The organism is Holdemanella biformis DSM 3989, from assembly GCF_000156655.1.
GTDB lineage: Bacteria > Bacillota_I > Bacilli_A > Erysipelotrichales > Erysipelotrichaceae > Holdemanella > Holdemanella biformis.
On record NZ_DS996844.1, the window covers coordinates 48360 to 93312 of the forward strand.

Below are 44953 nucleotides of genomic sequence, written 5' to 3' on the forward strand. Positions count from 1 at the left end.
TTTTCGATCCTTTTCTTATGGCTTGTAATGAATAAGAGAAAAGAGCAATTTTACAAGCCACGACATATATTATTCTTCATATTTTAATGCATCTTTACCACGAGCAGATGTTGAAATACGAATAACATCAACAACATCGTAGACAAAGATTTTTCCATCCCCAATATTTCCAGTATACAAAGCCTTTTTAGCTGCTTTTACAACATCAGCTACAGGTACTTCGCTCACAACGACTTCAACTTTTAATTTAGGAAGCAATTCCATATTTACTTTTGCACCACGATAGTAACTTGTCTGACCCTTTTGCACACCACAACCAGATACTTTCGTAACCGTCATACCACCAATGCCAATTTCATTTAATGCAGTCTTGATCTTATCGAATTTCTCAGCTTTAGTAATGATGACAACCTTAGAAATAGAACCATCACTATGAATGACTTTTGTAGGTACAGCATCCTCCACATCCACACTTGGAGTGTAACTAGAATCTTGTACAGTTTCTAAATAATCACCAGGAACATCGGCTTCTAAGGCAAAACCAGCATATGCACTTTCCAATCCATGCTCCATTTTATCAAGACCAACAATTTCTTCATGTGCCCTTACACGTAATCCAACTGTTTTTTTGATAATAAAGAAAGTAATACACATCGTTACTGCAGTCCATGCACCAATTGCCAACAATCCTAATAATTGAACACCTAATAAATGGAATCCTCCACCATAGAATAAGCCTTGTGCTTCAGGCATTGTATCTGTACCACACGCAAATAATCCAACACAAATTGTTCCTAATACACCATTGCCAAAGTGTACAGCCACAGCACCTACTGGATCATCTACTTTCAATTTATAATCCAACAACCATACAATGAAACAAACCATACATCCAGATAAGATACCAATCACAAATGATCCAAATACGTTTACGGCATCACATCCAGCAGTAATCGCAACTAAACCAGCTAAGGATCCATTTAAACACATCGCAACATCTGGTTTTCCATATTTAATCCAAGTAATCAACATAACTGTACATGTCGCAACAGCAGGAGCAACAGTAGTTGTCGCAAAAATTGTAGCTAACTGAATACCATTTGTAGCAGCTGCACCATTAAATCCATACCAGCCAAACCATAAGATAAAGACTCCTAATGCACCAATTGTTAAGCTGTGACCTGGAATTCCTCGTGGAGATCCATCTTTATCAAACTTACCAATTCTTGGACCTAACATCCATGCACCAATTAAAGCCGTTAAACCACCAACATAGTGAATGGCAGCACTACCGGCAAAATCATGGAAGCCAAGACTACCTAGCCATCCACCGCCCCATACCCAGTGTGCTTCAATTGGATATACGATCAAGCTAATCACAAAACTATAAATACAATACGAAATAAATTTAGTTCTTTCAGCCATAGCTCCAGAAACAATCGTTGCAGCTGTTGCACAGAATACTAAGTTAAATGTGAAACTTGACCAGTTTGTTCCGGCAAAGTTTGTCAATGGACTTTCTCCCCAGCCAATTAATCCTGCAAAATCATGTCCCATCAATAGACTATAACCAATAATCAAGAATGCGACAGTTCCTAAACAGAAATCCATCAAGTTTTTCATAATAATGTTACCGGCATTCTTGGCTCTTGTAAATCCGGCTTCTACCATCGCAAATCCTGCCTGCATAAAGAATACAAAGGCAGCTCCAATCAGATACCATATTCCAAATACCTCTGTTAAAATCTTCTCCATAATATTTCCTCCCTTACACAAAGAAAAAAGGCATTTACAGTCCATGCATTTTATGAACTATAAGCGCCTTTGCCTTATGTATGTACGTATTTTATTCTCCATGAAACAGTTTGTCAACTGTTTTCTGAAACATTTTGAAAATTTCTTTCCATATGATAATAATTCGGAATCAAAATGACAACAGCACCAACCCATGCCAATACTTCTACCGGATATAATCCAGATTTACCAAAAAAGATAGGTAAAACTAAAGCGCCTGAAATTCGCATCAATAATTCAAATAATCCCGACACCATCGGAATAAAAGCATTCGATAAACCTTGAATTGTAGAGCGATATGCGTGCAACATATATAAAATTGGAAGGAAAATGGTTAAACACCTTAAGAAAGTTAATCCGTATGTCATCGCCTCTTTAGCACCTTGGCTTGTATTTGAAATAAAACAAGAAAGGAACAGTGGCCCAAAGAACCATAGTATTATCGAAATCAAAATGGAAGTGGCTAAAGATAGTAACACAACTTTTTTTACACCGCTCTTAATACGATCATATCTTTTTGCGCCATAGTTTTGTCCCGTATATGTAACCATGGCATATCCATAAGAAACAGCCGAAATTTCAAGCACTCCATATAATTTATTCATAGCCGTAAAGCCTGCAAGGAAATATGTTCCATATCGATTTACAGCACTTGTTAAAACCATGCCACCAATCGCAATTAAAACATTCTGTAAAGCCATAGGAATACCCAATCTAAACTGGTTCATATAATACGACAAATCTCTACAAATTGAATTTGGCATATATTCCTTTAACTTTAATACATGATATAAACAGAAACATCCAGCTAGAATTTGTGCAATCACTGTTGCAACACCTGCTCCAATAATGCCCCACTCAAGTCCCATGACAAACAATACATCTAAACCAACATTACAAATACTGGCAATGATCATGGCATGCAATGGTGTTTTTGAATTTCCAAAAGCACGTAAAATACTTGCCAACGCATTATAGAACATAGTCGCAAATAAACCTATATAAATTACGTGCGTATAGGCCAGTGCACGATCCATAATATCGGCTGGTGTTTTTAATAAAACAAGAATTCTTGGTAATAATGGATAAATAATAGCTAATAAAACTACAGTCGATATGATCGCATTGACAACTAAAGCTGAAATACACTTTTGAACATTACTCTTATCATGTGTACCAAATGCATGGGAAACAGGAATTGAAAAGCCTTGGGCAAGCCCAGTTACTACAGCTATTCCCATCCAAGTAAGCCAATCACAACATCCAATAGCCGCTAACGCCTTGACGCCTAAATGTCTAGAAACAATGATTGTATCGCACACTGTATAGAGTTGTTGAAATATATTTCCTAACATTAAAGGTAGAGAAAACAAAATAATTAGTTTTAATTCATTTCCCTTCGTCATATCTGTTACTTTCATAAAACACTCTCCTGTCAAACAGAAACAGTATATCATAAGATAATTTTTTTCCAACAAAGTTATTTACAACTAACTAATTATGGTATATACTATAGCCAGTTAGATAAGACTAACTATTAAGGAGGTAACCCATATGAAATATGCATACGCAAGCCGTACTGGCAATGTCGAAGAAATTGTGAATTCGTTAGGTATCGATGCTCTTCGCATTGATGATGGATCTGAAAACATGGATGAACCATACATCTTATTTACATATACAGATGGATATGGCGATGTTCCTGCAGAAGTAGAAAGCTTCTTAATGGCCAATGGTACCTTGATTCAAGGCGTAGTTTGTTCTGGTGATACAGGTTATGGTGATGCTTATTGTCAAGCCGCAGATAAAATCAGTGATGACTATGGTTGTGAAATTCTATATAAAGTAGAAAATTCGGGTACACCAGAAGATATTGAAAACATCAAAAAAGTGATTGGAGCTTAATTATGCCAAAGCAACGTTTTGAATCTTTATTGGCAAATTATTGTGCTCCAACCTTGAAGCAATATAAATATGCCAATATGTTTCACCTTCCAAAAGACGATGATAGTATTCGATTATTGATCAAACACTATAATCAACAATTCAATTCTAAAGGAATCTATTTTATTCTTATAGAACAAGAATCTCAATACACCATTTATGTATACAATTCCAAACTTAAAGACTATATTTCCTCAAATGCAGTTCAAAACTTTTTAAAATCCTATCAATATCCAAATACTTTTGAACTGTGTATACAAGAACTCAAAAAAAGACTTAACACAAAAAACTTTCCTCATGAAATAGGTGTATTTCTAGGATATCCATTAGATGACGTAATTGGATTTATTGAACATAAACCATACTACTTAGTTGGCGATTGGAAGGTGTATCAAAACGTAAATGAAGCAAAGAAACAATTTGATGTATTCAAACAAGCGAAAGAACAAATGTTAAATGAAATTCATAATGGATATGAATTATCCCAAATTATTTAATATTTTGTTTCTATCGACCAATTTCGTGATATTGGTCTAATAATTTAATTATAGATGGTATATTATATGTATGGTTATAAATATCATTTCACATTAAATAATAACCAAAAGAAAGGATATCGAAAAAAATCGATATCCTTCTTTTATTATTCACTTAAAACATAAGCCTTGGTTAGTTTTACACAATCCTCAATGGCTTGTATACTCGTTCTTTCATAGCCATGTGAATTCATACAACCAACGCCAAATACCGCAGGCGTAACGTTGTTTTCTGCACGAATAGCCGCTGTGGCATCTGAACCGAAACGATAATACGTGTCCACGCAATAATGGACATTATTTTCCTTTGCCAGATTAATTAACTTTGTAGTCAATTCCCAATCATAAGGAGAATAATTATCACTCGCTCCAATCGATACTTTCTTTTCCGAACCATGATTATCCGGACCAATCAAACCAATATCCAACGCAACATATTCACTTACTTCACTAGGAACATAGGAACCACCATGCCCAATCTCCTCAAAGATAGGAAATGCAAATAATGTATTATAAAAAGGTGTCAAATTTTCTTCTTTTAATTGACGCAATACTTCAATCACAGCTGCAACCATAGCTTTATCATCAATATGACGTGATTTAACAAAGCCAGATTCAGTACGTTTAAAACGTGGTTCGACACTAATCAAATCCCCATGCTCGATACCTAAATCATACACATCCTTAGCACAACTTACGTCTTCATCTAGCAAGATGGCTTCATTAAACATATCACGTTCACGACTTCTCGCATCATCAAACACATGAGTAGAATGTGACTTACAAATCACCATACCCTCATATGTTTTACCACTACGTGTATGAATATATACATTTTCACCTTCAATATTATGAAAATTGACTCCACCCAAGTTTTTCACTTCGATCCATCCATTTTCCATCACATGCCGAACTTGCAAACCAATCGTATCCAAATGTGCACCTACACATACTGTCTTACTTGAATCTTTACCTGGTATGCGAACATAAGCAGTTCGCTTATTATCAAATTCAAGCTCATATCCTAGATTTCCAACCATTTCACTTAATTTTTTATGAATTTCAGGATAGAAACCAACAACACTTGGCGTATTGATCAAATCCTCTAGATTTTTTAACATTTCTTCTGTTTTTAACATCATCTTCACTTCCTTTTCTTAAAAGTTATTATACAATAGTTGTATGAAAATAATTATATCTCCCGCCAAAAAGATGAAAATAATCGATGATGTTGTTATACAATGTACAACCCCTTTATTTCTATTAAAAACAACAAAACTTTTACATCACCTTCAATGTTTGGATTATGAAGAATTAAAATCATATTTAAAATGTTCCGATACGATTGCCAAAACTACATTTGAACAATTTCAAAATATGAGTCTAGACAAAAATTGTACACCTGCCATACTTTCTTATTCCGGCATTCAATATCAATATATGGCTCCTCATGTATTTACAGATGATCAAATGAAATATATTCAAGAACATCTTTATATTCTTTCCGGTTTCTATGGATTGTTAAGACCGTTAGATGCGATAACGCCCTATCGTTTAGAAATGCAGACAAAATGCCCATTCTCTTTATATGACTTTTGGAAAGAGGATCTTGCCAAACAAGTCGATGAACCAATATTAAATCTTGCGAGTGAAGAATATGCCAAAATCATTCGAAAATATAAACCATTAGTGGATGTTCGTTTTATCGAAGAAAATGGTAAAGAAAAAGGAGTGTATGCCAAGATGGCTAGAGGGGCCATGGTTCGCTATCTTGCTGAAAACAAGATTGAACACATTAAAGATATTACTAGCTTTAATGAGCTTGATTATGTTTTTGATGCGAGTCAAAGTACAGAAAAATTGTACATATTTCAAAAAAAGCTATCGTCATGATAGCTTTTCTAATAATTCGACAACCATTTGCGTTTGTTCCTTATATGTTGTATATGCCTTATCATCTTTATTCAAGATGATATCCATAAAATCTTTACACTCATACAACATGTGATTCGGCTGTTCAATACTGATTTTTTCTTTTGTGTCCACTGCCTTTTTACCGATTTGATCCTTCTTTGGAGCATCAAAGAAAACATCTTTACACACACCACTACTTGCACCAGAAACAATCAATGTTCCCTGATCCCCTTGTAGATATACAGTATAAGGACTTGAACAATCTTTTGCCCCTGTACAAGTTGCGATAAAATCTGGATATTCCATAATAACAATTCCACTTGTATCAATGCCATTATATCCAACATTCTTAAAATAATGAACATCTTTCGGTTTACCAAATAATCCCGTCACAAAATGAAGATTATATACATTGATATCCATCAGTGCTCCACCATTAAAGTTTGGATCAAAAGCATTCGTTTGAATATGATCTTTATATCTTTGATATTTTGATGAATATTGCGAGAAGTTGCATTGTACCATCTTAATATCTCCACAATTTGATAGATTTTCCTTAATAATTTGATAATTTGGAAGATGCACATTTGTGATGGCTTCAAAAATATAAACACCATTCTTTTTAGCAATTTCAAATAGTTCATTACACTCCTTTAAAGTCGGTGTAAAAGGCTTCTCATTAATAACATACTTCTTGTGTTCCAAAGCCATTTTTGATTGTTTATAATGCAATGAATTAGGACTTGCCACATAGACAATATCCACATTTTCATCGTTCAACATTTCTTCCATATCCGTGTAATACTTTTGAATGCCATGTTTATCAGCAAATTCTTTCGCTCTTTCTTGCGTTCTAGAATAAACGCAATACAAATTGTATCGTCCATCTAAACGCATAGCTTCGATCATACGATCTACAATAACACCAGATCCAATTGTCGCAACGTTCATCATGCTTTTTCTCCTTTATTTTTTACCCAAGCTTTTTCTTTTTTCTTTCTTTGTTTTTTCACCTTTCGATAAATGATAAAACGAACACCATCTTCACTATTTTCGCCCTTAACAATATAGTGATTGGCCTTACAAACTTTAGAAACTATTGATAATCCAAGTCCAAATCGACCACCTTCCCCTTTTTCATAAGGCCTAAATAAAGATTGAATTCTATCCTCTGGCATTTTCGGACCATCATTACTAATACATAGCCAGTCTTCTCTTACTTCAATCTTAATATACGATTTCGCATACCGGAAGGCATTTTCCATAATGTTCTCAATGGCTACGCGCCATGCTTCAATCAAACCATCAAAGAAAACTTCCTCAACATCTGTGATCACTTGAATTTCCGGACGAATCACAGCCGCATTCAATACAACCTGCTCCACAACATCCTTCATATTTGTGACTACACCCTCGGCATCACTAGCCACTAAATATTCAACACGATTCATATATAACAAGGAATGTACTTTGTTCTCAAGGCGTTGTGCATTGTCCAAAATGACATCAACACTACTTTCAAGTGTTCCATAAGGATAGATTCCATCTTTAATAGATTCTGCATAGGATTTAATTGTCGCAATCGGCGTTTTTAAATCATGCGAAATATTATGAATCATATCTTCTTTGGCTTTATCCTGTTTCTTTAATTCATCATTCATCTTCACAATCGCAGTTGCCATTTCACCTATTTCATCATTTCGATTTAAATGAAGCTCAACTTCTTTACCATCCTTGATTTGTTCAATATAATTTCGAATTAAATTCAAAGGATGAATAATAGAGAATACCCACATTAGAATAATCAAGAATACGATCATAAACGCAATCACAATAACATACACTGTTGAATCAATTAATGAATCTCTAAATTGTGTCGCATATGTATCATCCATAAAACTTGCCAAAATAATATCATCATGACAACAGATCATACGATAATAATATTTTGAATTTGCGACTGTAAATGTTCCTTGTAAAACATTATTTGTCTTAGAATCCATATCTTTCGATTGTTCTAATAAATATTCATACACCTTATGATTGACCGGTTTTCGATTTGAATTCTGGTTTGAGATCACATTCATTTCATCATTTTGAATTAGACAATTTGTCTGAACACTATCACTTGCTAAGAAAGCATAAATATCATCTAAACTATTGTTTTGTTTTGAATCCACTAAACCAACAATCGGGGTTTGGCGATTTAGAATCAACTCATACATTTGTTTCGTAATGGTTCGATCAATATTATCACTGACGAACACAAAGAAAAACATGATAAAAAACATCAAAACCGTCAAAATAATCGAAAGAATTTGTCGTGTTAATGACATTTTTTGAAAATAAAAAGAAGGTCCCTTCATAAAAATATCACCTCATCACTATCATTTTACCATAAGAAAAAGAAAAGGGGATACATTTGTATCACCCTAAACGATATCCATATCCATAGATTGTATGAATATTTAGATTTGGAAGTTTTTTACGTAAACGACGCAAAGTATCATCTACAACTCGATCACTACCGAAATAGTTTTCATCCCAAACATTTTCTAAAATCTTATCACGAGAGAATGCGATTCCTTTATTTTTAATAAACATCATCAACAAATCAAATTCTTTTGTCGTTAATTCAATTTCCACATTATCCGCATAGATCTTTCTTTGTTCTTCATCCAATTCATAACCATCAATACTAATACGATTATTGTCATCACGATATGCACGCTTGATAATATTGTTAACTCTTAATACAAGTTCCTTTGGTGAAAATGGTTTTGTGATATAGTCATCACAACCTTTTTCTAAACCAATAATACGATCAAATTCTTTATCACGCGCAGACATAAAGATAACAGGCGTTTCTGGTCCTTGTAGACGAATTTCTTCAATCAAATCAAATCCAGATTTATCATCCAACATAATATCCAAGATCCACAAATGCACATCATCATCTACGACATGAGCACTCGCTTCTTCATATGTATAATATGAATGAACTTCATATCCTTCTTTACGTAAATATTGGGCAACTAAATTATTGATGTCTTTTTCATCTTCAACAATGTTTATGACTCTTTTCATAGGGTCACCCTCTTTCTAAAAATTATTTGCTTCTAAAAAATCTGTAACACGCTTTACATATTCAGCACACAATTCATCTGTTTTAGCTTCTACCATGACACGAATCAATGGTTCGGTACCACTTGGACGAACTAAGATACGTCCTTCATCACCTAAATCTTGTGCTACTGAATCCACTACTTCTTGTAACTCTTTACTTTCTAAACATGCATTTTTATCTTTAACTGTTACATTTTTCAACAATTGAGGATAAATAAATAATCCTTCACTCAATTCTTGTAATGATTTACCAGTAGCCTTCATGATTTCTAAAATCTTTAAAGCCGTCATTAAACCATCCCCAGTTACTTCATGTTCTAAGAAAATAATATGTCCACTTTGTTCTCCACCAATATAGTAATCATTTTTCTGCATTTCTTCAAACACATACTTATCACCAACTGCTGTTTGAATATAGTCAATCTTATTCGCATCTAAAGCCTTATATAAACCTAAATTAGCCATAACTGTAGTAACAACCATATTCTTATTTAAACGATTAACAGATTTCATGTAACGAGAACAGATGTATAGGATGTAATCTCCATCACACAATTCGCCATCCGAGTTAACCATGATCAAACGATCGGCATCCCCATCAAATGCCAAACCAATATCATAATCTCCTTCACGCATCATTCTTTGTAAAGCTTCAGGATGTGTGGATCCACACTTATTGTTGATATTGATACCATTTGGTGAATTGCTGATGGCCTCTACAGTAGCTCCTAATGAATCTAATGTTTCAACAACTGTACTTGTGGCAGAACCATTTGCCAAGTCACAAAGAATCTTCATTCCTGATAAATCAACAGGAACACATTCTTTTAACCAACTCATATAGATTTCTAGTCCATCTTCCCATTCGAAATATTCTCCAATATGATCTCCTGTAACTAAATCTAAGTCTGTTAAACCATCCATATATTTTTCAACTTCAAGAAGTAATTCTTCTTCCATCTTTTCACCATTATGGTTAAAACATTTAATTCCATTATCATAATATGGATTGTGACTTGCACTCACCATAATTCCACAATCGAAACGTTCTTTACGAACTAAATATGAAATTGCTGGAGTTGGACAAACACCAAGTAAATAAACTTGTGCACCCATACTTGTAGCACCTGCTGCAAGACCTAATTCAAACATGTCTCCACTCAGTCTTGTATCTTTACCAATCAAGATTTTCGCATGTTTTTCTTTTCCATAATACCACCCTAAATATTGTCCAATCTTAATAGACATATCTAAAGTTAAACCTTCATTTGCTCTTCCACGAACCCCATCTGTTCCAAAATACTTACCCATTACTCTGAATCCTCCTTATCTGATGTGTTTTTCGCTAGTTTTACACTCGCATGTACCGTATCCGGTGACAACGAAACATTTACTCGATTTCCTTTGGCATCATAAGCTGCTAAAGTCGCATTTGCCTCAAAATCTTGAATCTGACCCGTACAGTCAATCAACGCTTTGACAATACGAATTGAATTCAATTGATTTTGACTTGCCGTAATCTTAACTGTCATTGTATCTAGAATAGGCGTTTCAAAATCACTTACCTTTTGATTTGTACCTACCAACAATTCCGGTTGAATTGTAAATGTCTTCGTTATTTTTTTCGAAAGTGTAACATCAATCGTTGCAGGATCAACCACCGCTTCAATTTTCTCAGGTAAATTTTTTACCTTTAAATTAATAATATTCTCACCCTCAGAATATTTTTTCAAATCCGCAACAACTTGTACACTACCCTTTGAACGGAATACCTGAATACTTGTCGCATCTCCTGTTAAAGAAACATCCACAGTACTCGGTACACCTGCTACATCATATTGATCTGTATCTGCCAATACTTCTACAGTTACATTTCTTAGATCCACAGTAGTTCTTGTATCATTAAACAATTTTAAACTAATATCTTCATAATTGATCACAACACAAATCATAATGGATAAAACCAAAGAAATAATCACAGATCCTTTTTTATCAAACAATACACGATCTACTAACTTACTCACCTTTTGAAAGATCAGAGTCAATAAACCACGCAACTCATTAAACCATACAGAAGGGCCTTTTTTATTTGGAGATTCCATGTTGACTGCCCTCCTTTTTTTGTTCGATTAAATTCACAATTTCAATTGCTTTAACACGCTCATCCTTATTTATATCTTCTTCCTGCTTTTTTGCTCGCTTTGACATCGATTTAGCTTGATTCAACATAGGAACAAGAATCGAAGAAGGATTTTGATTTGAACTTTGTACTAACATATTTGTTAGGTAGCGCTGTAATCCTTCTGGTGGATATTGCGTTAATTGTCCATTAACCGCTACTGAAATATTACCTGTTTCTTCACTAACTATAATTGTTATTGAATCTGTAATTTCACTGATTCCTACAGCCGCTCTATGTCTAGCTCCATACTTACTTGGTAAATCCTTTGTGGTTGGAGGAAAATAAGCAGCTGCACATGCTATTTTATTCCCCTGAATAATGACAGCACCATCATGCATTGGCGTTCCATACTGAAATATAGTTCCTAATAATTCAGTTGAAACCTCAGAATCCATCACAATCCCTGTACGAATAAAATCGGACAAACTCTGTGTTCTTTCAATAGAAATCAAAGCTCCCGTTTTTGATTTTGACATTTGTGAACAGGCTTCCACCAATTCATTGATCATTTGTTGAATTTGCGAAACGGAAACATCCACTGTTAAAATGGCCGTTGTTTTACCCACTTTTTCTAACATGCCACGAATTTCTGGTTGGAAAACAACTAAAATAACAACAACACCCCAGTTCAAAAACATTTCAATCAAATAGTTCAATGCGTTTAAGCCTAGCCATACAGCTAAAGCCTTGACTAAAACTATAATCAATACACCCTTCACAAGTTGAATTGTACGTGAATTATTACGAACAATTCTAAGTCCAGAATATATCAATCCCCATACTACTAAAATATCCAATAATAATCGAATTAGGAATGTAATATCAGATAAGGTATAACCCATCTAAAATACCCCCCTTATTTTTTACATATTTTTTGAAATTAAATCACTTACAGAATCATACTCTACTTGCGCATGTGCTTTTACATCTTCATCTGCACAAGACATTACAGATCCATGAACACCAAACTCAATCAATGGAATATCATTATGTCCATCACCAATTGTATATACATCATCTTCATTAATATTGGCATACGCAATTAAGAAATCTAAACCCGTTGCTTTTGAAATACCTTTTGGTACAATATCAACGACAAAATTATTTGGGTATGCAACAACTTGTTCATAATACAAATCATTGATCTTGCCAGCAACTTCTAAAGCTGAATCTGTATCTTCCATAGACAAGACAATTTGTGCAAAATGACTCATATCTAACAATTCTGCCTCTGTAACATCTGGTTTTAAATTTGGATAGCGATGATCCACAGCATCAGACTGTAAAACAATACGATGGCGATGAATACCATCATTTACAACATAACTAATTACGCTATCTAATTTTTTTATGTTGTGTAAAATATCTACACAAACATCAAAATTTAAATAATTTGATAGTAAAACATTTCCATTCTCATCAAAAACCATACCACCATTATTTGTAATCAAGTAATCACATGGTAAATTAAATAATTTAATTTGCGCATCAATTGATTCTTTAGAACGACCCGTAACGATTACGAATTTATTCCCCTTATTTTTCCATTCTTCAATCGATTTTAAATCTTCTGGCATTACATCCTGTGCATAACGCAATGTACCATCATAATCTGTAGCTAAAAGCTTCATATTTAGTTCCTCAACTTTTCTATTTACTATGATTTTATCACATAATTTTAATAACAAGCAATATTACTATCCGTCCTTGACTCACAACCTGCAATATAGACTCCATTTTCAAGTCGAACTATGATTTGTCCACGGCCAAACATAGCTAATTCTTCTTCAATTTCGATTTCATGGCCCCGTTTTTTTAGTTCAGAAATTATATTCTCATCAAATCCAGGCTCTAAAATAAACTTCTTATTTTCTATCCACTGAAATCGTTTGGCATCCAAGGCCATCTGTGGATTTAAATGAAAATCAATCATGTTTGTGACAACTTGCATATGACCCTGAGGTTGCATATAACCTCCCATTACTCCAAATGGGCCTATCGGCTTATTATCTTTTGTCAAAAAACCAGGAATAATTGTATGATATGTCTTTTTATGTGGCATCAAATAATTCACATGAGTTGGATCTAAACTAAAGTCATACCCACGATTTTGTAAGGAAACTCCATCTACGACAATACCACTACCAAATCCCATATAATTCGACTGTATATAAGAAACCATATTGCCACCTTTATCTGCCGTGCATAAATAGACAGTCCCTGAACCATGTGGTTTATCTTTACGAGGTGGTAGAGCCGTATGCTTAATTTGATTGGCTCTTTGTTTACCATATTCAACACTTATCAAATCACGAACAGGCATTTCCATACATTTTGGATCTGTCACATATTCTTTGGCATCCGCAAAAGCCATTTTTAAAGCTTCCATCTGTGTATGAATACAATCTACATCTCTAGTTTTAAATTGGAAATTATTTAAAATATTCAAAGCCATTAAAGCCACGATTCCCTGTCCATTTGGAGGTAATTCCCAAACTTGATAGCCATGGTAATTCACATGAATTGGATCGACCCATTCCACCTTGTGATCTTCTAAATCTTTCTTACGCAAAAATCCACCAAATTTTCTTGATTCCTCATCAATGCGACTTGCCAATTCTCCATAGTATAAAGCATCTGTATTTGTGTCGGCAATCTTTTCAAGTGCATCTGCAAGTTTTGGCATACAAATCATCTGTCCTGGTTCTGGTGTTTTTCCATCAAAAGTAAAAGTTTCATACCAGCCCTTAAACTCTTCACTATTTGGAATCGCATTTAATGCTTTTTTCCACATACGAGCAATCTCTGCACTTACCGGATATCCATTTCTTGCATAATCAATAGCGGGCTCTAATAATTTTTTAAATGGTAAAGAACCAAATCTTTCACTCAATGCTTTCCATCCTTTTACAGCTCCAGGAACCGTTACCGGTATCCATCCTCGTTTTGGGATTTCATCTATTTGATCAGCTGAAATCGCATAAGGAGAATGGCCTGAACTATTCATTCCATACATCTTATCTTTCATCCACACAATCGCAAAGCCATCCGATCCTAAACCATTTGAACAAGGTTCTACAACGGTTAAACAAGCAGCTGTTGCGATAGCTGCATCTACGGCATTTCCACCTTGTAAAAGCATTCTCAAACCAGCTTGCGCAGCCAAATTATTTCCCGTGCAAACAACTCCATTTCGTGCAATCACATTCATTCTTTTGGATGCGAATGGATTTTTATAATAATCAATTTCCATATCTTTCTCACCGAGACCATTATACAAAAATTAGAGCAGACATTCCATCTGCTCTGATTTATTTATTCACTTTTTTAACCGGATAACTTTTCTACCTTATCCAATTTTTTTATCATCCACATTATGATTTTATTCTATTCATTTTCCTTAAGCATTTTCTCAAGTATGACCATATATGAGTATCTTTAAGTTCCATGACTTAGATTGGATGATATTCTTAACATTTCAAGTACTCTATCCTTTTTGTGATTATTCACTCGATAAAAACCCTTTATCTAAATCCTATTTCCTTTTCCTGTTAAGTTCCATTGAATGTTTTTTCTAGAATTCTTCTAGCTTAACTTTTGGAGCCTTCTCTCCATAGCTTCAACTTTTTATAGTTAAAACATTCCGTTTCAACTCTATGTTATTGTCATCTTCTCACCGCTCTCTTTTTGTCTTAAGAGAAGTTTTCTCTGCTCTTACTTCTCTTTACACTTTCATTATATACAAGAAAAACAAAAAGAAAAGGCAAGTGGTAAAACTTGCCTTTTAGCTGGTAAAACCGGTTATTTCATCGATATTTTTCGTTTTTTTCCTCTCGAAACCGGAATTAAAACTTTGTTTATTAATTCAACTTCATCTTTGTACCAAGCCACAATATATTTGGAATTCACAATATACGATACGTGTACACGTAAAAAGCCAAACTCTTTAAAAATTTCTTCAAGTGCATTCATACTATCACGCTTATGAAAAACGCCTTTTTTCGTATAGAAATACACCATCTTTTCATTCTTTTCCAAATAATAAATATCTTCATACGCAATATTCATACGTACTCCATCATAATTAAATTCATAGACATGACTTTGAATACACTGTGAACGAATCATTTGATCATAAGCCGAAATATCAACTGCGATATTATCCTTTGATATATAAAACACACGACTTCTTTCATCATCACCACGCGTTTTAATGGGATTTTCACACACATAAATCACAATCGCATTGGGATTATCATGTACAAATACACTTTCAATTCGACTCGTCTTAAACATTTCATCAAACACAAACAATTGATAGTCTTCTTCCTTCATTCGTTTCGCAAGATCACTCGCCTTTAAGTAATGACGAAAACACCAATCCTCATGCATAAACAATTTAGATAATTGAAAAACGATGTCCTTAGTTTCTTTTTCATATTCTAATATGGCTACTTTTATCATACTTATAATTATAAAGAGTGAACGCATTTTTATCAAATGTAAACCGTTTCAAAATATTATTCTTTAAAATCACGAATCAAAATCAAATCCTTAACAATTTCTTTTGCGCTAATTGTTAAAATGATTTCTCCCTTTTCTTTAGTTGCACCACTAGGATTTCCACCAATCCCAATGGGTTTTCCTTCTTCCGTTACCCAATCGGATGCAAGCCAAGACAAGTGGGCTTTCATAGCTGTATTTTTAAGAATACCCTTTTCACTTGTTTCCAATTTAACTAAACTTTCATCAATCGCCATGACCATAGAAGTTTCCATTTCTCCACCATGAAAATCAAATGTATTCCCTTTAGAAATCGTTGCCTTTACATCAGGATGATCAAAGGCTCCTGAGTTTAAGACAAATGGATACACTTTAAAATCACTTCTTACTTCTCTAGAAATTAAATTGGCAATCGGTGTATTTCCTCCATGACATACAAGAAAAGCCAGCTTTTTAAATCCATGATGCGCTAGACTTTCACATATGTCATACAACATATGATAGTAAGTCATAGGTTTAAAAGTAATGGATCCACAAAAGTCTTTATGTTCTGTACTCAATCCTACAGGAATAACTGGAAACAATACTAAATTTATGTCCTCGTCCTTTAACTCTTTTTCAATATAGTCACACATTGCACCGGCAATGAGTGTATCCGTACCAAGTGGTGCTTGATTTCCATGTTGTTCTAATGCGCCTAATGGAATCAAAACAATTGTGTTTTCTCGATCAACTTGTTCCATTTCTAAACGCGTTAATTCTTGATACTTACAAATCATACTTATTTTGCCTCGTAGATAAATTTAAAACTTGGACGAATGGCAGCCAATCTTTCCATCAAAAAATATCCAATGATGTAGTTAGCTGAGATTTTGATCAAGTTAAATGGAATTGTCGCAAGTGCAATAAATGAAGTTAAATCTTTAATACTTGGATTTACAGAACCCACCATTTGCACAACAGAATCAAGTGGCATACCCATGGCCTTTGCATATAATGGCAAAGTAATACATGCATTACAGAAACATGCGAATACGGTACGAATTAGAATTCCAACTACTAAAGAAACAATAACAGCTTTTCTTGTTTTATTCATCTTCTTGTACACAAACCATGTTGGTAAAATAAACAGGGCAATGCCTAAAAGATTTGCGAGTTCACCTACATAAGCTGTATTTGTTCCTACTGTCACAACTTTTACAACCAATTTAATGACTTCAACCAAAGCAGCTGATACAGGCCCTAAACTAAATAGGGCAATAATACTTGGTACATCACTAAAATCAATCTTGTAGAACGGTGGCATCATTGGTAAAGAAAATTCCAGTGACATCAAAGCTCCTGCAAGACCTGCAAGCATCGCCGTTAATACAATTGTTTGAACATTCCATTTTTTCATCTTTTTACCTCCTTTTGATTCGGATAAGCTCTTCCAAAAGGAAAACCCCAAGAAAAATCTTCTCGGGGTCTAAAAAAATACAAAAAATACTTTTGTGTCTTCTACCATCCAGACTATACTGTCGGTCTTGGAATCACACCAAGTCAGCCACTTGCGTGGGTCGCGGACTTTTACCGCCGGTAGGGAATTGCACCCTGCCCCGAAGAACTCATTGAATCTATGTTCATGAATAAAATAGCACATAATCTTTCATCATGCAACTAATTTGTTCATTTTTTCACAATATCAAATTTATCTTGCGAAAAACAAGGACATACATTTTCACACGAAGCTATGACAGAACTAGCTAAATGACTACCTATCTTCATAGCCTCAAGCATACTCTTACCATAAGTTAGTCCAGCACTTGCCCCAGCACAAAATGCATCTCCTGCTCCTGTTGTATCCTTTACCTCGATTTGACGAGCCTGACAAAAGCCACTTTCACCATTGTTTTTCACATATAAAGATCCCGCTTCACCAAGTGTTACAATCAAAGAGTTAAATTCAGATTGCTGCAGTTCATCAATCAATGTATGACTTAATTCTTCTGCTGATATCTCTTTAAAATCTCTTGAAAAAAGAATACTCGATTCTAATTGATTACAGATCAAACAGTCAAATTGCTTCAAAAGATCTTTTCTTTCAATCGCAATATTCATATTGCTGACAACACCAAATAATTTTTTATTATGTTTTTGACATAAATAAACAACTTTTTCAACAATTTCCTCGTCCATATCTATTTCAGCCACCACAGAATCGCTATTTTCAATAATTGCGTCTCCATTTTCTTCTAAAATCGAATAGATCGGCATTAAATTCGGGCGATGAGATATTGAACCCGCTAATTCTCCATTATGATCAAAAACAGCTAGCCATGTACCCATACCGTTTTCGATAGATTTCATATAATCTGTATTCACATTTCGATTTTGCAATCTCTGTTTAACATCTTCTCCTAATGCCGTATTATCAACAATACTAACAAAGGTTGAGTTTAAACCTAAATTCGCAATATCTTCTACAACATTTCGTGCTACACCACCATGAATATACTCAATATATCCTGCATTTCTCCCGTCAGGAACATATATATCTTGTGGAAAGCCTTTAATATCCACAAAAATCGCACCTACTACGACAATTCCATTCTTTTTTTGAATCACGTTATTTTTCACCTTTCATCTCAAATAAGATATCTCTTAATTGTGCTGCTCTTTCGAAATCTAAAGTACGAGCTGCCTCTTTCATTTCCTGCTCCAATTCTTTGATCATCTTTTCCTTTTGTTTTGCCGGCAACTTTTTCTTCTTCAAATACTTAGCCGCCATTTCCTTTGTTTCTTTAGAACGAACGACATCATGGATTGGTTTAATAATTGTCTTTGGAACAATTCCATGTTTTTCATTATATTCCATTTGAATCGATCTACGTCTTGCAGTTTCATCCATGGCTTCCTGCATACTTTCTGTTATCTTATCTGCATACATAATAACTTTACCTTTGGCATTACGTGCTGCACGACCAATGATCTGAATTAAAGACCTTCGTGATCTTAAAAAGCCTTCTTTATCTGCATCTAATATTGCGATCAAGCTGACTTCCGGAATATCCAAACCTTCTCTTAATAAGTTGATACCTACAAGTACATCATATTTACCTTGGCGTAAATCATGAATGATCTCAGTACGTTCAATCGTTGTAACTTCATGGTGTAGCCATGCTACCTTTAAATCCATATTCTTTAAATAGGAAGTTAAATCCTCTGCCATACGAACCGTCAATGTCGTGATCAATGTTCTTTCATGTCTTTCAATACGCTCCTTGATTTCATCTACCAAATCATCAATCTGCCCTTCAATAGGACGCACTTCGACTTCAGGATCTAATAATCCTGTTGGACGAATGATTTGTTCAACAATTTCTCCATGCGTTTGATCCAATTCGTAATCACCCGGTGTTGCAGATACAAAGATGGCATTTTTAATCAATCCTTCAAATTCATTAAAACGCAAAGGACGATTATCCAAAGCACTTGGAAGTCTAAATCCATAATCCACTAATACTTGTTTTCTTGCACGATCTCCATTATACATACCTCGAATTTGTGGTAACGAAACATGGCTTTCATCTACTACAAGTAAAAAATCGTCTGGGAAATAATCAAATAGTGTATAAGGTCTTTCACCTGGTTTTCTGCCATCAATATGCCTTGAATAGTTTTCAATACCTGGACATACACCAAACTCCCTTAAGGCCTCTATATCATAGCGACATCGTTGTTCTAAACGTTCTTTTTCTAATGGTTTACCCTGCTCATCAAAGTAGGCTAATCTTTCATCCAATTCTTCTTGAATGGTATCTGCTGCATGATTGATGATATCCATACTTGTCGCATAGCCGTTAGCTGGATAAATAATATATAACTGATAAGACTGGTTGACATGTCCTGTCACTGGATCGACTTCACATATTCTTTCCACTTCATCATCAAACATTTCAATTCGAATCAAGTAACGATCTGTATGTCCAGGTGTGATTTCAATGACATCGCCACGCACTCTAAAAGTTCCTCTTAATGGATCCGTATCATTACGCTTATATTGTTGATGGACTAATGCCAACATCAATTCATTTCTTTCTATGATTTGTCCAGTTCGCAAAGTAAAAATCATATGACGATATTGTTCTGGATTGCTTGCACCATAAATAGAGGCAACACTTGCTACAATAATCGTATCTCTTCTTTCTAAGACACTATTTACAGCTGCCATTCTAAGCATATCCAATTCTTCATTGGTCTTTGTATTTTTATCAATATACGTATCCGTTTTTGGCAAATAAGCTTCCGGCTGATAATAATCAAAATAAGATACAAAATATTCCACGCGATTGTGTGGAAAGAATTCTTTAAATTCCGAATATAATTGTCCTGCCAAAGTTTTATTATGTGCAAACACCAAGGTTGGTCGATTGACTTGAGCAATCACATTTGAGATGGTAAATGTTTTTCCAGTTCCTGTAGCTCCTAACAATACTTGAAACTTTTTATCTTCTTTTAAACCAGAAACTAATTCTTTAATCGCTTCTGGCTGATCTCCACTCGGTTTATATTCAGACACTAATTCAAACTGATCTTTCATAGCTTCACATCCTTCTTCTTCATTATATACAAAAAGTAGGCTTATACCTACTTTTGAGCCTCTTCGATTGCTTTTTGTCTTTGTACATCATCGCTAGGTGTTTCATTTATCTTCAACAATACTTTTTCCACCAAAAGATCCCACGTTGTTTTGTCACAATCCCCTGTTACTTCTAAGCCATGATCCTGTTGAAAATTTGCCAAACCTTGAGAACTCGTATTCGAAAAATATGTATCTGTTCGATCAACATTATATCCTAAATACTGTAGATATACTTGAAGAGCTTTGGCATTATCATCCACACTATCTTTTTTAATAACATCCTTTTTCTTGAATTTGTAATAGGATGTTGTCTTAGCTTCACCAAGCTCGACTTCAGTATCTGGTTTAAATCCTTTTTTATTAATACTTGTTCCATTTGGCGTATACCAATGTGCTATTGTATATTTAAAACTTGTTCCATCCGAGAATGGTACCGTCACTTGTTCTGTACCTTTACCATAGGATGTTGTACCAACTGTAGTTACTTTATCCCCAAGATTATCTTTTAAAGCACCAATCAACACTTCCGATGCACTTGCCGTATTTTCATTTTGTAAAACAACAATTTTTTCCATCTTTACCTGATTGAATTCATCTTTTGTCTTTTGTTTGGTCACTTTTCCATTCTTATCTTTTTCTGTAAATACAACTGATTTTTTTGGAATCAAAGAACTTGAAATTTCTAATGCAGCATTTAAATAGCCACCACCATTATTACGTAGATTCAATACTAATTTCTTGATACCTGCATCTTGCAGACGAGTCAATGCTTTTGAGAAATCTTTTCCACTATTTTCTGAGAAACTCGATAAAATAATTTCTCCATATCCTTCATATATATTGCATACAACTGTTGAATCAAAAGTACCAGGAATTAAATTTGTAGTATATTCTTTTCCATCACGAAGATATTTTGTCTTCACGCTCTTACCTTCATGCGCCTTAATATATTTAATGATTGTATCCGAATCATTTTCACTACATTTTAAATCATCTAATGAAATAATTTCATCATTGGGTTTTAAGCCCTTTTTATCTGCCGTTGAATTAATATATACATTGGATACTACAAAATTTTTATTCTCATTTAAATAAAAGGAAATTCCCAATCCAACATTGCTTCCTTCAAGACTGCTTGAGAAGGCTTTGGCCTGTTCCAAATTAAAATAGTTTGTATGAATATCCTTATCCAATGTAGTCATTCCTGTAATGGCTTGTTCCATTAATTTGGAATCTAAATTTTTCACTTTATTTGAATAATACCAATCCGAATTCAAAATAGAATAGATCGTATCAAATTTTTCGCGTTCTTTACTATCGGCTGATGTTGTTTTATTTAAAACAACAGGTACACTAACACCAGCACCAAAACATACGACACATAATAATATGATTAATAATTTCTGACTCTTTTTACTCATAAACTCATCCTACTCTAAAACAAAATGGGACGAATCATTCGCCCCAATAATTCTATACAAAAAGTATACGAAACAATTTTTTATTCTGCAATGGTTTTTATCGTTTCATTTTTAAATATTTTCTTGCCGCAAGCAAAGAGGCAAAGCCACCAATCAAAACACCCGCAAGAATGATAGAGAATCCTACTTGAAAACGGATTGTGTTTGGTTTAAACATGGCAAACATCGGTGTAAATAATTGTCCACCTAGACTTGTATATAGCTTTTCATATCCAAAATGAACAATTAAATACGGAATTACAGCTCCAAGTAATCCAATTAAGATTCCTTCTACAATAAACGGATTACTAATAAAGCCATTTGTAGCACCTACAGTTCGCATGATCATGATTTCATCTTGCCTTGAATCAATTGTTGTGCGAATCGTATTATAGATCAAATATAAGGATAATATGACCAACAATGCAACAAGGCCCAAACCAATTTTTTGAATCATATTCAACATTTCAACTAAAGAAGTGACACTATCTCCACCAAAAGCTGTACTCGCTACGCCATCGATTTTCTTGATTTGTGCACTTGTTTTACGAATGTTAGAAGCATCCTTTAGATAAACAAAGAACGCATTTGACAAAGGATTCGAATCTCCTCTATATGCTTTAAAAGCCGAACCTTTTTCTTTGATCATCAATTCCAATTCATTGTCTTTGGATGAAAATTCAACTTTATCCACATTTTTTAATTTGGAGATTTTATCATTTATATCTTGCATAGAAGCTTCATCCTTTATATCCTCATTTAATATGACATGAATGCTTAAATCTTTTTGTACATCATTCGAAAAATAATTCACATGAAGTCCTATAATTAGAACAGCTCCAATTAATAATAACGTAATACCAATTGCACTAATGGCGGAAAAACATAACATGATATGTCTTTTCATTTGTAAAAAGGCATATTTAAGTTCATATAAAAAAGTTCTTAACCCTTTCATAGACTCTTATACCCACCTCTATTCGAATCGTGAATCACATATCCTTTATCGAGCATAATCGTACGCTTTTTAAAACGGTCTACCAAAACTTTATCATGTGTAACCATCATAATCGTCGTATCAAGTTTTTTATTGATTTTTTCAAGCAAAGTAATGATTTCTAAACTTTTTTCTGGATCTAGATTTCCTGTAGGCTCATCCGCGATCAAAACCATTGGCTTATTTGCGATGGCACGCCCAATTGTGACACGCTGTTGTTGTCCACCAGATAATTCATCTGGATAGCTTCTGGCTTTTTCTTTCAAATCTACAAGATCTAAGACTTCCATGACACGTTTTCGAATTTGTTTACGTGGCATACCCACAACTTCTAGAGCAAACGCAATATTTTCATAAACAGTTAGCTTAGGTAATAAACGATAATCTTGAAAAACACATCCAACATTACGTCTGTAGTATGGAACTTTTCTATGTTTCAATGCACCTACATTGACTCCACCTACAATAACAGTTCCTTCATCTGGAACAATTTCGCCATTTAACACTTTGATCAATGTTGACTTTCCTGAACCAGTAGCTCCAATCACATACACAAATTCACCTTTATCAATATGTAAATTTACATGATTTAAAGCATGTACCCCATTGGGATATGCTTTTGAAACATCTTTTAAATCAATCATAATGTTCCTCCTAACTAAAGAACTTTTCTGGTCTTTCTCGACATGGTGCTGCACTTCCTGCTTCACAAGTACTTCCTCCAGACCATCCTGTTCCCCACGCAAAATCAGCTCCGGCACTAAAACGAGCTACCGCATCACTAACAGACATCGATCCTAGATTATAAACTTCAATATGTGTATGTGCTCCACTTGAATTTCCTGAATTTCCAGATAATGCGATTGTTTGTCCTTGTGAAACACTCTGTCCTGCACTTACATAAATGCTTTGCGATAAATGGAAGAAACTTACGGCATATAATGTGCCATTCACATTACATAACATTTGAATTGTATTTCCTCCACCGGCAGGATAACCAGTCCAGTTACCTAAATAACCACTATTACTTCCTACTGGAGCTGCGGCATATAAAATAACACCACTTGCTGGAGCTACAACAGCCGTTCCTACAGGAGCTGCCCAATCTAGACCTAAATGAAGCCCACCACTAGCATAAGCCCATGTACCAGCACTTTTACTTCCTCCTTGTACGGGTTGTATAAAGCCTGAAACCGATTCAATGGTACCAGAGAAGCTTGTTGAAATCACAAAATCACGAATCGAACTCATATCTACTTGTGCAGATCTTTTTTCCGCTTCTAACTGAGCGATTTGTTTCTGATATTCTTCAACTAGCTTGTTATAAGATTCCTCTAATTCACTTGCTTGTTTCTTTTGGTTTTCTAATTCTGCCTTTTGACTTTTTGCGTCTGCATCTAAACGCTTTTGTTCATCTTGCTGCAAAACAAGTTCTTTCTTTAATTTATTTAACTTTTTAATTTGCGACTGATCATCTTCAGTAATTCTTTCAACACCTGAAATACGACGAAGCATATCACTCAAACTATCCGATCCCATAATCAAATCAATAATCATATTTGTACCAATCGTTGTTTGTTCATTTTTCATTCGCGTTTCAATTTGTTCATTCCAAGCTTCGATTTCCGCTTCCTTAGCCTTGATTTTCGTTTCAAGCTCTTCAATATTCTTTTCAATCATCTCAATCGATTTTTCTTTTTCACTAATTTGTGTTTGTAAATTTGTAACCAATTCTTTTTGTTCCTTAGCTAGCTTCTCCATTTTTGAAGTATCACTCTGCAAAGAAGCTATGCTTGAATTATAAGAATTAATACTATCTTGAAGATTTTGTTTACGATTCTTTTGATATTCCTGAAATCCTTGACAAGCTTTTACTCCCGATTGAGAAGTTTGCGCTTGGCTACACTTGGCATACCAAGTTTCTGTATCCGAATAGTCTTCGGCTGAAACAGGCATAATCAATGAGCAGGCCATAGCTAAGCTTAAAAAACCTGCACCAGCTCTATATTTTATCATCGTGTCCACCTCAAATATTTTCTAACTGCCAAATAACTTCCTAGCATTCCTACAACCATTCCAATCAAAAGAATGCCACCAGAAGTCCAAAGTACGAATGGATATGGTTTTAACATTGTCATCATATTGCTAAAAAACATACCATTCAATACATGGTATAAACCTGTATATCCAAATATACAAATCAAAACAGGGCCTAAAGCACCCCAAAATCCAATAAAAATTCCTTCTAATACAAATGGAAAAGAGATGTACCAATTATAGGCCCCAACTGTTCGCATGATCGCAATCTCATCTTTACGTACTAAAATCGTCATTTTAATCGTATTTCGAATCAAGAATACGGCAATCAACACCATAAGTCCTACAAAGACACTTCCCCATACACGGATATTCTTAAACAATTGAATCATCGTATTGATTGCACTACCTCCATAGGTAGCCTTAACGACACCATCCATCTTAGAAATTTTTTTTGTCACCTTTGAAATTTTCGTATTATCTTTTAATTCCACATTTAAAACATCATATAAAGGATTTTTATCCTTCCCTTTATATTGTTTAAACATAGGTCCGTTTTCTTTGATCAACGCATCCAGTTCATCATCTTTACTTGAATATGTGACTTTCTTTACAGAAGACGTAGAAGCAATCGAATCAGCTAATTCACTAATTTCTTCATCTTCTAGTGTTGGATTTAAAGAAACTTGAATCATAAATTCATTTTCAATTTGATTGGTAAATCCTCCGACATTCACGTAAATCACAAATATAAACAAGGCCATCAATAAAGCAATGCCAATCGATACAATGGAAGAAAAAGTCATTGAGAAATGACGATGCATATCTTTATTGGCATTACGCACTAGTCTTGGTAAACTCTTAAAAAACAGTAACATTTTATCACCTACATCACTAATTATAACACAGCTATCAAATTGACCTACAAATCACAAAATTTCACATACACCTTAATTCTAATCTTTCTATGTGAAAATAACATTAAAACCGAAAAAAAGATCGATTTCTCGATCTCTTATAAACTTTGACCTACTGCATCTGCTTTTTTAATAGCCGCAATAAATTCTTCTTTTGTGAATGGGAAAGGTGCATTTTTCCACTCATTTGTTTTTGTAGCTGCTTGGGTCAAAGCTTCCAAATAGCTTTCATTCAAATCCATATCCGCCAAAGTCACTGGTAAGCCGATTGATTTATTGAATTTTGCCATTTTCATTAAGTTTTCTTCGTCTTTGGCATATGCATACAATACTAATACACCAAAGGATACTACTTCACCATGTAAATGGTGTCCGTTACGTGCAATTGAACAGCTTCCATTATAGAAGGCATGTGCAATGCTTGAATTATAATAATATTCTGGTTGGTTTGTTAAGTTTGAAACGTATCCAGTGGATACAACAATATCCAAGGCGATGGCTTCGATTGCAGCTGAATTTGTATCATTTTTACAATCTTCCATACCTTGTTTACCATATTTCAATAATGGTTCTGTACATGTTTTAGCTAATGCCAAACCCATTGTAGCTGTATGATCTAAAGTCTTTCCTTGCGTTGCGAATTCAACTTCACATTGTTTAGACAAGGCATCCCCAATTCCTGCCCAGAAATATTCGCTTGGTGCTTTTGCGATAACATCTGGATTGATAAAGATATGTGCTGGACAATGCGGGTATGAATAGTGGTCCAACGCTCCATTATCATCATAGACTACGGCAATAGCTGTAGCGGCCGAACAGTTTGAACAGATTGTTGGAAATGAGAAAACCATTTTATCATCCATTTCAATGGATGCAGTTTTACAAGTATCGATAGCTTTTCCTCCACCAATCGCAAAGATAACATCGGCTTCTTGTACGTTTGGATTTGAAGTCAATTTATGAACGTTTGTCATTGTGCTATCAACACCATATACAATTGAATCTGTAATAATAATATCAGTCTCTTTAATGGCTTCACGAATTCTTGGCTCAGCAGCTGCCAAAGCTCTTTTACCACCAATCAATACAACCTTTTTAACATTGTATTTTTCACATACACTTGGGATTTCGTTGTAACAACTTTCTCCGACTGAATAATTAGACATTTCAATTGTTTTCATAAACTTCTACTCCTTCTTTTACTTCAACATTTTCTGTATGATAATTCTTGTATACACCGACCGTTAAGAATGGAACAATGATGATTGCGATAGCTAAATATCCACAATAACCATATCCATATTTAATAATATTTGTTAATCCAGCCATTGAAATCGTCATAGATACTACAATAATAAATGCAGATACAATGATTCTTTTCTTTACTGGATTTTCTACATTCTTTAAAACACGAATATTTTCAAAGCGAGCCACAAATCCGAATGTTGTTGTTACTGCTGTAGAAATTAAGCAAAGTAATAAACAAATACCATATACAACAACCATCCAGTTGGAATTCATTGCATTTAAACTTGTCAATGTAGGTAGAGTTGTTTCTCCATAAACACCCTTCCAAGAAATTAACATCAATACACTTAATACTAATGCGACAGCATTCATCACAAATGAGATCCACATCGCTTTTGAACAAGATTTACGATCTGGTAAGATAGCTCCACAAGCAACGATTGTTGGTAATGTCACACATTGAAAGCCTGCATATGTAAATGCATTTAAAATAGCTTTAGGCATATTCATAAAACCATTTACAGTAAAGTCATTTGCTAAAATAGCTCCAATATTTTGACCTTTCATAATTCCCATACCATAAATAACTATGGCTGTTACTAAGATAGCCATACCCATATATGTACTTGCCATTCTTACAACACTTGCGCCAAAAATGGTTAAGCAAAGAACAACAATTCCAACCGCAACGACACAAGCATAATAATTAAATCCAAAGTATTGTTGCAATGCACTTGCGGCTCCACTAATAGCTGCTGCAACAGCCATCAAAACCATGATATTAAAGAAGATCTCAAATAAGATTTCCAACTTATCAAATGGATGATATAAGTTTTCAAACAATTCCTTTGCGCTTGTCAAATTTCTCTGGTTATACATCACCATGGCTTCTCGCATTGTCAATATCAATAGCAACATAGCTATTATGGCACTCACAATACCAGTCCATCCTAAACCTACATAATATGTATTTGCCTGATTTCCTGTGGCAAATCCACCTCCAGCATGTGCTGAGAATAATACGGCGCCTACCGAAAATATCGCCATTTTTCCAACTTTTTGTGCTTTCATACTTTTCCTCCTATAGCGTGCACAACAAGCTAACAAAAAAACCAATCGTTTCTTGCTGCCTGCTAGACAGAAGAGACGAAAGGTTAGAATTACAATACTTCCGCGGTACCACTCTTCTTCATTCATTTAAGAATGCACTCATTTCAGATGCTATCACATCCTGCTTCATTAACGTTAAGCATACGTTCAAGTCTTATCAACCTGACCACTCCATGGTAAGTTCAAAGTTTGATCTTTCATGTCTTGCACCAACCGACAACTCTCTAACAAAGACATTCCTTTTACTACTCCATTTCCTTGTGTTTTGTGCGTTTATAATATCACCACATTTTCATTTATGCAAGCATTTTCTTACATTTGTTTTCAGTAAATTCAAACCTACGTTTTACATTCATCAAAAAAAGGTACGCATTACCCATGTATACCTTCAATTTCTAATAATTTTTCTTTCCTCTTAATTCCACCTGCATATCCAGTTAAACTATTATTGGATCCAATCACTCTATGGCAAGGAATCAAAATTGATATCTTATTATGTCCCACAGCACTTCCCACCGCTTGTGCTGACATTGTTGGTGAAATCATTCTTGCGATGTCCTTATATGTCATAGTTTTACCATAGGGTATTTTAAGAAGAAGTTGCCAAACTTTCTTTTGAAACCGTGTTCCAATTAAATGCATCTTAGGTAAAGCTTTTGGTTCCTTACCACTAAAATAAAGATTTAACCATTCTTTTGTTTCTTTTAATACAGCCGTTTCTTCTTCAATTGGTTCTTTTAAACCATTCGCATAATATTTTTGATTTTCAAACCAAACGCCAATCAATCCAATTTCATCAGCAGCCAATAACATTTTACCCAATGGTGAATCATAATATTGTATAAACATAATCGTCCTCTTTATATAGAAAAAAAGCCATCCGAAGATGACTTACTTTTTAAAATTGGTGGAGCGTATCGGGATCGAACCGATGACCCCCTGCGTGCAAGGCAGGTGCTCTCCCAGCTGAGCTAACACCCCATATCTTCAGCAAATGGTGGGCCTGAATGGACTTGAACCAACGACCTCACCCTTATCAGGGGTGCGCTCTAACCACCTGAGCTACAGGCCCATTCGCTGAATGCCTATTAAATATACCATGTGATTTTATATTATGCAAGTCTTTTTTTGATTTTTTTTAAATATTATAATTAATTTAGTTTTAGACATGAATACTGTCAATTTAATGATTATAATTTTATAAAATGGAGGTACCTTATGAGCCAAATAAAATGTCCTAATTGTGGAACTGTATTCCAAGTTGATGAGAGTCAATATCATGAAATCTTACAACAAGTTCGTAATGAAGAATTTGAAAAGGAATTAAAAGAAAGAGAAAAGAATTCAAATCAAATCATTCAATCTAAATTAGAAAAAGAATATGAATCTAAATTAAGCCAAAAAACTTTAGAAATCAAAGAGCTTCAGGCAAATAAAGAACAAGAAATCATTTCTTTAAAAGAACAATTAAAGTCAACTGAACAAATTATCAAGAGTGAAACTGAAAAGGCTTATCAAGAACAATTAAATAAGAAAGAGCTTGAAATCAAACAGCTACAATCGGATTTTAATCAAAAACAAAATGATAAAGAACAAGAAGTCATTTCATTAAAAGAAAAGTTAGAAGCAAGTACGCAGTTAACGAAAACTGAAACACAAAAAGAATTTCAAGAGCAGTTAAACAAAAAAGATTTGGAGATATCTAAACTCAATGCCAAATTAGAACAGATTCTTTCACAGAATAAAATCAACGAATCTAAGACTGAACAAGAATATAAATTACAGCTGCAGGCAAAGGAAAATGAAATTCAAGCTTTAAAGAGTAACATTTCAAATAATGAAAAGGTATTAAAGGCAAACCTTGAAAATACTTACCAATCTCAATTAAATGAAAAGAACCTTGAAATCCAGTCTTTAAAACAGGATATGGATAAAGCCAAGGTTGAAAACGAGTTGAACGTAAAGAGCATTAAACAAGACCTACAAAATCAAATTGAACAGGATAAAATGAAATATCAGCTTCAAGAAAAGAGTTTACAGGAAAAATATGATACTTTACTACAGACCAAAGATGAACAGATTGCTTACTATAAAGATTTCAAATTGAAACAATCCACTAAAATGATTGGGGAATCTTTAGAACAGCATTGTGAAATCGAATTCAATAAGCTTCGTGCGACTGGTTTTCAAAATGCATACTTTGAAAAAGATAATGATGCTCGTACAGGATCTAAGGGTGACTATATCTATCGTGAATTAGATGAGAATGGTGTAGAAATCATTTCAATTATGTTTGAGATGAAAAACGAGAATGATAAAACAGCCACAAAACATAAGAATGAAGATTTCTTAAAGGAATTAGATAAAGATCGTAATGAAAAAAATTGTGAATATGCCGTTCTTGTTTCTATGTTAGAGCCAGAAAATGAATTGTATAACACGGGTATTGTTGATAAATCACATCGCTATCCAAAGATGTATGTGATTCGTCCACAGTTCTTTATTCCCATGATCACCATTTTAAGAAATGCCGCATTCAATTCTATGCAGTATAAAAATGAATTGCAGTTGGTGCGCAATCAAAATATTGATATCACAAATTTTGAAGAAAGTATGAACGATTTCAAAGAAAAGTTCTCAAGAAATTATAGGATTGCATCGGATAAATTTGCAAAAGCTATCGATGAAATCGATAAAACAATTTCACATCTTCAAAAGACCAAAGAAGCGCTGTTATCAAGTGAAAGACAATTGCAATTGGCTAATAATAAAGCAGAAGATTTAACCATCAAGCGTTTAACACGAAATAATCCTACAATGAAGCAAAAGTTTGATGAATTAAAGAAAGATAACAAATAGAGGACATTTCCAATATAGGAGATGTCCTCTTTTTTAAAACATATTCATGAATAATGAAATGATAATCCAAAGAATCGTAAATATTAAATATAAAAGATTAGGAATTTGCTTAAAGAATCTTGCATACCAATTCTCATTTGTCTTCTCTTCTTTAATAAATGCATTCACTTCCTTTGATTTTAATATTATTGTAATGAGACCATAAATCACAAATACCATGATCACAACAGTAATTAAAACAAAGTTATCTGAATATACCGACATCAAAGCCAGAAGATTATTTCCAGCATGAGCTAATATCGTAACGAGAAGACTATCTGTTTTTAAACACATATAACATAGTATTAAACTCATAAAGAATGCTGGTACAGCCTGTGTCATATTCAAATGTAACAAGCCAAACAATAAAGAAGTAACAAGAATTGCGAATACTTTATTATATTTGGATAGCACTTGCAAAATCATACCTCTAAAAATCAACTCTTCAAATATCGGTGCAAGTATGACAACATTAATAAAAGTAAACAGATTGTATAGAAAACCTCCACTTAATGAAAAATCTGGGCTTGTATCTGGAAATCCAAATTTTGATAATAACGCTCCAATAATACCGATCGCATAATTTAAGAAGTACATCATAGCTATGGTGTCTATTATTTCTTTTGGCTTAAACGAGAACTTCAAATCTTTGGTACTTCTTTTAAAAGAATTACTCATAAACCATAACAGGATAATTCCAGATATAAAAGATATCAACATTGCTATACATGCATTAATTGCAGAATAATCATAATACAAAGAATACATGATTAAAGGCATAGCTACAAAGCTAAACAAAAAAGAGAGTGTTAGCTGCATAATAATATATAGCCATAATGAGCCTCCAACTTTACTTAATTCTTTATCCGGCATAAATTTAGGTGGTTGTTGCATAAAATCACTACTTTCTCAAATTTATTTTAACATAAAAGAGGCCATTAGGCCTCTTGTAAAATATGAAGTTTTCTTAATGATTCCTCAATTGAATCTAAATCTTCTTTTGATTGTGCACTCACCGTATGACAATGATATCCACTCGTTAGATCCGTTAAAGGTTTTGCCTGATTCTGTGAAATAGAATCAATGAATTCCTTGACTTGTTTTCTAGAACTAATGTTCATTTTAGCCTCTAACTTACCATATACATTATGTTTGACAAATACATTTTCAATACAGCCACCACAATCTACGATCGCATTCATTTCTTCTTCCATACGATCATTCAAATGAAAACAAGAAAATACTCTTCGAACTCTTTGAGGTGAACATACATATCCTTTGTGTGTCGCATAAATACGAACATTTCTTGCCTTTAATAAGGCAATATCTTGCACAATGACTTGTCTTGAAACATTAAATTTTTTAGAAAGCGCTGTTCCAGAAACCGGTCCTTCACTTTTTGAAATCATGTCATAAATGGCTTGAAGTCTAACTTCCTTTTCCATTTATTTCACCTGCAGATTTTTTAAAGACAAATCCAGAATTGGTGCTGAATGTGTTAAAGCACCACTCGAAATATAATCAACACCTAATGCCGTTAGTTTTTCAATGTTCTCTTTAGTAACATTTCCAGAACATTCTGTTTCGGCTCTTCCATCAATGATTTCGATTGCCTTTTTCATATTCTCAACGCTCATATTATCCAACATAATTATATCAGCACCTGCTTCAACAGCTTCTTTTACTTGTTCTAAAGTTTCAACTTCTACTTCAATCTTACGAACAAAAGAAGCATAATTCTTTGCCATCTTAATTGCATTTGTGATAGACCCAGCCGCTGCGATATGATTATCCTTCAACATAACACCATCTGATAAATTGTATCTATGGTTATTTCCACCACCAACGCGCACTGCATATTTTTCAAATACACGCATATTTGGTGTTGTTTTTCTTGTATCCAATAATTTTGTCTTTGAACCCTTTAAGTAAGATGCGGCACGATTTGTATAAGTGGCAATTCCACTCATTCTTTGAAGATAATTCAAAGCCGTCCTTTCACCAGATAAAAGAACACGAACATCCCCAGATACTTCAGCCAATAATTGTCCGTTTTTTACGGCATCCCCATCTTTTACATAGAATTTCACTTCCATGCTTTCATCTAATAAATAAAAGACTCTTTCAAACACTTCAAGACCTGCAATAATCCCATCTTCTTTACAGATTAATTGTACCTGCCCATACTGATAGGAAGGCATTACCGCATTTGTTGAAACATCTTCACTTGTTATATCTTCCTGCAAAGCTTGGATCAATAAGTGATCCACGTTTAAACGCATTGTATTCTTATCCACGAGCTTGTCTCTCTCTTTCTATTTCTTCAAGTACCATATCATGATACATTTTTTCCTGATTTGACAACTGATGTGACTTAGCCACTTTTGCCAAACAATCAAAATCACTTGTATAAGCCGGTTCCTTTTTCAATAAATCAACAACGGCTCTTTTTCCCCAAACCAAAGATTCCAACAAGGAATTACTAGCTAAACGGTTTTTTCCATGAACACCATTACAGCTAGTTTCTCCAACTGCATATAAATGTGACATAGAAGTACGAGAATCTTTATCTACATGAATTCCACCCATAAAATAGTGCTGAGCTGGTGTAACTGGAATCCATTCTTTTGTACAGTCATATCCTTCTTCTAAACACTTTTCATAAATGTGAGGGAAATGATTTTTGATGACTTCTTCACCTAAAACGCTCATATCCATCCAAACATAAGGCATATCATCCTTCTTCATTTGTTCGCGAATCTTTTGTGTCATGATATCACGTGGCAACACTTCATTCGCAAAACGCTTCCCGTCTTTTCCATAAAGTTTTGCCCCTTCACCACGAACCGATTCACTAATAAGGAAGGCTCTTCCTCTTTTCTTTGTATATAAAGTTGTTGGGTGAATCTGCACATAATCCACATTTTCTAATTTGATACCATGCTGGATTGCAATCGCAATGGCATCTCCTGTTAAGTGTGGATAATTTGTTGAATGATCATACAATCCTCCAATTCCTCCACACGCAAAGATTGTATAACCTGCCTCAATGCACATTTCATTGTTGTTGACATCATTCGCCAAAATACCATAACATACATTATCTTTTTCAATAATATCTGTCATTGTGACATATTCCATAATCGTTACATTCTCTAACTTACGAACCGCATCTAATAAAGTGGATGTAATTTCTTTTCCTGTAATATCTTCATGGAATAAAATACGTGGTTTAGAATGTGCTCCTTCACGCGTATAATCTAATTTGCCATCTTTTGTAGCGAAATCTACACCATATCCAATCAACTCATTGATGATGTCACGGCTTGAATTGATCATAATTTCAACAGATTCCTTACGATTTTCGTAATGCCCTGCCTTCATAGTATCTTCCATAAAAGAATCAAAATCATTCTTGTCTCTTAACACACAAATTCCGCCTTGTGCTAAAAATGAATCACTATTTTCGGCATCTGATTTTGTCAACATAATGACCTTTTTATCACTTGGAACATGTAAAGCTGCAAACAACCCACTTGCACCTGTTCCAACAATAACAATATCTGCCTCTAACTTTTCCATATTATTTTGCCAACTCCAACATTCTATCTAATGACTTTTCAGCCATAACCTTCACTTCTTCATCTACAAACACTTCATTTGTCTCATTCAACAAACAATCATAAACCTTTTCCAAAGATACCTTCTTCATATTCATACAAATTAATTTATCTGTTAAAGGATAGAAAGTTTTATCTGGTGATTTCAACTGCATTTCATGAAGCACACCAAGTTCAGTACCAATCACAAATTCTTTGTTTGGATTGTCCACTGTATATTGAATCAATTCTGAAGTGCTACCTGCAAAATCAGTTGCCTCAACGACTTCATTAACACACTCAGGATGCACAATAATTGGAACATTAGGATGTTCTTTACGTGCTTTTTCAACATCTTTTAATGTCACACGCTTATGTGTAATACAATATCCATCGTTTAAGATAATATTCTTTTCAGGTACTTGTTTCTTTACATACGCCCCTAAGTTTCCGTCTGGAATAAAGAAAATATTTTTATTTGGAAGTGAACGAACAATCTTCACTGCATTTGAACTCGTTACACAAATATCAGCCATTGTTTTTAATTCAGCTGTTGAGTTGATATAACATACAACCGCTAAATCTTCATATTCTTCTTTCATCTTTTTAATGACAGCCTTACTTGCCATATGTGCCATTGGACAATCTGCATTTAAATCTGGCATCAATACTTTCTTTTCTGGATTTAACATTTTAGCACTTTCACCCATAAACTTAACACCCGCAAATACAATAATATCTGCATCTGTATTCTTAGCCTTTTTTGCCAAGGCATATGAGTCACCGACAAAATCAGCTACATCTTGTACAGCTCCATCTACATAATAATGCGCTAAGATAATCGCATTTTTTTCCTTTTTTAATCTCAATACATCTTCCTTTAAAGACATGAAATTTTTCCTCCCTTAAAAAATTTTACCGTTTTGAATTATACACCCAGACTTTACATCTGACAAGACAGTTGTAAAGTCAATATTATATAAGTTATATATCACAATAAAATAAGCACGAAAAAAGCGATGAATCAAAATCATCGCTTTAGTTTTTTGCCTATAAAATGCTTGGTGCAATATAAGTACGAGTTTTGTACTCTGCATCTAAATCATACAAACCCTTGGCATCGTGTCCAAACAATTCAAATCGAGAAATTAAATCTGAAGCATTTTTTTCTTCTTCTCCTTGTTCTTTGACAAACCAATCCAAGAACTGCATAGTTCTAAAATCTTTTTCTTCATAAGCTGCTGCGTAACAAGTATGAATCAATTCAGTTACGTATTGTTCATGTTTTAAGCCTGCCTTTAACGGATCACTTAGTTCATTTAAAGGAATATTTGGCTTATTAATAGCTTCCAAAACAACACTATAATCATTGTCTTGAAGATATTGCATCATCAATTGAGCATGTGCAATCTCTTCTTGTACTTGTACATGATACCAATTTGCGAAACCCTCTAAACTTTTATCATGATAATAATTTTCGAAATCCAAATACAAATAAGCAGAATATAATTCTTTATTAACTTGATTATTCAACAAGTCCGCTACTTTCTTACTCAACATAGCACATTCCTTCTTTCTGGCTATATCATACTCCAAACAACAAGAAAAGCATAGTAATATGCTCTCACAACACTTCATTTACAGATTTTATTAAACTATTAACATCCTTATCATTTGGATGTTTTAAAGCCTCATCAAAATTCTTCAACATTTCGGGATTCGATTCAAACTTTGCACGAATTGCCAAAGGCATCTTACCTTGGCACATCCATGTTCCTTTAACACAGTTAGATGCATCTAAATGACTTTGAACATTTTTTAAAATCATTTCAAAATATTCTTTAGATTTACCAAAGCCAGCTGTTCCAAACAAGAAAACATTTTGATTACGTAGTGTAGAAAGATATTGCTTCATTTGATCATCACAATCTCCCTTATCACACCAGAATCCAATACACAATAAATCTACAGGTTCTAAATCTTTTGCGTCTTCTACAGATACACAATACTTTGATTCCATAAAATTCAAGCTGTTTGCCAAAGATTGTGTGTTCCCTGTTTTTGAACTATATACAATTCCTATCATAAAATATATCCTTTCTACAAATATCGATTACGCCATGTATAATACTCTTCATCTTTTTCCATATCAATACCATGGTCATTTTCATAAACTTCAAACGTATTCTTTTGAAATAGTGAAATAAAATCATTTCTTGAAAGCTTTGAATGCCATTGACTATGCCATATGTATACTTTATCTTTTTCCATTTTAATCAACGCACGATTCTCTAAACATACAAGTGCATGACTCTCTTTTAATTTTTCAATTGCCTCTATTATTTCCATGAAATTATTTTAGCACAACTTTCTAGGATAAGAAAAGGTAGCCGAAGCTACCATGAGATATTATTATTCGTAATGATCTTTTAATTCTTGGAAATAAGCTTGTGGATGATTGCATACTGGACATACCAATGGAGCTGTTTCACCATAATGAATGTGTCCACAGTTTAGACAAATCCATACTGTAGAAGTATCTTTTTTAAACATTGCATCTTCTTCTACATCTTTCAACATAGCTTTATAACGAGCTTCATGATGTTTTTCAATAGCACCTACACCTTCAAATAATGCAGCAATATCATCAAATCCTTCTTCACGAGCTTCTTTAGCCATTGTTGCGTACATATCTGTCCACTCATAGTTTTCACCTGCAGCTGCATCCTTTAAGTTTTCTGTTGTTGTTGGAACTTTTCCACCACGCAAAGCCTTGAACCATAATTTAGCATGTTCTTTTTCATTATTTGATGTTTCAGCAAAAATATTTTGAATCTTTACATATCCATCCTTCTTAGCTTGTGAAGCATAATATTGATACTTAACACATGCCTGAGATTCACCTGCAAAAGCTGTCATTAAATTTTTTTCTGTTTTAGATCCTTTTAATTCCATAATAAAGACCTCCTCTTCTACCTTTATTTTAAATCAACTCAACATGTTTTTCCATTTAAATGCATAAGAAAAAGACAAATCCTAAGACTTGTCTTTTCTAATCGTTATTCGACCATAATGGTGTGTCGTTGCCTCTACGGACTAAAATTGCCTTTTGGAATTCTGTTTGATCTAAGAATTCTAGAATACGCATTGTTTCTTCCTCTGTACAACCCACTAATAATTTAACAATACAATCTTTTTTCAGAATATCTGCCGTAATCGCAATCGCATCCACATTATTTGTTGCGATAGAACCTTTGAAAACATCAATTGGTTTTTGATCTGAGCCAAATGTATCTGAAAGAAAACCGTAGTCTACAGGATAAATCAAATTAGTGAATTTATAATGAGCACTTCCTTTTGGACGGTCAATTGTACAACTGCTTGATAATAGAAGCGTATCTAACTTTTGCCAAAAAAATGCGTTATTTTCTAATTGCTGCATAATAACCTCCTGTCTTGTAATAGTCTATAAATTATTATAGCATTTACAAAATTATTTACAATACAAGAAAAGTTTTTTCAATATTCTTGGAAGAATGATTTGATTGTTTCATGGTTTTTAGTACAATTTAGCGCAAGCATCAACAAAATCCTAGCTTTCTGTGCTGAAAACTTATAAGCAGGAATGGTTACTTTCTTTGAATCAAACACATCTGAATCAAAAACAGCACCTTCTAATACACGGCTTGCACGAACAATTGTACAATTTCCTGCATAGGTTTCTAAAACATCTTTTATCTTTGTAGAATAATTTCCTGAACCTGTACCTGCTAAAACTAAACCATCATACTTATTTAACATGTATTCTAATAATTCTGGATCCGAGTCTGTATGTACATAAAAAATTTCTACTTTAGGCAAATCTTCAAATTCCATTTTTGAAAAAATCGTTTGAAATGTATGCTTTTTAAATGGTGAATTTAATAGGTATACATGATCATCACGCATATATCCTAGCGAACCAAATTCCCCCATTTTAAATGCATCTGTTTTATAACTATTTGTCTTTTGTAAGTCTCTTCCTGAATAGATCGTATCTGAAATAACAGCTAAAACACCAGCTTGCCAAGCTTCCATATGACATGCCAAAGCTACTGCTTGATATAAATTCATTGGACCATCTGCACTTGTTGCAGTTGCTGGACGCATTGAACCAGTTAAGACAACTGGTTTATGACATGCTAAAGTAAGATTTAAAAAGAAGGCCGTTTCTTCTAGAGTATCCGTTCCATGTGTAATGACAATTCCATCTACATAACGATTTTTTTCTAATTCATGACAAATTTTTCTTAATTCAACCCATTTGTCCATCCCCATATCATTCGAGTCAACATTATATAATTGAATCGTGTTTAAATTTGCCAAATCACGAATTTGTGGAATACTTTGTACGATTTCTTCCACATCAAAAGTGCCTGCTTGATAATTTGCACTTTTACCAACACTGCCACGTCCAGCAATTGTTCCACCTGTCGCAATAATCGTAATATTTTTCTTATTCATATGTTTCTAAAAACTCCCAAAATTCTTGTGTATCTGCCAAATCAAAATCAATAGTTGAATCCACATCCCATAAACTAATTGAATTATCACTTTCGTTATATCCAATTCCAGCATGTTTTGCCTTACCATTTTCAATCACATAAAGTGTTGGTGTATATAGAAAATATGGAGCCATATCCAAAAGAATCTTTCCATCTTTTGTAGAACTTTGTAGCTGCTTAGAATCCTGACTGATTTTACTAAAGCCATAGTCTGTTGAATCAATCTTATATAAGACTAGATTTGGATGTTCGTCTTTTGTTTTGTCGATATATTCTTGTAAAGCCTCACAATAAGGACAATTCTCTCTTTCAATAATTAACACAAATGAATCTTTATTGTCTAATTTCTTTTGTAGTTTTGTTGCACTAATTTCTTTAATTTCAAAAGGCGTTTTAGATCCACACCCAACAAGTCCTATACAAAGCACAAATGTACATAGTAATGTTATTATCTTTTTCATCTAAAAACCTACTTTCTAATACCATCCATAAATTTAGTTAAACTAAAGGCCAATGCCTCTAATTTCTCACTTCCCGTTTGTAGAGCCATTTGAAAGGACATGGCACGATCAGCACTCGAAAAAATTCCAATCATACCTTCATCATATAGGGATTGATAGCCTAAGCCTAAAGCTCCACTTAAACAAACACATGGAACACTATAAGATCTTGCCAAATGTGCAATACCTAACGGTAGCTTTCCATATAATGTCTGCGCATCGGTTTGTCCTTCTCCGGTAATGACTAAATCCGCATTTTGAAGATGTTCTTTTAAGCCTGAATATTCAACAACTAAATCGATACCTGAAACTCTTTTTGCCTGCATAACCCCTAATAATACACTGCCTATACCTCCGGCTGCGCCTGAGCCTTCAAATTCATTCACATTTACGTGAAATGTTTGTTTCAATTTCATACAATAGTGAGCCATACCTCTTTCAACTTCAGACATCTGATTTAAATAGATACCTTTTTGTTTACCAAAAACATAAGTAGCTCCATTTTTACCTAACAAATGATTCTTCACATCACAAGCACAAATAATTTCTACATCTTTTGGAAGTCTTGCATAACGCTTATCAACAAAGGCAATTTGGCTAAGAGCATATACACTAGGTACAAGTAATTCTCTTTTTGAATTATAAAAGCGAACTCCGAATTCACTTAAAACTCCCATGCCACCATCGTTTGTTGCACTACCACCTAAACCAATAATAATTTTTTTACATCCTCTAGATAGTGCATCCTTCATCATGATACCCACACCCTTACTTGATGCGATCATCGGATTTCTTTTCTCTTTTGGTGTCATATTCAATCCTATGCAACTAGCTACGTCCATCACAGCCAAATTTCCGTCTTGAGAAATACAATATTTCGTAAATACATTTTTACCATAGGCATCCGTAGTTAATACATCAATCATCTTTCCTTTAATAATATCGCAAAATACCATGGCGGTACCTTCTCCACCATCAGCCATAGGAAAGGTTAAAACTTCATGTGCATCATTTGCCTTTAATATTCCTTTTTTTATACTTTCTTCAACTTCTTTTGAGGACATACATCCCTTAAAAGAGTCACTCGCAACAATTATTTTCATGCGTTCATTTTACCATATGCCAAGAAAAATAAATACTTTTTTAAAATTTAGGTTTTAGAAGTTAAAATATCCTTGGTGAATACTTTATTGTTGCTTGAAAACGATGGATTCATATGGGATAATGTCTTAGTGAAAAATCGATACGTGATTTTATTCACAAAGGAGAATCAATCATGAAAAAACATGTTGTTATAGGAGTGTCTGGTGGTATTGCAGCCTACAAAGCTTGTGATCTTGTCAGCAAATTATCCAAAAAAGATTATGAAATCAAAGTGGTCATGACAAAACATGCACAAGAATTTGTCAAACCAATCAACTTTGAATCATTAAGTAAACATAAATGTGAAGTTTCTTTGTTTGATGAAACCAATGAAGATCCAATTGCCCACATTACTTTAGCTAAATGGGCTGATATCATGGTATTAGTTCCTGCGACGGCTAATATTATTGCCAAAGTCGTTCATGGAATTGCCGATGATATTGTTTCAACAACTTTTCTAGCTTGTCATACAAAAAAATTAATTTGCCCAGCAATGAATGTTCATATGTATGAAAATGAGGTCACACAAAGAAATATCAAACTAGCCAAAGAACTTGGATATAAGTTTGTAGAACCTGTTGTAGGTCATTTGGCATGTAATGATACTGGAAAAGGTAAGCTTGCTGATGTACAAGATATTGTGGCTGTCATTGATCATGAATTTGAAATGGAACAAACATTAAAAGGAAAGAATGTTTTAGTTTCTGCAGGTCCAACACAAGAAGCTTTAGATCCTGTTCGTTTTTTAAGCAATCATTCAAGTGGTAAACAAGGATATGCGATCGCAAAAGCTGCCAAAGCACTAGGTGCTAATGTAACATTAGTTGCAGGTCCTACGGCTTTAGAAGATCTTAAGGATATAAATATGGTACACGTGACAAGTGCTCAAGATATGTTTGATGCGATTACATCAAGACTCGATAATCAAAACTACATTATTATGGCTGCTGCTGTTGCGGATTACAGGCCCGAAATGGTTGCGGATCAAAAAATCAAAAAGTCAGATGAAGAGGTTACTTTTCATTTTGTAAAAAATCCAGATATTTTAGCATATATTGGACAGCACAAAAAAGAGAATCAAGTCATTTGCGGTTTTGCGATGGAAACACAAAATTTAGAGGAAAATGCACGTAAGAAACTAGAATCTAAAAATTGTGATATGTTGATTGCGAACAATCTATTTACTCGTGGTGCTGGTTTTCAGACAGATACAAATGTTGTAACTTTACTTAGAAAAAATGAAACAAAACATTTACCTAAATGTTCAAAAGAAGAATTAGGATATAAAATTCTAGAAACAATGAAAGAAATTGAGATGGAGAAATAATATGCTTGTAACAGTAGACATTGGAAATACAAACATAACTATCGGTATTTTTGATAAGGATGATTTAATTGGTACATATCGATTAACAACAAAAGTAAGAAGAACGAGTGATGAATATGGTTTTATGTTAAAAAACTTTTTGGATCGTTCTAATGTACATGAAAAACAAATTGATGCAGTTATTGTCTCAAGTGTTGTTCCAAAGGTGATGCACTCTTTCACAAATGGAATCAAAAAATTCGTAGGTATAGAACCCCTTATTGTAGGACCTGGAGTTAAAAGTGGAATAAGTGTTCAACTAGAAAATCCACGAAATGTTGGTGCAGACCGTATCGCAGATTGCGCTGGTGCATTTAATGAATATGGAGGACCTATTCTAGTTGCCGATTTTGGAACAGCTACTACTTATGATTATGTAGATGAAAATGGTTGTTTTAAAGCAGGAGCCATTGGTGTTGGTATTGAAACAGGTGTCAATGCCTTATGGGGACAAACTGCACAACTTCCTGAAATTGAGATCAAACGTCCTAAAACTATCTTGGCAAGAAATACACAAACAGAAATGCAGGCTGGTGTATTTTATCAATTCTTAGGTGGAGTTGAATATACAATTGCTCAATTTAAAAAAGAAGTCGGCAAAGACATGAAGGTTATTGCGACAGGTGGTTTAGGAAGAATTGTTTGTAGCTACACAAAATCAATAGATGTGTATGATCCAAACTTAATTTTCAAAGGCTTAAAGGTAATATATGAAAAGAACAAAGACTAATTCAATCTTTGTTCTTTTTTAATAATTTTTTATATGTATGTTCAATCATAAATGCACCTAATGGTGCAGTAATCAAGATGGATAAAACCGCAACAGTCAATACAATTTGCCCACATCCTAGTCCTGCAGCTAAAGGAACGGATCCAATTGCTGCTTGCACAGTTGCCTTTGGACAATATGCGATCATACAAAATAATCTTTCTGTTTTACTTAATGACGTTTTTAATAAACAAATAAATACACCAAGCATTCTAAATAAAAGTACTCCAAATATTAACAGAATAGCCATCATGCCTGCTTTTAGTGCATAAGAAATATTTACACAGGCTCCAACTAACACAAATAATAAAACTTCCGCACCAACCCAAAGTTTATTAAATTTTACAGATAACCTTTTGGATGCAACCGAATGATTTCTTTGCAGAAAAATTCCCATAAACATAATCGCAATTAATCCTGAAAATGGAATTGGTAAAGCATCCTCAAGTGTCACTAGAATAAATGCCACACTTAGTAGAATTAAAATCTTTACAGTATCTCGCATATGATTTTTCTTAAAGAAAATTGCGAATCCTTTACCTAATAATGCACCACATATAATGCCAGTTAGAATGGATAGTGGAATATTCACAAAACTTAATATATTTATACTTTCTCCTTGGGCTAAGCCAAGAAATGCTGTGAACATCACAATCACAAAAACATCATCTACACTAGCTCCTGCCAAAATCAATTGAGGAATACTTTCTTTTGTCCCATATCCTTCATCCATAAGTTGTAACATTTTTGGAACAATAACGGCAGGACTTACAGCTGCAACAACACTTCCCATAATGGCAGCATCTAACAAAGAAATTCCTAGTAATTTTGGTGCCAACAAAATCATTCCAATCATCTCAAAACAGGCCGGCACAAAACACATCAATATAGCAGGTCTTCCAACTCTTTTTAAATCACTTAAATCTAAATTCAATCCGGCTCTCATCAATATAATAATTAATGCAATTTTTCTTAATTCACTAGAAATATTTAATAGAGATGAATCAATTAAGCCAAGACAATAAGGTCCTAAAAGAATCCCTGTAAATATCATCCCTAATAGTCCAGGTAATTCCACCTTTTTACAGATCCAAGATAGAAACATTCCTACAAGAAAAATATAAGATAAACTGATCAGCATTTTATCTCTCCTTTCAAAACGCAGAAAAGCTGATGGTTTCCGCGTTAAAAAACACAGAAGTCATCAGCCTATAAAAAGCGGTTTTAGTTTTAAACTAAGGGAGAACTTCATTCCCAAAAAGATTATACTACAATATCTAAGTTTTCATCAATAGTATTTCAATTAAATACTCTTTTTTAGTTCTCTTAATGCATCTAAATCTAGTCCAACAATCTCAGAAATTTCTTCAAGCGTTTGATTATTTCTTACAAGCATTTTAATCGCTATTTTGATTTGTGTATTTTTTACACCACGCTCAATGCCTTGCTCAATTCCTTGTTTAATTCCTTGCTTGATACCCATCTGAATTCCTTTGTTTGTCGATTCTTCAAACATTTCATCTAATGCTCTACGCACTTTTACATCACCTCAATACTTTGTAAAGAATGCATACGATATGTGCATTCATTTCAATCAAGCTTTCATCAATAACTTTTTAATTGATTCTTCACTCACTGAGAAAATTGATGCGATAGTTTTAATTTCAAATCCCTTGTCCATCATTTTTCGATACATCTCAAGCTCTTTTTTCTCACTACCTTGCTCAATTCCTTGTTCAATA

45 protein-coding genes, 2 tRNA genes, 2 riboswitches and 1 other annotated feature are annotated in these 44953 nt (G+C 33.9%); of the genes, 6 read left to right on the top strand and 41 right to left on the bottom strand.

Going from position 1 to position 44953, the window contains the following annotated elements:
• Positions 1-69: 69 nt before the first annotated feature.
• Both EUBIFOR_RS13455 and EUBIFOR_RS08275 read right to left on the bottom strand, forming a co-directional pair.
• Positions 70-1755 (bottom strand): ammonium transporter, encoded by a 1686-nt coding sequence (locus EUBIFOR_RS13455; protein WP_147587410.1) that lies wholly within the window; start codon positions 1753-1755, stop codon positions 70-72.
• Between the two features lie 113 nt (positions 1756-1868).
• Entirely contained in the window at positions 1869-3215 is a 1347-nt protein-coding gene (locus EUBIFOR_RS08275) for an MATE family efflux transporter (protein WP_003865571.1), read from the bottom strand.
• 133 nt (positions 3216-3348) lie between these two features.
• Between EUBIFOR_RS08275 and nrdI the strand changes: the two genes are divergently transcribed.
• Positions 3349-3699 (top strand): class Ib ribonucleoside-diphosphate reductase assembly flavoprotein NrdI, encoded by a 351-nt coding sequence (gene nrdI, locus EUBIFOR_RS08280; RefSeq protein ID WP_003865572.1) that lies wholly within the window; start codon positions 3349-3351, stop codon positions 3697-3699.
• 2 nt (positions 3700-3701) lie between these two features.
• The gene (locus tag EUBIFOR_RS08285) at positions 3702-4235 is read left to right on the top strand and encodes a DUF3793 family protein (protein WP_003865573.1); all 534 of its coding nucleotides are present in this window, start codon (positions 3702-3704) and stop codon (positions 4233-4235) included.
• Between the two features lie 146 nt (positions 4236-4381).
• On the opposite strand, the gene EUBIFOR_RS08290 is transcribed toward EUBIFOR_RS08285, so the two are convergent.
• A complete protein-coding gene (locus EUBIFOR_RS08290; protein WP_003865574.1) occupies positions 4382-5416 on the bottom strand; it encodes a M20/M25/M40 family metallo-hydrolase in 1035 nt (344 codons plus the stop codon).
• A gap of 40 nt (positions 5417-5456) precedes the next feature.
• Between EUBIFOR_RS08290 and yaaA the strand changes: the two genes are divergently transcribed.
• On the top strand, positions 5457-6167 hold the full coding sequence (gene yaaA / locus EUBIFOR_RS08295) for a peroxide stress protein YaaA (protein WP_003865575.1): 711 nt from the start codon (positions 5457-5459) through the stop codon (positions 6165-6167).
• On the opposite strand, the gene EUBIFOR_RS08300 is transcribed toward yaaA, so the two are convergent.
• From EUBIFOR_RS08300 to EUBIFOR_RS08410, 23 genes are all read right to left on the bottom strand, one after another.
• Positions 6162-7142, bottom strand: coding sequence for a Gfo/Idh/MocA family protein (locus EUBIFOR_RS08300; RefSeq protein WP_003865576.1), 981 nt, complete (start codon positions 7140-7142; stop codon positions 6162-6164). The two genes, yaaA and EUBIFOR_RS08300, sit on opposite strands and share 6 nt — an antisense overlap.
• Complete coding sequence (locus EUBIFOR_RS08305) at positions 7139-8554, bottom strand: HAMP domain-containing sensor histidine kinase (RefSeq protein ID WP_003865577.1); 1416 nt, start codon at positions 8552-8554, stop codon at positions 7139-7141. Before EUBIFOR_RS08305 ends, EUBIFOR_RS08300 begins: the two co-directional genes overlap by 4 nt.
• 61 nt (positions 8555-8615) lie before the next feature.
• A complete protein-coding gene (locus EUBIFOR_RS08310; protein WP_003865578.1) occupies positions 8616-9275 on the bottom strand; it encodes a response regulator transcription factor in 660 nt (219 codons plus the stop codon).
• Between the two features lie 15 nt (positions 9276-9290).
• On the bottom strand, positions 9291-10625 hold the full coding sequence (gene glmM / locus EUBIFOR_RS08315; RefSeq protein ID WP_003865579.1) for a phosphoglucosamine mutase: 1335 nt from the start codon (positions 10623-10625) through the stop codon (positions 9291-9293).
• The gene (locus tag EUBIFOR_RS08320; RefSeq protein WP_003865580.1) at positions 10625-11416 is read right to left on the bottom strand and encodes a CdaR family protein; all 792 of its coding nucleotides are present in this window, start codon (positions 11414-11416) and stop codon (positions 10625-10627) included. The genes glmM and EUBIFOR_RS08320 overlap by 1 nt, the downstream gene beginning before the upstream one ends.
• Positions 11400-12338, bottom strand: coding sequence for a diadenylate cyclase CdaA (gene cdaA / locus EUBIFOR_RS08325; RefSeq protein ID WP_003865581.1), 939 nt, complete (start codon positions 12336-12338; stop codon positions 11400-11402). Before cdaA ends, EUBIFOR_RS08320 begins: the two co-directional genes overlap by 17 nt.
• A 21-nt stretch (positions 12339-12359) precedes the next feature.
• Positions 12360-13127: an HAD-IIB family hydrolase gene (locus EUBIFOR_RS08330; protein ID WP_040466391.1), complete on the bottom strand. Its 768-nt coding sequence runs from the start codon at positions 13125-13127 to the stop codon at positions 12360-12362.
• 47 nt (positions 13128-13174) lie between these two features.
• Positions 13175-14749, bottom strand: coding sequence for a gamma-glutamyltransferase family protein (locus EUBIFOR_RS08335; RefSeq protein ID WP_040466392.1), 1575 nt, complete (start codon positions 14747-14749; stop codon positions 13175-13177).
• A gap of 548 nt (positions 14750-15297) precedes the next feature.
• On the bottom strand, positions 15298-15960 hold the full coding sequence (locus EUBIFOR_RS08340) for a LytR/AlgR family response regulator transcription factor (RefSeq protein WP_003865584.1): 663 nt from the start codon (positions 15958-15960) through the stop codon (positions 15298-15300).
• A gap of 56 nt (positions 15961-16016) precedes the next feature.
• Complete coding sequence (locus EUBIFOR_RS08345) at positions 16017-16778, bottom strand: creatininase family protein (protein WP_003865585.1); 762 nt, start codon at positions 16776-16778, stop codon at positions 16017-16019.
• Positions 16779-16780: 2 nt separating this feature from the next.
• Positions 16781-17398 carry an ECF transporter S component gene (locus EUBIFOR_RS08350; RefSeq protein WP_040466393.1) on the bottom strand — a complete coding sequence of 206 codons (618 nt, stop codon included), beginning with the start codon at positions 17396-17398 and terminating at the stop codon, positions 16781-16783.
• Positions 17399-17490: 92 nt separating this feature from the next.
• A riboswitch (FMN riboswitch) is annotated at positions 17491-17609 on the bottom strand.
• 58 nt (positions 17610-17667) lie between these two features.
• Positions 17668-18606: a PfkB family carbohydrate kinase gene (locus tag EUBIFOR_RS08355; protein WP_050755965.1), complete on the bottom strand. Its 939-nt coding sequence runs from the start codon at positions 18604-18606 to the stop codon at positions 17668-17670.
• Between the two features lies 1 nt (position 18607).
• On the bottom strand, positions 18608-20581 hold the full coding sequence (uvrB, locus tag EUBIFOR_RS08360; RefSeq protein ID WP_003865588.1) for an excinuclease ABC subunit UvrB: 1974 nt from the start codon (positions 20579-20581) through the stop codon (positions 18608-18610).
• 47 nt (positions 20582-20628) lie between these two features.
• Positions 20629-22044 (bottom strand): S41 family peptidase, encoded by a 1416-nt coding sequence (locus EUBIFOR_RS08365; protein WP_003865589.1) that lies wholly within the window; start codon positions 22042-22044, stop codon positions 20629-20631.
• A 97-nt stretch (positions 22045-22141) separates the two neighbouring features.
• A complete protein-coding gene (ftsX, locus tag EUBIFOR_RS08370; protein WP_003865590.1) occupies positions 22142-23041 on the bottom strand; it encodes a permease-like cell division protein FtsX in 900 nt (299 codons plus the stop codon).
• Positions 23038-23724 carry a cell division ATP-binding protein FtsE gene (gene ftsE, locus EUBIFOR_RS08375; RefSeq protein ID WP_003865591.1) on the bottom strand — a complete coding sequence of 229 codons (687 nt, stop codon included), beginning with the start codon at positions 23722-23724 and terminating at the stop codon, positions 23038-23040. The genes ftsX (EUBIFOR_RS08370) and ftsE overlap by 4 nt, the downstream gene beginning before the upstream one ends.
• Positions 23725-23734: 10 nt before the next feature.
• Entirely contained in the window at positions 23735-25096 is a 1362-nt protein-coding gene (locus EUBIFOR_RS08380; RefSeq protein WP_003865592.1) for a murein hydrolase activator EnvC family protein, read from the bottom strand.
• On the bottom strand, positions 25093-25995 hold the full coding sequence (gene ftsX, locus EUBIFOR_RS08385) for a permease-like cell division protein FtsX (protein ID WP_003865593.1): 903 nt from the start codon (positions 25993-25995) through the stop codon (positions 25093-25095). The genes EUBIFOR_RS08380 and ftsX (EUBIFOR_RS08385) overlap by 4 nt, the downstream gene beginning before the upstream one ends.
• 137 nt (positions 25996-26132) lie before the next feature.
• Positions 26133-27215 (bottom strand): iron-containing alcohol dehydrogenase family protein, encoded by a 1083-nt coding sequence (locus EUBIFOR_RS08390; RefSeq protein ID WP_003865594.1) that lies wholly within the window; start codon positions 27213-27215, stop codon positions 26133-26135.
• On the bottom strand, positions 27202-28353 hold the full coding sequence (locus tag EUBIFOR_RS08395) for a YkvI family membrane protein (protein WP_040466394.1): 1152 nt from the start codon (positions 28351-28353) through the stop codon (positions 27202-27204). The genes EUBIFOR_RS08390 and EUBIFOR_RS08395 overlap by 14 nt, the downstream gene beginning before the upstream one ends.
• A gap of 68 nt (positions 28354-28421) precedes the next feature.
• Positions 28422-28660, bottom strand: a binding site (T-box leader).
• Positions 28661-28764: 104 nt separating this feature from the next.
• Positions 28765-29241, bottom strand: coding sequence for a methylated-DNA--[protein]-cysteine S-methyltransferase (locus EUBIFOR_RS08400; RefSeq protein WP_003865596.1), 477 nt, complete (start codon positions 29239-29241; stop codon positions 28765-28767).
• Between the two features lie 56 nt (positions 29242-29297).
• Positions 29298-29373 (bottom strand) — tRNA-Ala (locus EUBIFOR_RS08405).
• Positions 29374-29387: 14 nt separating this feature from the next.
• Positions 29388-29464, bottom strand: a tRNA-Ile gene (locus tag EUBIFOR_RS08410).
• A 146-nt stretch (positions 29465-29610) separates the two neighbouring features.
• Here EUBIFOR_RS08410 and EUBIFOR_RS13280 point away from each other — a divergent pair.
• Positions 29611-31251: a DUF2130 domain-containing protein gene (locus tag EUBIFOR_RS13280; protein WP_003865597.1), complete on the top strand. Its 1641-nt coding sequence runs from the start codon at positions 29611-29613 to the stop codon at positions 31249-31251.
• A 33-nt stretch (positions 31252-31284) separates the two neighbouring features.
• Here EUBIFOR_RS13280 and EUBIFOR_RS12195 read toward each other — a convergent pair whose 3' ends face one another.
• The 13 genes from EUBIFOR_RS12195 to EUBIFOR_RS08480 form a co-directional block, all read right to left on the bottom strand.
• Positions 31285-32184 (bottom strand): CPBP family intramembrane glutamic endopeptidase, encoded by a 900-nt coding sequence (locus EUBIFOR_RS12195; protein ID WP_003865598.1) that lies wholly within the window; start codon positions 32182-32184, stop codon positions 31285-31287.
• A 44-nt stretch (positions 32185-32228) separates the two neighbouring features.
• Positions 32229-32735, bottom strand: a complete 507-nt coding sequence (locus EUBIFOR_RS08425; RefSeq protein WP_003865599.1) for a transcription repressor NadR — start codon at positions 32733-32735, stop codon at positions 32229-32231.
• Positions 32736-33587, bottom strand: a complete 852-nt coding sequence (nadC, locus tag EUBIFOR_RS08430) for a carboxylating nicotinate-nucleotide diphosphorylase (protein WP_003865600.1) — start codon at positions 33585-33587, stop codon at positions 32736-32738.
• A complete protein-coding gene (locus EUBIFOR_RS08435) occupies positions 33580-34872 on the bottom strand; it encodes an L-aspartate oxidase (protein ID WP_003865601.1) in 1293 nt (430 codons plus the stop codon). Before EUBIFOR_RS08435 ends, nadC begins: the two co-directional genes overlap by 8 nt.
• A gap of 1 nt (position 34873) precedes the next feature.
• Positions 34874-35779, bottom strand: a complete 906-nt coding sequence (nadA, locus tag EUBIFOR_RS08440; protein ID WP_003865602.1) for a quinolinate synthase NadA — start codon at positions 35777-35779, stop codon at positions 34874-34876.
• 160 nt (positions 35780-35939) lie between these two features.
• Positions 35940-36449 (bottom strand): ferritin, encoded by a 510-nt coding sequence (locus EUBIFOR_RS08445; protein WP_040466396.1) that lies wholly within the window; start codon positions 36447-36449, stop codon positions 35940-35942.
• A 64-nt stretch (positions 36450-36513) separates the two neighbouring features.
• Positions 36514-36975 (bottom strand): flavodoxin family protein BilS, encoded by a 462-nt coding sequence (gene bilS / locus EUBIFOR_RS08450; protein WP_003865604.1) that lies wholly within the window; start codon positions 36973-36975, stop codon positions 36514-36516.
• Positions 36976-36989: 14 nt separating this feature from the next.
• Positions 36990-37238 carry a hypothetical protein gene (locus EUBIFOR_RS08455; RefSeq protein ID WP_003865605.1) on the bottom strand — a complete coding sequence of 83 codons (249 nt, stop codon included), beginning with the start codon at positions 37236-37238 and terminating at the stop codon, positions 36990-36992.
• Positions 37239-37301: 63 nt separating this feature from the next.
• Positions 37302-37844, bottom strand: a complete 543-nt coding sequence (gene rbr, locus EUBIFOR_RS08460; protein ID WP_003865606.1) for a rubrerythrin — start codon at positions 37842-37844, stop codon at positions 37302-37304.
• A 97-nt stretch (positions 37845-37941) separates the two neighbouring features.
• Positions 37942-38331 (bottom strand): hypothetical protein, encoded by a 390-nt coding sequence (locus EUBIFOR_RS08465; RefSeq protein ID WP_003865607.1) that lies wholly within the window; start codon positions 38329-38331, stop codon positions 37942-37944.
• A gap of 77 nt (positions 38332-38408) precedes the next feature.
• On the bottom strand, positions 38409-39392 hold the full coding sequence (locus EUBIFOR_RS08470) for an asparaginase (RefSeq protein WP_003865608.1): 984 nt from the start codon (positions 39390-39392) through the stop codon (positions 38409-38411).
• A complete protein-coding gene (locus tag EUBIFOR_RS08475; RefSeq protein ID WP_003865609.1) occupies positions 39385-39894 on the bottom strand; it encodes a thioredoxin domain-containing protein in 510 nt (169 codons plus the stop codon). The genes EUBIFOR_RS08470 and EUBIFOR_RS08475 overlap by 8 nt, the downstream gene beginning before the upstream one ends.
• An 8-nt stretch (positions 39895-39902) precedes the next feature.
• A complete protein-coding gene (locus tag EUBIFOR_RS08480; RefSeq protein WP_003865610.1) occupies positions 39903-41036 on the bottom strand; it encodes a glycerate kinase family protein in 1134 nt (377 codons plus the stop codon).
• 173 nt (positions 41037-41209) lie between these two features.
• On the opposite strand from EUBIFOR_RS08480, the gene coaBC reads away from it, so the two are divergent.
• Positions 41210-42403, top strand: a complete 1194-nt coding sequence (gene coaBC / locus EUBIFOR_RS08485; protein WP_003865611.1) for a bifunctional phosphopantothenoylcysteine decarboxylase/phosphopantothenate--cysteine ligase CoaBC — start codon at positions 41210-41212, stop codon at positions 42401-42403.
• 1 nt (position 42404) lies between these two features.
• Positions 42405-43172 carry a type III pantothenate kinase gene (locus EUBIFOR_RS08490; protein ID WP_003865612.1) on the top strand — a complete coding sequence of 256 codons (768 nt, stop codon included), beginning with the start codon at positions 42405-42407 and terminating at the stop codon, positions 43170-43172.
• Between the two features lies 1 nt (position 43173).
• Here the strand turns inward: EUBIFOR_RS08490 and EUBIFOR_RS08495 are convergent, their stop codons facing one another.
• Both EUBIFOR_RS08495 and EUBIFOR_RS08500 read right to left on the bottom strand, forming a co-directional pair.
• Positions 43174-44352, bottom strand: coding sequence for a cation:proton antiporter (locus tag EUBIFOR_RS08495; RefSeq protein ID WP_003865613.1), 1179 nt, complete (start codon positions 44350-44352; stop codon positions 43174-43176).
• 47 nt (positions 44353-44399) lie between these two features.
• A riboswitch (Fluoride riboswitch) is annotated at positions 44400-44476 on the bottom strand.
• Between the two features lie 38 nt (positions 44477-44514).
• A complete protein-coding gene (locus EUBIFOR_RS08500) occupies positions 44515-44748 on the bottom strand; it encodes a FliH/SctL family protein (RefSeq protein ID WP_003865614.1) in 234 nt (77 codons plus the stop codon).
• Positions 44749-44953 lie beyond the last annotated feature (205 nt).

What these genes read in the sequence shown, in the direction of transcription:
- EUBIFOR_RS13455 (WP_147587410.1), bottom strand. Translation starts at nt 1,755, where the DNA reads ATGGAGAAGATTTTAACAGAGGTATTTGGAATATGGTATCTGATTGGA.
- EUBIFOR_RS08275 (WP_003865571.1), bottom strand. Translation starts at nt 3,215, where the DNA reads ATGAAAGTAACAGATATGACGAAGGGAAATGAATTAAAACTAATTATT.
- nrdI (WP_003865572.1), top strand. Translation starts at nt 3,349, where the DNA reads ATGAAATATGCATACGCAAGCCGTACTGGCAATGTCGAAGAAATTGTG.
- EUBIFOR_RS08285 (WP_003865573.1), top strand. Translation starts at nt 3,702, where the DNA reads ATGCCAAAGCAACGTTTTGAATCTTTATTGGCAAATTATTGTGCTCCA.
- EUBIFOR_RS08290 (WP_003865574.1), bottom strand. Translation starts at nt 5,416, where the DNA reads ATGATGTTAAAAACAGAAGAAATGTTAAAAAATCTAGAGGATTTGATC.
- yaaA (WP_003865575.1), top strand. Translation starts at nt 5,457, where the DNA reads ATGAAAATAATTATATCTCCCGCCAAAAAGATGAAAATAATCGATGAT.
- EUBIFOR_RS08300 (WP_003865576.1), bottom strand. Translation starts at nt 7,142, where the DNA reads ATGATGAACGTTGCGACAATTGGATCTGGTGTTATTGTAGATCGTATG.
- EUBIFOR_RS08305 (WP_003865577.1), bottom strand. Translation starts at nt 8,554, where the DNA reads ATGAAGGGACCTTCTTTTTATTTTCAAAAAATGTCATTAACACGACAA.
- EUBIFOR_RS08310 (WP_003865578.1), bottom strand. Translation starts at nt 9,275, where the DNA reads ATGAAAAGAGTCATAAACATTGTTGAAGATGAAAAAGACATCAATAAT.
- glmM (WP_003865579.1), bottom strand. Translation starts at nt 10,625, where the DNA reads ATGGGTAAGTATTTTGGAACAGATGGGGTTCGTGGAAGAGCAAATGAA.
- EUBIFOR_RS08320 (WP_003865580.1), bottom strand. Translation starts at nt 11,416, where the DNA reads ATGGAATCTCCAAATAAAAAAGGCCCTTCTGTATGGTTTAATGAGTTG.
- cdaA (WP_003865581.1), bottom strand. Translation starts at nt 12,338, where the DNA reads ATGGGTTATACCTTATCTGATATTACATTCCTAATTCGATTATTATTG.
- EUBIFOR_RS08330 (WP_040466391.1), bottom strand. Translation starts at nt 13,127, where the DNA reads ATGAAGCTTTTAGCTACAGATTATGATGGTACATTGCGTTATGCACAG.
- EUBIFOR_RS08335 (WP_040466392.1), bottom strand. Translation starts at nt 14,749, where the DNA reads ATGGAAATTGATTATTATAAAAATCCATTCGCATCCAAAAGAATGAAT.
- EUBIFOR_RS08340 (WP_003865584.1), bottom strand. Translation starts at nt 15,960, where the DNA reads ATGATAAAAGTAGCCATATTAGAATATGAAAAAGAAACTAAGGACATC.
- EUBIFOR_RS08345 (WP_003865585.1), bottom strand. Translation starts at nt 16,778, where the DNA reads ATGATTTGTAAGTATCAAGAATTAACGCGTTTAGAAATGGAACAAGTT.
- EUBIFOR_RS08350 (WP_040466393.1), bottom strand. Translation starts at nt 17,398, where the DNA reads ATGAAAAAATGGAATGTTCAAACAATTGTATTAACGGCGATGCTTGCA.
- uvrB (WP_003865588.1), bottom strand. Translation starts at nt 20,581, where the DNA reads ATGAAAGATCAGTTTGAATTAGTGTCTGAATATAAACCGAGTGGAGAT.
- EUBIFOR_RS08365 (WP_003865589.1), bottom strand. Translation starts at nt 22,044, where the DNA reads ATGAGTAAAAAGAGTCAGAAATTATTAATCATATTATTATGTGTCGTA.
- ftsX (WP_003865590.1), bottom strand. Translation starts at nt 23,041, where the DNA reads ATGAAAGGGTTAAGAACTTTTTTATATGAACTTAAATATGCCTTTTTA.
- ftsE (WP_003865591.1), bottom strand. Translation starts at nt 23,724, where the DNA reads ATGATTGATTTAAAAGATGTTTCAAAAGCATATCCCAATGGGGTACAT.
- EUBIFOR_RS08380 (WP_003865592.1), bottom strand. Translation starts at nt 25,096, where the DNA reads ATGATAAAATATAGAGCTGGTGCAGGTTTTTTAAGCTTAGCTATGGCC.
- ftsX (WP_003865593.1), bottom strand. Translation starts at nt 25,995, where the DNA reads ATGTTACTGTTTTTTAAGAGTTTACCAAGACTAGTGCGTAATGCCAAT.
- EUBIFOR_RS08390 (WP_003865594.1), bottom strand. Translation starts at nt 27,215, where the DNA reads ATGAAAACAATTGAAATGTCTAATTATTCAGTCGGAGAAAGTTGTTAC.
- EUBIFOR_RS08395 (WP_040466394.1), bottom strand. Translation starts at nt 28,353, where the DNA reads ATGAAAGCACAAAAAGTTGGAAAAATGGCGATATTTTCGGTAGGCGCC.
- EUBIFOR_RS08400 (WP_003865596.1), bottom strand. Translation starts at nt 29,241, where the DNA reads ATGTTTATACAATATTATGATTCACCATTGGGTAAAATGTTATTGGCT.
- EUBIFOR_RS13280 (WP_003865597.1), top strand. Translation starts at nt 29,611, where the DNA reads ATGAGCCAAATAAAATGTCCTAATTGTGGAACTGTATTCCAAGTTGAT.
- EUBIFOR_RS12195 (WP_003865598.1), bottom strand. Translation starts at nt 32,184, where the DNA reads ATGCAACAACCACCTAAATTTATGCCGGATAAAGAATTAAGTAAAGTT.
- EUBIFOR_RS08425 (WP_003865599.1), bottom strand. Translation starts at nt 32,735, where the DNA reads ATGGAAAAGGAAGTTAGACTTCAAGCCATTTATGACATGATTTCAAAA.
- EUBIFOR_RS08435 (WP_003865601.1), bottom strand. Translation starts at nt 34,872, where the DNA reads ATGGAAAAGTTAGAGGCAGATATTGTTATTGTTGGAACAGGTGCAAGT.
- nadA (WP_003865602.1), bottom strand. Translation starts at nt 35,779, where the DNA reads ATGTCTTTAAAGGAAGATGTATTGAGATTAAAAAAGGAAAAAAATGCG.
- EUBIFOR_RS08445 (WP_040466396.1), bottom strand. Translation starts at nt 36,449, where the DNA reads ATGTTGAGTAAGAAAGTAGCGGACTTGTTGAATAATCAAGTTAATAAA.
- bilS (WP_003865604.1), bottom strand. Translation starts at nt 36,975, where the DNA reads ATGATAGGAATTGTATATAGTTCAAAAACAGGGAACACACAATCTTTG.
- EUBIFOR_RS08455 (WP_003865605.1), bottom strand. Translation starts at nt 37,238, where the DNA reads ATGGAAATAATAGAGGCAATTGAAAAATTAAAAGAGAGTCATGCACTT.
- rbr (WP_003865606.1), bottom strand. Translation starts at nt 37,844, where the DNA reads ATGGAATTAAAAGGATCTAAAACAGAAAAAAATTTAATGACAGCTTTT.
- EUBIFOR_RS08465 (WP_003865607.1), bottom strand. Translation starts at nt 38,331, where the DNA reads ATGCAGCAATTAGAAAATAACGCATTTTTTTGGCAAAAGTTAGATACG.
- EUBIFOR_RS08470 (WP_003865608.1), bottom strand. Translation starts at nt 39,392, where the DNA reads ATGAATAAGAAAAATATTACGATTATTGCGACAGGTGGAACAATTGCT.
- EUBIFOR_RS08475 (WP_003865609.1), bottom strand. Translation starts at nt 39,894, where the DNA reads ATGAAAAAGATAATAACATTACTATGTACATTTGTGCTTTGTATAGGA.
- EUBIFOR_RS08480 (WP_003865610.1), bottom strand. Translation starts at nt 41,036, where the DNA reads ATGAAAATAATTGTTGCGAGTGACTCTTTTAAGGGATGTATGTCCTCA.
- coaBC (WP_003865611.1), top strand. Translation starts at nt 41,210, where the DNA reads ATGAAAAAACATGTTGTTATAGGAGTGTCTGGTGGTATTGCAGCCTAC.
- EUBIFOR_RS08490 (WP_003865612.1), top strand. Translation starts at nt 42,405, where the DNA reads ATGCTTGTAACAGTAGACATTGGAAATACAAACATAACTATCGGTATT.
- EUBIFOR_RS08495 (WP_003865613.1), bottom strand. Translation starts at nt 44,352, where the DNA reads ATGCTGATCAGTTTATCTTATATTTTTCTTGTAGGAATGTTTCTATCT.